The organism is Streptomyces sp. NPDC002851 (assembly GCF_053591935.1).
This window is the reverse complement of record NZ_JBSFUT010000030.1, coordinates 55,388-108,349: the sequence shown is the minus strand read 5'-3', so window position 1 is coordinate 108,349 and position 52,962 is coordinate 55,388. Positions and strand designations below refer to the sequence as shown.

The following is a 52,962-nucleotide window of genomic DNA, read 5'->3' as shown; positions in this document are numbered from 1 at the left end:
ATCGGCCCCATTGGTAGCCCCTCCGGCGTTTGAGGAGCGGGGGTCCGGGGGCGGAGCCCCCGAAGCGCCGCCAGGCTTACGGGAAGGGGTGGGGTGGGGAAGGAACCCCCTCAGCGCGGCCACATAGGCGGCCGGGTACAAAAATGCCCGCCCAGATACGCGTGATCCGGATCGTCGTCCCGCAGCTCCCCATGCTCAGCGATCAGCTTCTCCGCGTACGCCTCGGAGTCGTCCCGCGGCTCGTACCCAAGGCCCCGCGCAGCGGACAGGTCCCACCACAGCCGCGTATTCGCCGACGAGCCGTAGACCACCGTGTGCCCGACCTCCGGCGCCGTCAGCGCGGCGTGGAAGAGCCGCGCACCGTCCGCCGGGCTCAGCCACAGCGACAGCATGCGGACGGAGGTCGGCTCGGGGAAGCAGGAGCCGATCCGCACGGACACGGTCTCCACGCCGAACTTGTCCCAGTAGAACTGCGCGAGGTCCTCGCCGAAGGCCTTGGAGAGCCCGTAGTACGTGTCGGGACGGTGCGGCACATCGACCGGAAGCCGCGGGTCGCCGGACCGGGGCCGCGGGTGGAAGCCCACCGCGTGGTTGGAGGACGCGAACACCATGCGCCGGACGCCCTCCTCGCGGGCCGCCTCGTACAGGTGGTACGTCCCCTCGATATTCGCGCGCAGGATCCTGTCGAAGGAGGCCTCGAGGGAGATGCCCGCCAGGTGCAGGACCGCGTCGACACCGCGTACCGCCTCGTGCACCGCCGCCTTGTCGGCGAGGTCGGCGGTGATGGCGTCCGGGGCGCCCGGGATGCGGCGCACGTCGAAGAGGCGCAGGTGGTAGCCGAAGGCGGGCAGCAGCTCGCGCATCAGGGTGCCGAGTCCGCCGGCGGCGCCGGTGAGCAGGACGGTGCGGGGGGCGGCGACCATGGCGAACTCCTCGACGCTCTTTGGAACTTGATGCACCCTTATTCACAAGCATGGACAAGCTAGGGATCTGTGTGCGAGCCCGTCAAGGGGCTGACAGAGTGGCCGTACCGGTGCTTGACCGTCGAGACGGAGCCACCGTAGCGTGCTCATCGTTCAGAAACATGGACGCTAATCAGAAACGTGCACGGGGGTGCGGGTCGGGCCCGGGTGCACCCGTCCGCCGCTGCCCAGGGAGAGCCCGTGACGCAAGGCCCGCCAGCATCCGCCACCCTTGCCACCCGGCTGAGCGTCCCCAGCGGACCGCTCTTCTTCCCCGTCACCGCCTTCGGACCCGACGGCGCCCTCGACCTCGACGCCTACCGCGCGCACGTCCGCGCGGGCATCGACGCGGGCGGCGCGGCGGTCTTCGCCTGCTGCGGCACGGGGGAGTTCCACGCCCTGACCCCCGAGGAGTTCCGCGACTGCGTCGCCGCCGCGGTCGAGGAGACGGCGGGCCGGGTGCCGGTGGTCGCGGGCGCCGGATACGGCACCGCCCTCGCGGTCCGCTACGCCCGGCTCGCCGAGGAGGCGGGCGCGGACGGGCTGCTCGCCATGCCGCCGTATCTCGTCGTCCCCGGCCAGCAGGGCCTGCTGCGCCACTACACCCAACTCGCCGACGCCACCGGTCTGGACGTCATCGTCTACCAGCGCGACAACGCCGTCCTCACGCCCGAGACCGTGGTACGCCTGGCCGGGCACCCCCGGATCATCGGCCTCAAGGACGGCCTGGGCGACCTGGAGCTGCTGCAACGCACCGTGAGCGCGGTGCGCACCGCACGCCCCGACGACGCCTTCTGCTACTTCAACGGCCTGCCCACCGCCGAACTGACCGCGCTCGCGTACCGCGGCCTCGGCGTGACCCTCTACTCCTCGGCGGTGTTCTGCTTCGCACCCGACCTCGCCCTCGCCTTCCACCGGGCCCTGAACTCCGGCGACGACACGACCGCGAACCGGCTCATCGACGGCTTCTACCGGCCGTTCGTGGAGCTCCGCAACCAGGGCCGCGGCTATGCGGTCTCGCTGGTCAAGGCGGGCGTACGGCTCACCGGGGCGGAGGTCGGCGAGGTGCGGCCCCCGCTGCACGAACCCGAACCCGGGCATGTGCGGGCGTTGGCCGAACTCATTGAGCAGGGGCGGGAGTTGCTCCGCCGAACGCGCGACGATCGCGATGGCGGTAACGGCCGCGATGGCGGTAGCGGCCGTGCTGGCGGTGAGCGCGCATGAGGGCCGGAGCCTTCCTCTACCCCTGGGACGTGCTCGGCGACCCGGACGCGCCCGCCCGCATCGCGGACCTCGGCGTCCACCAGGTGACCCTTGCCTCCGCGTACCACTCCACCCGCGCCCTCACCCCGCGCCACCCACACCACCGCATCGTCACCGCCGAGCACGCCGCCGTGCTCTACCCGCCCGGGGACCGCTGGCACGGCCGTACGCTGCGGCCCTCCCCCGCCGGTGACTGGGCACCCGGTGACGCCTTCGGGGAAGCGGCCGCGCTGCTCGCCGACGCGGGCGTCGAGGTCCACTCCTGGGTGGTCCTGGCCCACAACTCCCGTATGGGCGCCGAACATCCCGACACCTGCGTGGTGAACGCCTACGGCGACCGCTACCCCTGGGCGCCCTGCATCGCACAGCCCGCCGTGCGCGCCTACCTCGTGGACCTGGCGGCGGAGGCGGCCGCACAGCCGGGCGCGCACGGCACCGAGCTGGAGTCCTGCGGCTGGTACGGGCTCGCGCATCTGCACGCCCACGACAAGACGGCGGGCGTCCGTCTCGGCGACGCCGCGCAGTACCTGATGTCCCTGTGCTTCTGCCCGGCCTGCCGGGCGGGGTACGCGGAGCACGGCCGGTACGCCGGTGACGCCGCCGAGCTCGCGGCGGCGGTACGGCGCGGCCTCGAACCGGTGTGGCGGGGCGAGACGGATCCGGACGCCCCGATGGGCGAGCTCCTCGGCGCGGAACCGACCGCCGCCACCCTGGAGTTCCGGCTGCGCACGGCCCGCGCCCTACAGGAGGCGGCGGTCGCGGCGGTACGCGACGCCGCCCCGGAAGGCTTCCGGGTCCTGCTGCACGCGGACCCGGTCCCGTACCACTGCGGCGCGAACGCCGGAGTGGACCCGGAGCACGTCCTGTCGGTGGCGGACGGGGTGGTGGTGCCGTGCACGGGCGGGCCGGACCTCCTGGAGCCCTTCACGCGGGCGCGCGCCAAGACGGGCCCGGACAGCGGCGGCGTGCTCGCGGCGAACCTCACCGTGGTACGCGGGATGGGCGGCCGCCCCTCGGAACTCGGCGCCGATGTGCGGCGGGCGGCGCAGGCCGGGGCGACCGAAGTCCGGCTGTATCACGCGGGGTTGGCCTCGGACACGGATCTGACGGCGGTACGACGGGCGCTGGCGGACTCCCTTCCCCAGGCCGGGGCGTAGCAGGTCGGCGACGGGGCAAGCCGGTGCACTGCGGGACGGAGAGGGTCCGGATGCGTCATGCTGGCAGCGTGGCAGTCACTCCTGGTGTGGCCGCCCGTGGACCCCACCGAGGTGATCAGGCATGCCGAACAAGGGCATTGAGAAGGTCTACGCAGTGGTGTGTGTCGGCGACTTCGGCGCGGCGCTCGACTGGTACGAGAAACTCCTCGGCCGGGGGCCCGACCACGCCCCCATGGACGGGCTCGCCGAGTGGTACTTGGGGCGCGCGGGCGATATCCAGCTGTACGCCGACGGGGAGCGGGCCGGTTCCTCGCTGCTCACGCTCTCGGTGACCGATGTCGACAAGTACGTCGCCGTCGCCCTGAGCAACGGCCTCGACCCGGAGGACATCGACGACGTCGAGGACACCGACGGCGGCTACCGCATCGCCACGCTCCGTGACCCCTCGGGCAACACGGTGACGCTGGCCCAGCCGCTCCGCGCCTGAGCACACCGTGAACAGGCCCTGAGGGGTCAGCCCTTCAGGGCCGCCGCCATCATCGCCTTCGCCACCGGCGCGGCCAGGCCGTTGCCGCTGACCTCGGAGCGGGCCGCGTCCGAGTCCTCGATCAGGACGGCGACCGCGACCTTCTTGCCGCTGCTGTCCTCGGCGTACGAGGTGAACCAGGCGTACGGCGTCTTGGAGTTGTTCTCGCCGTGCTGCGCCGTGCCCGTCTTGCCGCCCACGGTGGTGCCGGAGATCCGCGCGTTACTGCCGGTGCCGTCCTCGACCACCGTCTCCATCGCGGACTGAAGCTGCTCGGCCGTGCCAGAGCCGAGCACCCGCTGCGAACCGGCCGAAGCGTCCAGATCTTCGAGCGTGGAGCCGTCCGCGTCGGTCACCTTGGACACCATGTGCGGATCGGCGAGCGTGCCGCCGTTCGCGATCGCCGCCGACACCATCGCCATCTGGAGGGGCGTCGCCGTCACATCGAACTGGCCGATGCCGCTCAGGGCGGTCTGCGCCTTGTCCATGTCCGAGGGGTAGCGGCTCTCGGTCGCCCGCACCGGGACGTCCTGCTCCGCGTCGTTGAAGCCGAACTTCTCCGCCATCGCCTTGACCTTGTCCTGGCCCAGATCGGCGGCCATCTTGCCGAAGACGTTGTTGCACGAGTACTGGAGCGCGGTGCGGATGGTGGCGTTCTCGCAGGGCGCCGAGGGGTTCTCGTTCTTCAGCGGCGTCGTGGTGCCCGGCAGTGTGTACGGATCGGGGCTGTGGGTCTTCTCGTCCACCGAACCGTAGAGCCCGTCCTCCAGGGCGGCCGCCGCGACCACCAGCTTGAACGTCGAGCCCGGCGGCAGCGGCTGCCGCAGCGCCCGGTTGACCAGCGGCTTGTCCTCGTCCTCGGAGAGCTGCTGCCAGGCGTCGCCGTCCGTCGAACCGCTGATCTTCGAGGGGTCGTACGACGGCGTGGAGACGAGGCCGAGGATCTTGCCGGTGGCCGGGTCGATGGCCACGGCCGCGCCCTTCTTGCCGCCGAGCGCCTGGTACCCGGCCTTCTGCACCGCCGGGTCGATCGAGGTGACCACGTCGCCGGGGTCGGCCCGCTTGCCGGTCACCGTGTCGACGGGGTTCTTGAGGCGGGTGTCGGTGCCGTCGAGAACGTCCTTGTAGATGCCCTCCAGCTGCGTCGCGCCGTACACCTGCGAGCTGTAGCCGGTCACCGCGGAGTACAGCGCGCCGTTCTCGTACACGCGCTTGTACTTGAGGTCGCTGCCCTTGGTCCTCTCCGAGCCGGTGACCGGCTCCCCGGCCACGATGATGTTGCCGAGCGGAGCCCCGTACTGCTCGATGGCGGTCCGCCGGTTGTGCTTGTTGTCCGCGAGCGCCGTGCCGTCGTAGAACTGCACCCAGGTCGCCCGTACCAGGAGGGCGAGCACCATGAGCAGCGTGAAGACGGCGGCGCGCCTGATCGTCTTGTTCATCCCACTGAGGTGACGAACCGGGCGGAGTCCGTCGTTCCGCGCCCGGCGTTTTCTCAGAAAACGTTCATATCGATCAAGCCCGGCCGATCGATCAAACCCGGCCGGGCTTGATCGATCGGCGTCAGTTGTCGACAGTGAGCTCCGTGACCACCGCTCCGTGATCGGAGTAGAACGGTCCGTTCTCGTGCGCGGGCAGCCGCTCGTCCACGACGTACGCGTCCCTGACCCCGATCCGCGGGCCGCGCGCGAAGACGAAGTCGATCCGGTCCTTGGTGATCATGTCGGCGTAGTCGGGGTGCGGGCTCCAGGTGCGGCCCGGGTCCGCGCACACGTCCGGGTGGGCCTCCCGGTAGGTGTCCTTGAACCCGGCGTCGGTCAGGACATCGGTGGCCGCCAGGTCGTAGGAGAGCCCGAAGTGGTGGGCGCACTTCGCCCACCGCTCGGTCCAGTCCCCGGCCGGGACCGTGTTGAGGTCCCCGGCAAGCAGGACGGGGTCCGTGTTCCCGTCGAGCATGTGCGGCAGCTGCTTCCGCACGATGTCCGTGACCTGCGGGATCTGCTTGCCGTTCTCGGCCTTCTGGACCTGCCGCGGGGTGTAGGTGGGGGTGCGGCCCGCCCGTACGTCCTTGGCGTTGGTGTCGATCATGTCGCCGATCCACGGGTCCGTGTACGACGTCCAGGTGTCGAAGAGGTTGAGCCGTTGCCCACCGGGGAGCCGCACCCGGGCCCCGCCGATGTTGAAGTCGGTCACGGTGGCGCCGGTCGGCTTCGCGAAGGTCTTCTCGACGTCGTACCGCGTGAAGATCCACAGGTTGTCGCTGCTGCCATCGGTCACCTGGACCGCGTGGTACTCGCCCTTACCGGCCCGCTCGGTCAGGGCCTCGCGGATCTCCCGCGCGGAGCCGTATGTCTCCACGGCGAAGAACACATCGGGGGCGATCTCGGCCAACTGGTCAAGCAGCAGCGCGAAGTTCTTCTCGCCGCCCAGGCCGTCGTCCTTACCGCCGTGGAAGATGTTCCAGGCCAGGACACGTACCTGGTCGGCGCCCGGCGCGGGCGGAGCGGCCGGTGCGGTGAACGCCAGGGAGGCGAGCGCCGCGACGAGGACGGCGGCACCGCGGCGGAGTCGGCGGATCTTTGAGGTCAGCACGGGGGAGATCTCAGCACGGGGCACGGGGGAAGGGAAGAACGCGGCGTGACGCCTTGGTGAAGGGATGACGGTTCCTGCGGTGCCCCTGCCGTGCTCCGGCCTTCTCCTACCTGCTCCTGACCTTCTCCTACCTGCTCCTGACCTTCTCCTACCCTGCCCTGACGAACCGTGCCTCGTACGCCGCGATCACCGCTTGCGTGCGGTCCCGTGCCCCCGTCTTGGCAAGGACCGACGCGACGTGCGTCTTGACCGTGGCGGGGCCGACGTTGAGTCGGGCCGCGATCTCCGCGTTGGCCAGGCCGTCGGCCATCAGGCGGAGCACCTCCGCCTCGCGCTCCGTGAGCCGCCCCACCCACGCGGGCGGGCGCGGCTGCGGGGCCGACGCGTGGGTGGCGGCGAGTGCGCGTACCGCCGCGGGGAACAGGAGCGAGTCGCTGCGCGCCACCAGGCGTACGGCCTGGACGAGTTCGGCCGGTTCGGCCCGCTTGAGCAGAAAGCCCGCGGCGCCGGCGCGCAGGGCGTCGTACACATACGCGTCGTTCTCGAAGGTGGTGACCACGACCACGCGGGGCGGCTCGGCGAGCGTGCCGAGGATCTGCTCGGTGGCGCGGATGCCGTCGATCTGCGGCATGCGCACGTCCATCAGGACGACGTCGGGCCGCAGTTCGCGCACCACGGACACCGCCTCGGCACCGGTGGCCGCCTCGCCCACCACCTCCAGGTCGGGCTCGGCGTCGAGCAGGACGCGCAGGGCGGTACGCACCATGCGCTCGTCGTCGGCCAGTACGAGGCGTAGGGCGGGGGCATCGGTCACGGTCGTGTCTCCAGGGGAATCCGTACGTACAGGGTCCAGGTCCCGTCCGCCGCGCCCGCCTCGGCGGTGCCGCCCAGGAGCCGGGCGCGCTCGGCGATGCCGGGGAGGCCGCGGCCGCCGCCGGGGCGCGGCCCCGAACCGGCCGCGTCCGGCAGCGGGTTGGCGACGGTGAGGCCGAGGTGCCCGGCGGCCAGGGCGACGCGCACCGTCACGGGGGCGCCGGGGGCGTGCCGCAGGGCGTTGCTCAGGCCCTCCTGCACGATGCGGTAGCCCTCGCGGGAGACAAGGACGGGCAGCCCGGAGAGGTCGCCGTCGACGCTCGCGGCCACGGTCCGCCCCCCGGCGCGGGTGCGAGCGAGCAGCCCGTCGAGGTCGGCGCCGAGCGTGGGCGTGGGACCCGAGGGGATCCCCGCTGTGTCCTCGGTGGCCTCGCCCGCCCGCAACAGGCCAAGGACCGCGTCGAGTTCGCCCACCGTGCGCCGTGTCGTGTCCTCGATGGCGGTCAGCGCCTCCCGTACGAAATCGCGGTCGGTGTCGAGCACCCGGCGCGCCGCGCTCGCCTGCAGTGTGACGGCGCTCAGGGCGTGGCCCACCGAGTCGTGCAGCTCCCTGGCGAGCCGGTTCCGTACCGCGAGGTCGGCGGCGCGGGCCTCGGCCGCCGCGAGCCGGTCCGCGGGCGTCGGCCCGAGCAGCGCCGGGGCGCACCGGGCGAGCAGCGCCGCGGCCCCGGCGGCGCAGGCCGCGAGGGCGATCAGGCAGACGGCCCCGGCGACCGGTGAGAGCACCAACCCCCAGGTGTGGTCGAAGAGTTCGGGGATGCCGAGCCGGGGCGCACGCAGGCCGGGAAAGAACGGCAGCACGATCAGGACCACGGCGAACGGTGGCGTCGCCAGGGTCGCGCCGCTGACCAGGGCGCCCACGCCGAGGTGCAGCGTGAACCAGGCAGAGGTCCGCCCGCGCGCCGTCCACGACCGCGCGGGTCCGTCGGCGAGTTGACCGTCCGGTACCGCGCACAGGGCCCGCGCCGCAAAGGCCGAGAGCGGCCGGGCCGCCGGGAAGAGTGCGCTCAGGGCGACGAGCGGCAGGGCGGCGGCGTACGCGGTGAACAGCGCGCCGAGCGAGGCCGGGAACAGCGCCCGCTCGCCGAACAGCGGCCCGACGAACACCGAGGTCAGCAGGTAGTACGGCATCAACAGGGCGCCGCCGAGCACCAGATGGAGCCAGCGCAGCCAGGCCCGGTGCCCGAACAGCGCGGCCGCGACACGGCGTCCGACGATCATCTGCACAGCGTAGGACCTCACCCGCTCGGGGGAGGTACGTCAGCCCCCGGAGCGATGGCACCGCTCCGGGGATCGAAGACGCTGAGATCCATGTCAGCGATCAACGGGCAACGTCCGGCCACGGCTTCACACGACACCGAGCGTCCCGTTCCCAGGTGGGCGGTCGTGACCGCCCATGCGATCCCGTTCGTCCTGCTACCGCAGTGCCTATGGCGGCTGCCCTTCGCGTTCGACTTCACCATGGGCATGATCGATCCGAACGCGTCACCCATACCGCGGTACTGGGGCATCCCCTATGTCTTCGGACTCAGTGTGCTGTCGGAGGCTTTGGCGCTGCTCTGCTTCGGCTTGGTCCGGGGATGGGGCGAGATCGCACCCGGCTGGCTTCCGGTCATCGGGGGCAAACGCATCCCGCCGCTCGCGGCGATCATCCCGGCCACACTCGGTGGGCTGGCCGCCACGGCCTTGTGGGGAAGCGGGCCGCTCGCGTGGCTCCACGTCCCGGGATTCCATGCTCTGGGGTACTCCAACGGCTGGTGGGAATTGCTGGCGAAGGTGTGCATCGGCCTGGCGACGCTGTGGGGGCCGATGGTGCTGGCACTGACCTACGCCTATTACGTCCGCCGCTGCCGAAGCCGGAGGTCACAGTGACCGTCCCCGTAACGACGCAGAGACGCAAGGACGCACGGTCCCTTGCCCCGGTATCCCGGTGGAGCCGGTGGATTCGGCGGTGGCCGGAGTGGGCGCCGGCTGCCGCCGTGGCCTGGTGCGCGGTGTATGCCGCCGTCCAGGCGGCCCGGGTAGGAAAAGGAACGAGCCTGCCCTTCCCCCTGCCCGCCCCGTACGCAGCCCTCGCCCAGCTGACCCTGGCCACGCTGGCCGTCGTCGCCGCGGCCGCCTGCTTGGTAAGTCGGCGACCGCTCGGCCGGCCCGGCCGCAGGGCAGTGAGCTGCGCGCTCATCCTGACCACCCCGGCCTTCGCCCTGGGGATGACCGTCCTGCCCATCTATGCCGTCCCCCTGGCCTCCGGTTCGGGCCTTGAGAGCGTCACCGGCCTGGCCCATGCGCTGCTGAGCACGGCCCTTACCTGCTGCCTCGTCCTCGTCGGCCTGTCGTACCGCCGACGGCTGGCCGGCGCCTGCCCCCGCTGCGGCCACCGGCACACCGGCGGCCACGACGCCCCGCTCGTCCATCCCGGCGCCTCGACCGCCTCCCGCCGCACCAGGAAACGGGCCTACCTGCTGGTCTGCGGGGTGCTCCCATGGGCCGGCGTCAAAACCGTCTGGACACTGGGCGGTGACGCGCTCGGTATCACGGCCGAGAAGTGGCGGGAGTCGAACTCCGGGGGCTCCGAACTGTCCAAGGCACTCGCCTCAGTGGGCATCGATGTGACCGTGCTGGCCGCCGGGCTCGGAATCTTCCTCCTGGTCGGCCTGCTGCACCCGTGGGGCCAGGTGTTCCCCCGCTGGACCCTGCTCCTCTCCGGCCACCGGGTGCCCCGGCTGCTCCCCCTCATCCCCGCCTGGCTGACCACGGTCGGCCTCTCGGCCTACGGCATCTTCCTGCTGCTCTACGCCCCGCTCGCCGCCCTCGGCGTGGTACCGGCCCCGGAACCCGATCCGGAACTGGGCGGCACTCCCTCCGGCACCCTCTGGCTGGTCGCCTTCGGCGGAATGGCGTTCGGCGGCCTGGGCCTCGCCCTCCTCACCGCAGCGCGCTCCTACTCCGCCCGCACCCGCCCCACCTGCGCCACCGCGACCACCCCGGCTGAATAGAAATCTCAAGCGGGCTGCGGCTGCGGCACGCGGCGCCAGTGCCCAATGGGGATGGGGCACCTCACCCAAGCCGCAGCATCAGCTCCGCGATCTCCGCCCCGCGCGCCGCCGCGAACCCGTGCTCCCGCCCCACCACCACGAACCCGCACTTCTCAAGGACCCGAGCGGAGCCCCCGTTGTCCGCCGCCGCGCGCGCGTACAGCGGGCGCTCCGGGACCTCGGCGAGCAGCGCGCGCAGCGCCGCCGTCGCGATGCCGCGCCCCCACGCGGGCCGGTCGATCCAGTACGTCACCTCGCGTTCGCCCGGCTCGCCGTACACCGCCGCGTGCCCCACCACGTCGCCGTCCGCGAGGACCGTACGGAGCACCACGTCGCCCGAGGTCCGGATACGCGCCCAGTGCGCGTCGAACCGGTCCCGATCGGCCGGATCCTTCGGCGTGAACGCGGCCATGCGCAGCGCCTCGGGGTCGTTCAACTGCCGGAAGAACACCGGGAGATCACTGTCGTGCACGGGACGCAGCGCCACCTGCGGGGCCGTCCCCTCCGTTCCGTACGCCATGGGTCAGAGCCTCCGCGTCGCCAGGGTCAGCCGGTCCCGCGCGTCGAACAGCGCGTCCTTGATCATCTGCTCGTGGGCCGGGGTCAGCCGCGCCACCGGCACCGAGCAGCTGATGGCGTCCCGCGCGGGCGTGCGGTACGGGATCGCGACGCCGAAGCAGCGCAGGCCGAGGGTGTTCTCCTCGCGGTCCACCGCGAAGCCCTGCTCACGCACCTGGCGCAGCTCCTCGATCAGCTGCTCGCGGTCGGTGAGGGTGTGCTCGGTCAGCTGCGGCAGCGTCTCGGGCAGCATCTTGCGCACCTGCTCGTCGCTGTACGTGGCGAGCAGCGCCTTGCCGAGCGAGGTGGAGTGCGCGGGCAGACGGCGGCCGACCCGGGTGAACGGCCGTAGATAGTGCTGGGATTGGCGGGTGGCCAGGTAGACCACGTTCGTGCCGTCCAGGCGGGCCAGGTGGATGGTCTCCGTGGTGTCGTCGGAGAGCCGGTCCAGGGTCGGCCGTGCGGCCGCGACCACCTCGTCCCCGTCGATGTACGACGTACCGACGAGCAGGGCGCGTACGCCGATGCCGTACCGCGTGCCGGTGGCGTCCGTCTCCACCCAGCCGAGCTCCACCAGGGTGCGCAGGAGCATGTAGAGGCTGGACTTGGGGTAGCCGACGGCCTCCTGCACGGCGGCGAGGGAGTGCATACCGGGCCGCCCGGCGAAGAACTCCAGCAATTCCACGGTCCGCACGGCGGACTTGACCTGCGCTCCAGCCCCGGAACCCACCCCGGGCCCCGCCCCGGATCCCGCGCCCGCATCGGCAGCCGACATCGCCCTTGACCCCTTCACTCGCCTGCACATAGCCTCCGACGACACCCTGCTCATTCACCATCGGAGACGCTGTTCACCATATCGAACGGTGGGCGAGAGGGAAGCCCCCGTGGGAAGCCTCGCGGACGGCATCAGAACGGGCACGTGGAAGGAACCGGCCGTGGCAGCAGCACCAGTCTGGAGCGTCGACCCCCGAACCGGGAAGCGCCGGGAACAAGTTGCCGAGGAGGCCACGGCCGCCGAGGTGGACCGGTCGGTACGCGCCGCCCACGCCACCCGCACCGCCCTCGCCGACCGGGCCGCCCGCGCCACCCTGCTGCGCGCCGCCGCCGACCTGCTCGACGAGGCGGCCCCGCACGTCATCGAGGCCGCCGACGCCGAGACCGCCCTCGGGCCCGGGCGGCTCACCGGCGAACTCGCCCGTACGACCTACCAGTTGCGGTCGTTCGCGGACCTCGTGGACGAAGGCGCGTACCTCGACATCGTCATCAACCACGCCGACGACAAGCCCACCCCGCCCTGGCCCGACCTGCGCCGCTACAAGGTGCCGCTCGGCGTCGTCGCCGTCTACTCGGCCTCCAACTTCCCGCTCGCCTTCTCCGTACCCGGCGGCGACACGGCGAGCGCCCTCGCGGCCGGCTGCCCGGTCGTGGTCAAGGCCCACCCCGACCACCCGGCCACCTCCGAGCTGTGCGCCGACGCGCTGCGCCGCGCGGCCGTACGGGCCGGACTGCCCGCGGATGTCGTGCAGTTGGTGCACGGCTTCGACGCGGGCCTCGAACTCGTACGGCACCCGCTGGTCGCCGCGGCCGGGTTCACCGGCTCGGTACGCGGCGGGCGCGCCCTCTTCGACGCGGCGGCCGCCCGCCCGCACCCGATCCCGTTCCACGGCGAACTCGGTTCCCTGAACCCCGTGGTGGTCACGGAGGCCGCGGTGGCCGAACGGGCCGAGGAGCTCGGGGCGGGGCTCGCGGGCTCCATGACGCTGGGCGTCGGCCAGTTCTGCACCAAGCCGGGGCTCGTGCTCGCGCCCGCGGGACCGGCCGGGGACGCCTTCGTGACGGCCCTGACGCATGGCGTGAGCGAGGTCGAGGCCGGTGTGCTCCTCGATCACCGGATGCGGGACGCGTTCGTGGCGGGGGTGCGCGAGCGGGCGGAGCTGGCGGACGTGACCGCGCCGGTGACGCCGGGTGCGGGAGGCGAGCACACGGTCGGCGCCGGGTTCCTCACGGTCCCGGCGGCGCTGCTCGCCGAGGCCGGTGGGCCGCACGATCTGCTCCTCGAGGAGTGCTTCGGGCCGGTGACGGTGGTGGCTCGGTACGCCTCCGCGGCGGAGATCGAGGCGGTGCTCGGGCGGCTGCCCGGGAATCTGACGGCGACGCTGCAGCTCGGCGCGGGTGAGGAGACCGACGGCAGCGCGGCGGCCCTGCTCGACGCGCTGACCGGGCTCGCCGGGCGGGTCCTGGTCGGCGGGTGGCCTACGGGGGTTGCGGTGGCGCCCGCGCAGCACCATGGAGGGCCTTATCCGGCTACGACGTCGACGTCGACCTCCGTGGGCGGGACGGCCGTTGAGCGGTGGCTGCGGCCGGTGTCGTACCAGTCGGTGCCGGATGCGCTGCTGCCCGCGGAGCTGCGGGAGGGGAATCCGCTGGGGCTGCCTCGGCGGGTTGATGGGCGGTGGGAGGGTGCGGCTTCGTAGGGGGTTTTGGTCCCCAGCCCCGCCCCTTCCCGAAACTGGGGGCTTCGCCCCCAGGCCCCCATATCGGCCTGAACGGCCTCGTCCTCAAACGCCGGACGGGCTATTTCGTGAGCCGTACGGTCGCCACCGCCGCCCCTGCAAGCACCCCCGCGCTCACCAGGAGCGCGATGCGCAGCCCCGACGTGAAGTCCCCTGCCAGAGCCGTACCGAAGACCGCCACGCCGAGACCTCCGCCCACCTGACGGGCCGAGTTGAGGACGCCCGAGGCCACTCCGGCCCGCTCTGCCGGTACCGCCTCCAGGACCGCGGCCGTCAGGGGCGGGATCGTCAGGGCGCAGCCGAGGGACATCGGGATCAGGAGCAGCGCGAGCGGTACGGCGGGGGTGGATTCGTTCACCGTCAGGAGGAGTAGTGAGCCGACCGTGGCGAGCAGCAGGCCGGTCAGCATCGGCAGGCGTGGCCCGAAGCGGGAGGTGAGGCGGCCGGAGGCGACGTTGACCGCCGGGATCAGGGCCGTCATCGGCAGGAACATCAGGCCCGCCGCGAGCGCCGAACGCCCCTGCGCCTGCTGGAAGTAGAGGCCGAAGGCGAAGACCAGGCCGTAGAACGCGACGCTGCACGCCGTCCCCGCGGCCACCGAGATCGCCACCGTCCGGTCCCGGAACAGGCCGAGCGGCACCACGGGGTGCGGCGACCGCGCCTCGATCAGCAGGAACGCCGCGCCCGCGGCCACCGCCACCGCCCCGGCCACCAGGCCCGCCGTACCGCCCTCGATCACCGCGAGGGTCAGCGCCGTCAGGGCGAGGACCGCGGTCAGCTGGCCCGGCAGGTCCAGGGGTGCGGGCCGCCGCTCGGCGCGCGGGGCGCGAAGCAGCAGGAGCAGGGCCACGGAGCCCAGCGGCAGGTTGACGAAGAACACGGCGCGCCAGTCCCAGGCCGTGATCAGGGCGCCGCCCGCGATCGGCCCGAGCGCCACGGCCACGGACGCGCCCGCCGCCCACAACGACACCGCGCGCGCCCGTCGTGCCGGGTCCGAGAAGCCCTGCCGTACGAGGGCGAGCGAGGCCGGAAGGACCACGGCCGCCGCGACGCCCTGCACCACCCGGGCACCGATCAGGGTGGCAAGGGACGGGGCGAGACCGCAGGCCACGGAGGCCGCCGTGAACAGCGCGATGCCGAGCGCGAAGGCCCTGCTCGCCCCGGCCCGGTCCGCGAAGGCGCCGGTGGAGAGCATCAGGGCGGCGAGCGCCAGTGTGTACGCGTCCACCACCCACTGCAGTCCGGTCATGCCGCCGCCGAGGCTGCTCCCGATCGCGGGGAGCGCGACATTGACGATGGAGGTGTCCAGGACGATCAGCGCGAAGCCCAGGAGCGCGGCGAGCAGGGTGAGGCCGGGGGAGGGCGGCCTGTCCCTCAACTTTCCGTGCGGCGCGGGCAGTTGAGGTGTCCTGGGGGAGGCGTCGGAGGGATGCGCTGTGGTCATGGGGACAAGCTTGGTGATCTTCCGACGAGTACAGTAGTGGCCTGAATGCCATACATCCGGAGGTTCTGGCCATGCCGTCCGTGCCACACCGGGTCGCCGTCATCGCGCCCGCGCCCGTCTCGATGTTCAACCTCGCCATCCCCGAAGTGCTCTTCGACAAGACCGAGGTGGACGGCGGCCCCGGCTACCAGGTGGTCATCTGCACCGCCGAGCCAGGCCCCGTACCCACCACCGGCGGGCTCGACCTGCACGTGGGCCGCGGCCTCGACGCGGTCGCGGAGGCGGACACCGTGGTCGTAGCCGGTACGGGGCACCGCTACGAGCCGGACCCGCGCACCGTAGCGGCCGTCCGCGAGGCCGCGGCCGAGGGCAAGCGCATCGCCTCCATCTGCAGCGGAGCGTTCGTGCTCGCGGAGGCCGGGCTGCTCGACGGGCGCTCCGCGACCACGTACTGGGGACTCGCCGAAGAGTTGCGCAAGCGCTACCCGTCCGTCGACCTGAAGGGCGACGTGCTGTACGTCCAGGACGGTCAGGTCCTCACCGCCTCCGGCTACGCCTCCGGGATCGACCTGTGCCTGCACATCATCCGCACCGACTACGGCGCGGCCGTCGCCAATACGGTGGCCAGGCTCGCCCTTGTCGCGCCGGTACGGCCGGGCGGGCAGACCCAGTTCACCCAGACCCCACTGCCCCAGGAGCGCGGCACCGAGTGCGCCGACACCCGCGGCTGGGCCATGCGCAACCTCGACAAGCCGCTCACGCTCAACGACCTGGCACGGCACGCGGGCGTCAGCGTCCGCACCCTGACGCGGCGCTTCCACGCCGAGGCCGGAGTCAGTCCTCTGCAATGGCTGCTCCACCAACGCATCGAACGAGCCAAGGAACTCCTGGAAACCACAGACCTCCCCATGGACCAGGTAGCCCAAGCCAGCGGCCTGGGCACAGCGGACTCCCTCCGCAAGCACGTGGTGCGCCGCACGGGCCTGACCCCGAGCGCGTACCGCACGTCGTTCAACCAACGGGTCCCGTCCGGCGTTTGAGGCCCTTCTTTCCCCAGCCCCGCCCCTTCCCGAAAGCCTGACGGCGCTTCGGGGCCCGCGGCGAAGCCGCTGATGGATGCAGCGCCCCCGGACCCCCGCTCCTCAAACGCCGGAGGGGTTACTAATAGCCCGTCCGGCGTTTGAGGACGAGCGCCTTCAGCGCGATACGGGGTCTGGGGCGGAGCCCCAGTTACGGGAAGGGGCGGGGCTGGGGAAAAACTCCACCGGCAGCGCCGCGGGCGACCAGTGGATCAGGCTCGGCTGCATCTCCACCTCAACCCCCGGCGCAAGCCGCAGAGACGGCAACCGCCGACTCAGCAGCTCAAGCGTGACGCGCAGCTCCGAGCGAGCCAGCCCCGCCCCAGGGCACCCATGCACCCCGTGCCCGAACCCAAGATGCCGATTCGACGCCCGCCCCGGATCGAACGTATCCGGGTCCGCGGTCAGCGAAGGATCCCGGTTCGCCGCACCGTACGACACGAACACGTGCGCCCCGGCGGGCAGTTCCGTGCCGCTCAGGCGCACCGGACGTGTCGTGACGCGGCGGAAGCCCTGCACCGGTGAGCCCCACCGCGCCGCCTCCTCGATCACCGCGGGGATCGACGACGGGTGGCGGCACACCTCCTGCCAGCGCGACGGTTCGGCGAGGAGCCGGTGAAGGACCGTGCCGATCAGGGCCGTGGTCGTCAGATGCCCGGCGAGCAGCAGGTTCTGGAGGTTGGACACCAGTTGGCCGAGGCGGTCCCCCTCTGGGCGCGCCCCGTCAGGTACCGCGGCCCGTACCATCTCCACGGCCAGCTCGGCGGCGTCGTCCGGCCGCTCCCACACTCGTATCGCATGCGCCGTGAGCAGCCGGTTCAGGGCCAGTACGTCATGCGCCGCGCGCACCTGCTCGGCCACCGGCAGCGGCCGGAAGAGCAGTTCCTCGGCGCGGCGGCCGCCGTGCAGCGCCACCGGAACGTCCTCGTCGCGCAGGCCGAGCAGGTGGCACACGACCGCGCCGGGCAGCAGCCGGGCGTACTGCGCCATCAGCTCGGCGCGGCCGGATGCCGCGAACCCGTCCACCAGGGCATCCGCCCGCTCCGCCACGAACCCCGCGGCCGCCGCGACCCGCGCCGCGGACAGCCCTCGCACCAGGGGTGCCCGCAGCGCCTGATGCGCGAGGCCGTCCGCCGAAATGACGACCGGGCCGCCCCGGGTGCCCCGCGCCAGGACGGCGAGCGCCTCCGGAGCCGGGGTGACATCGGGGCGCAGCGCGTTGGCCGAGGAGAACTCCTCGGGCCTGCGCAGCACTTCGCGCACGTCCGCGTACCGGCTGACCAGCCAGGCGTCCAGCTCCGGTACGAAGGTGAGGCCCTCGGCGGCGCGGGCACGGGCGTAGCACGGGTACGGGTCGCGTTGCAGGGCGTCCAGGGCGTCCAAGGCGTCCAAGGCGTCCAGGGCATCCGGGTCGTCCTGGGTGTGGGGGGTTGTCATGCGGTCATCGTGCAGCAACCCACCCGGCCCGGGCAGGTCGAGATCCGGCCACCCGGCCCGGCCCCGTAGCGAAGCCGCAGGTCAGCAGCCTCGTATAAGCAACGCTTAGGGACACCCCGCAATGATGCGCAATGGACGGGCAGTTGGTCCAGGCAGCACAGTTGGTGCATGGAGAGACTGGAGAGCCTCAGCGGCGCCGCCTTCGCGCCGCGCACGACCTATCTGAACACCGCAAGCACCGGCCTCCTGCCGGCCGACGGGGTGCGCGCGATGCAGGACGCGGTAGCCGGGGCCGCCGCCGGGCTGCCGATCGACATGTTCGGGGACATGGAGGCGTCCCGCGCCGCCTTCGCGCGGCTCGCCGGGGTGCCGCCCGAGCGGGTGGCGACCGGCAGCTCGGTCGCCCTCTACACGGCCCTGATCGCCGCCGCGCTGCCGGAAGGCGCCGAAGTCCTGGTCGCCGAGGGGGACTTCAGTTCCCTGGTCAACCCGTTCCACGTGCGCGCGGACCGGGGCGAGCTCAAGCTGCGCACGGTGCCGCTGGAGGAGCTGGCCGCCTCGGTGGGCCCCGGCACCGCCCTGGTCGCCTACAGCGCGGTGCAGTCGGCGGACGGCCGGGTCGCCGATGTGGCCGGGATCCGGGCGGCGGCCCGCGCCCACGGCGCCCGTACGCTGGTCGATGCCTCGCAGTCCGCGGGCTGGCTGCCCCTGGACGCGGCGGTCGAGGACTTCACCGTGGCCGTCGCCTTCAAGTGGCTGACCTGCCCGCGCGGCATCGTCTTCTTCGTGGTCCCGGAGGACCTGGGCGATCTGACGCCGCTGTTCGCGGGCTGGGTGGCGGGGGAGAAGCCCTGGGACAGCTGCTACGGGCCGGTCACCGACCTCGCCCGGTCCGCGCGGCGGTACGACGTCAGCCCCAGCCTGTTCTCGTACGCCGGGGCCCGGCCCGCGCTCGAGCTCCTGGGGCGGATCGGCGTCGAGACGGTGCACGCCCACAACGTGGCGCTCGCCGACCGCTACCGCGCGGGCCTGGTCGCGCTCGGCCACGAGCCGGTGCCCGCGCCGGGCTCGGCCATCGTGTCGGTGCCGGAACTCGGGGCGCGGCAAGGGGAGTTGAGCGGAGCGGGGATCGAGGTGTCGGACCGGGCGGGGAATCTGCGGACCGCGTTCCACTTCTACAACTCGGCCGCCGACGTGGACCGGCTGCTCGACGTACTGTCCGCCTGAGCTCCTGAGCTCCTCAGTTCCTGAGAGCGAGCGGAGACAGGCACGCGGCCCGGCGCCCCGCGAGAGGGGCGGCCGGGCCGCATGGGTGAGAGCGATGAACGGGCGTTACCGCACCGGTGTGAAGTCCCGCGCGCCGATGTACGCGGGGCGACGGATCGGAGCCGCGAACGGCTCCACCGCGGTGTTCTCCACGCTGTTGAACACGAAGAAGACATTGCTCCGCGGGAACGGCGTGATGTTGTCACCACTGCCGTGCATGGTGTTGCAGTCGAACAGCACGGCCGAGCCTGCCTTGCCGACCCACTGGGCGATGCCGAACTCGTCGGAGAGCTTGGTCAGCGCCTCGTCGGACGGGATGCCCGCGTCCTGCATCTGCAGCGACCGCTTGTAGTTGTCCTTCGGCGTGGCGCCCGCACAGCCGAGGAACGTCTTGTGCGACCCCGGCATGAGCAGCAGGCTGCCGTTGAACGCGTAGTTCTCGGTGAGCGCGATGGAGACGGAAACGGTCCGCATGTTCGCGAGCCCGTCCTCCGCGTGCCACGTCTCGAAGTCCGAGTGCCAGTAGAAGCCGGATGCGCCGAACCCGGGCTTCACATTGATACGGGACTGATGGATGTAGACGTCGGAACCCAGGATCTGCCGGGCCCGGCCCACGACGCGCGGGTCCGCCGCCAGCTTGGCGAAGACCTCGCTGATCTTGTGCACCTCGAAGATGGAGCGGACCTCCTGGGACTTGGGCTCGACGATGGAGCGCTCGTCCGCGCGCATCGTCGGGTCGTTCACCAGGCGGTCGAGCTCCGCCTGGTAGGTGCCCACCTCGTTCTCGGAGACCAGCTCGTCGACCTGGAAGAAACCGTCCCGGTCGAACGCCGACAGCTCCGCGGCCGCGAACGGCCCCTCCGTACCCGGCTCGGACCACACAACGGGGTCCTTGCGCTCGGTCAGCACCTCGTCGGCGCCTCGGGTCGGGTACAGGTCAGCGGTGCGTTCGGGTGCGGTGGTCATGGTGTTGCCTGCCTCTCCTCTCGTACGGCCCTGTTCGGGATGTACCCGGCCGCCGTGCCCCTGCCCCAGGGGCGGGGGCACGGCGGCCGGGAGTCAAGTGGAGCATCAGCCCCAGGCATTTGGGAGAGGGCGACCCTTAAGGTCACCCTCCCGCGCAGGAATCAGGCCTCGTCCGGCTCCGTGAGGAGCGGGTACACGCCGTTCTCGTCGTGGTCCTCGCGGCCGGTGACCGGCGGGTTGAAGACGCACAGGCAGCGGAAGTCCTCCTTGATCCGCATGGTGTGCTTCTCGTGCCCGTCGAGCAGGTACATCACGCCGGGCGTGATGATGTGCTTCTCGCCGGTCTCGTCGTTGGTGAGCTCCGCCTCGCCCTCGACGCAGACGACGGCCTCGATGTGGTTGGCGTACCACATGGACGTCTCGGTGCCCGCGTACAGCGTGGTCTCGTGCAGCGAGAAGCCGACGCGCTCCTTGGCGAGCACGATCCGCTTGCTCTCCCACGTGCCCGACTTGGACTTGACGTGCCGGTCGGTGCCTTCAATGTCCTTGAACGAACGGACGATCACGGTGAGTTCTTTCCTTCTCTCTTACGTGGACGGGGGCGCGGCTAGGCGTCAGCGCAGGCCGCTCAGGCCGCTCAGGCCGTTTCGCGGACCGCGCGGGCGAGGATGCGCAGGCCCTCGTCGAGCTCGTCCGGCGTGATGGTGAGCGCGGGCAGGAGTTTCACGACCTCGCTCTCCGGGCCGGAGGTCTCGATCAGGAGGCCGAGGTCGAAGGCGCGCCGGGCCACCCGGTTCGCGCGCTCCTTCTCCCGGAACTCCAGACCCCAGACCAGGCCGCGGCCGCGGTACTCCACGGTCTCGTCGGCGTGCTCGGCGCGGATCGCCTTGAGGGCCGCCTCGACCTGCTCGCCGCGGGCGAGGGTCTGCTTCTCCATCTGCCCGTCGGCCCAGTAGGCGTCGAGCGCGGCGGCCGCGGTGACGAAGGCCGGGTTGTTGCCGCGGAAGGTGCCGTTGTGCTCGCCCGGCTCCCACTGGTCGAGCTCCGGCTTGAACAGCGTGAGGGCGAACGGCAGGCCGTAACCGCTGATGGACTTCGAGACGGTGACGATGTCCGGCACGATGCCCGCCTCCTCGAAGGAGAAGAACCCGCCGGTGCGGCCGCAGCCCATCTGGATGTCGTCGACGATGAGCAGCATGTCCCAGCGCTTGCACACGTCGGCGAGCTTGCGCAGCCACTCGGCGCGGGCGACGTTGATGCCGCCCTCGCCCTGCACGGTCTCGACGATCACGGCCGCAGGCTGGTTCAGGCCGGAGCCGGAGTCCTCGAGGAGACGCTCGAACCAGATGAAGTCCGGGGTCTTGCCGTCGAGGTAGTTGTCGAACGGCATCGGCGTGCCGTGCACCAGCGGGATACCGGCGCCGGCCCGCTTGAAGGCGTTGCCGGTCACGGCGAGCGAGCCGAGCGACATGCCGTGGAAGGCGTTCGTGAAGGACACGATGGACTCGCGGCCCTTGACCTTACGGGCCAGCTTCAGCGCGGCCTCGACCGCGTTGGTGCCCGTCGGGCCCGGGAACATGACCTTGTACGGCAGGTCACGCGGCCGCAGGATGATGTTCTGGAAGGACTCGAGGAACGCGCGCTTGGCCGTGGTCGACATGTCCAGGCCGTGCGTGACGCCGTCACGCTCGATGTAGTCGATCAGTGCGCGTTTGAGGACCGGGTTGTTGTGCCCGTAGTTGAGCGACCCGGCACCGGCGAAGAAGTCCAGGTACTCGTGGCCGTCCTCGTCGTACATGCGGCTGCCCTGCGCGCGGTCGAAGACCGTGGGCCAGCCGCGGCAGTAGCTGCGCACCTCCGACTCCAGGGTCTCGAAGACACTCAGGTCCGGCTGGGTGATGGTCACAGCGAATCTCCTCCTGGGAGATGAAAGTCGTGGGGGTCCGATGAACAGGACTGTGGGGCCTTGCGGCCTCGGGGGTACGGCGTGCCTTGTCGCGGGTCAGAACGACAGCGGGCCTATGCGGTAGAGCACCTCGGGGTCGTGGCCCCCGTCGGGGAACTGTCCGGTCTCGAACAGCACGTCGCGTGTGACGGTCGCACCGTGACGCTCGCCGAAGGAGGTGAAGAGGCGCTCGGAAGCGGTGTTGCCCGGAGTGATGGTGGTCTCCAGGGAACGCAGCTCCTGCTGCTCTGCGACTCGGGCGCTCAGACCGTCCAGCATCGCCGCGGCCAGGCCGCGGCCGCGCTGCCCCTCGTCGACGGCCACCTGCCAGATCAGCAGGGTGTGCGGGCGCTCGGGTCTGATGTAGCCGGTGATGAAGCCGACCGCCTCGCCGCGGGCGTCCCGCGCGACCACCGACGTACCGGCGAAGTCGCGGCACCACAGCAGGTAGCTGTACGAGGAGTTGAGGTCGAGGGTCTTCGAGTCGCGAGCGATCCGCCAGAGCGCGGCTCCGTCGTTCACCTCCGGGGTGTCGAGCCGCAAGTCCCCCGGCATTTCACGGCTGGTTTTCCGGGGGGTATCCCCCGGACCCCCAGCGGGTCGGGCACTTGCAAGGTCTGCTTGTGCGGCTGTCATGCCAATTGAATTTACCTACCCAAAATTAAAATTGCATCGCGAGGAGGGGTTACCTGAACGGCGATGTTGTGTTATCGCGCGGGCGTGCGCGCTCGCGTGAGTCCGCGGTAGAATGTGCAGGTCTGTCCGGAATTTTTCGGGCGAAGCGGACGTCTTGTGGCGTCGGTCACAAGGCTGTAACTCCCGCGAGATGTGTCCGAATCACGAGGTTTGGCGCTAGCGAAATCTTTGTGTTTAGCTATGAGGAGAGCGGGCAGAAGAATACGGGAAGCTGCTCTGGTAAACCCAGGAAAAGCAGCTTCCCGTATCTGTGAATTCGGTATACGCCATTAATTTGTGGGCAGGCGAGAACTCCAGGCGGCCGCCACCGCCCGCCGGGCCGCAAGCAGGTCCACCGCGATCCCGGACCCGGCGAGCGCGTCGGCAAGGGCCGCGAGGCTCGCGTGCACCACGCCCCGGGTCGCGTCCGCGCCGTAGTGATTGACCCGGATCATCTCCTTGGCCAGCTCACCGGCGCCCGCCACCAGTGGCAGCTCCGGATCCGCCGCGAGGGCCTTCCGCACGAGCTCGGCCGCGTGCACCCCGGCCGGAGCGCGCAGCGTCGTCGCCACCGGCGCCGCGTCCCGCGCCTCGTACACATACGGCTCCAGGCCACCGCCGAGCGCCTGCGCGCCCGCCCGGGTCGCCGCCGCGGCCGTCGCGTGCCGCGCCATCACCGCGTCCAGGCCCTCCGCCTCGATCCGCTCCACACACGCCTCGAGGGCGAGCATCTCCAGCTGCGCCGGAGCGTGCGGGAGCGCCTTGCGGCCGCCGTCGATCCACCGCTCCTTCCAGTCGAGCAGCGACAGATACGAGCGCCGCGGCGCCCGCTCATTGGCCTGGAACCGCTGCCAGGCGCGCTCGCTCACCGAGGCCGCCGACACCCCGGCCGGGCCGCCCATCGCCTTCTGCCCGCCGATCACGCACAGATCCACGCCCCACGCGTCCACGAGCAGCGGCTCCGCGCCCACCGAGGCGACCGCGTCCAGCATGAACAGGGCGCCGTGCTCCCGGACCACCTCGCCGATCTCCGCGACCGGGTTCGTGTTGCCGGTCGCCGCCTCCGCGTGCACCAGCGAGACGAAGTCGATCTCCGGGTGCTCGGCGAGCGCCTCCCGCACCTGCCGCGCCGTGACCGCCGTGTGGAACGGCACCGCCAGATCGATCACCGTCGCCCCGCAGTCCCGCAGCCAGTTCCCGAAGGTCTGCCCGTACGGACCGGTGATCACGTTCAGCGCCGTCGAACCGGGCCGGGCGCCCGAGCGGATGCACGCCTCCAGCGGAAGCAGCGCCTCGCCCTGCATGATCACGACGTCCTGCTCGGTGCCGAGCAGCCGCGCCACCCTCCGCTCGATCGCGGCGAACCGCGCGGCGCTCAGCGGGGCCAGGTCCAGAAAGGGGTGGGTCACGGCGGTGCTCTCTCTTCGCTCGAGGGGTACGGGCAGGCTCTTCGCTCAAGGGGTACGAGCAGGCTGCCCGTTCGAGCGTACCGAGGGCCCTCCTAAGCTGCTGTCATGGTTTCCGGTAGCGAGAACGCGGTGCTCAGGGTGAAGGGGCGGGTGCTCGTCGGGCCCGAGGACGTACGCGACGAACTGTGGGTCGTCGGCGGCAGGGTGACCTTCACCCCGCCCTCCGGCGCCCGCGACGTCCGTACCGTCGAGGGCTGGGCGCTGCCCGGCCTGGTCGACGCGCACTGCCACGTCGGGCTCGACGCACACGGCGCGGTCCCGGCCGACGTGGCCGAGAAGCAGGCCCTCACCGACCGCGAGATCGGCGCGCTGCTGCTCCGCGACGCGGGCTCGCCCTCCGACACCCGCTGGATCGACGACCGCGACGACCTGCCGAAGATCATCCGCGCGGGTCGGCACATCGCCCGCCCCAAGCGCTACATCCGCAACTACGCGCACGAGATCGAGCCCGAGGAACTCGTCGCGTACGTGGCGCAGGAGGCCCGGCGCGGCGACGGCTGGGTCAAGCTGGTCGGCGACTGGATCGACCGCTCCACCGGCGACCTGGGCGCCCTGTGGCCCCGGGCCGAGGTCGAGGCGGCGATCGCGGAGGCGCACCGGCTCGGCGCCCGCGTCACCGCACACTGCTTCGCCGAGGACTCGCTGCGCGACCTGGTCGAGGCGGGCATCGACTGCATCGAGCACGCCACCGGCCTCACCGAGGACACCATTCCGCTCTTCGCCGAGCGCGGCGTCGCCATCGTGCCGACCCTGGTGAACATCGCGACCTTCCCCCGGCTCGCCGAAGGCGGCGAGAAGAAGTTCCCGATCTGGGCCGACCACATGCGCCGCCTGTACGAGCGCCGGTACGACACCGTCCGCTCCGCCTACGACGCCGGGATCCCGGTCTTCGTCGGCACGGACGCGGGCGGCAGCCTGCCGCACGGCCTGGCCGCCGCGGAGGTCGCCGAGCTCACCACGGCGGGCATCCCGCCGCTCGAGGCGCTCTCCGCCACCACGTGGGGCGCCCGGCAGTGGCTCGGGCGGCCCGGCCTGGAGGAGGGGGCGCCCGCGGACCTCGTGGTGTACGAGTCCGACCCGCGCGCGGACGTGCGGGTGCTCGCCGCGCCGCGGCGCGTGGTGGTCAACGGGCTGGTTGTGAGCTGACGGCGTGCGGGCTCTGTGGGCGGCGTGCAGAGTTTGTGTGGGGCGTGCGAACGCGACTGGGGGCGCACGGAGTTGACGCTGCCGTGACGTGACGGGCCAGTGGCTCGTTATGAGCTGCCGCTCAAGCGGATACGTCAACTCCCGCCCCTGCAGGGCTCGGTGACGTGGGTGACTTGAGGGAACGCTGGGGAACGCCTGTGCCGAGAGAGCCGAACACGTGGCCGGAAACCACACGTTGGAGTGAAGTACCCCCAGGTGGATAGTGGTTCACCCATAGTGCGCAAGGATGCGAGGGCCGAGGTCGTCGGTGCCGCTGCGTGTCCCCGTGCGCGACACGGACGTCCTCTGCTGTCCCGAACCCTCTTCCCGTGGGAGTCCCACCACTGTGAACAGCAACCCCTTCCGTATGCCCATGCGGCGCCCGGCCGCCGTCGCGGCCGCGGCCGTCCTCGCCGGGGCCGGGGCGGCCGTGCCCGCCCACGCCACCGATGACGCTCCCGGCCAGGACGGCCGGGCGAGCGCGGCCGTGCTCCGCGCCGACCTGGACGTCTCCCTGCTCGACAAGACCGTCGACGTGCCCCTCACGACCACCCTGAACGAGGTGCACGCCCCGGAGATGCACACCCAGGACGACAAGGGCGACGGCAGCACCAAGGAGAAGACCGCGCTCACCGTCGACGTCGACGGGGTCGACCAGGGCCGCCCGTTCAGCATGCTGCACGCCGAGGTCGCCACCGCGAAGGCCACCGCCGACCAGCACAAGGGCGAGGGCTACACCAACCTCGCCAACGCCAAGGTGCACCTGCCGGGCCTGCCCGCCGTGCCGCTCGTCGAGCTCCAGAAGGTCACGTCCAAGGCGGTGTGCGCGGCGGGGGAGCGGCCCGTGGCGGAGTCCAATGTGCTCGGCGACGTGAGCGTCCTCGGCAAGAAGACCTCGCTCTCCGCGCGCGGCACGACCAAGGTCGAGGTCCCCGACGTCGGTACGGTCACGCTCGCGCTCTCCAAGACGCACCGGACCTCGCGCACGGCGGCCGCGTCCGCGCTCGAACTCAAGGTCGCGGTCGACCCGTTGAAGCTGAACGTCGCCGAGGTCAAGGGCACCGTCACACTCGCGAACGCGACCTGCGAGGCCCCGACGGCGGCGAAGGAGCCCGCGCCCGACCCCTCGGAGCCTGGCGACAAGCCCGAGGCGCCCGGGGACGGCGATGACTCCGCGGGCGGCGAGAAGCCCCAGGGTGGCGGCGACGACCTCGCCGAGACCGGCGGCAGCTCCGCGACGCCGTACCTGGCGGGCGGCGCCGTGGCCCTGGTCGCCCTCGGCGGCGGCGCGCTGTACCTCGCTCGGCGCCGCAGCGCCTCCTGACGGCCGGGCACGTGGGCGTCACCCGGCGAGGGGCCCCGCCAGGTCGTTCCTGTGAGGCTTTCGGACAGATGTTCTGAACACGTGTTCTGAATGGAGCCTTCCGGAATTACCGTCGGCTGTCATGGACCAGTCGACGCAGACGCTCTACGAGCGCATCGGCGGGGCGGCCACCGTGGCCCGGGTCGCGGACGAGTTCTCCGAACGCGTCCGGTCCGACGACGCGTTGACCGACCTGGCGGCCCACTTCGCGGCCGCCGACCCCGCTGCCGACCCGCTGGTGCTCCTGGAGCACCAGCGGGCCTTCGTCGCCCGGGCCGTCGGCGCCCCCGCCCCGTACCCCGGGCACACCCTGCACCCGGCCCACCAGCTGCTCGGCGTCCCGGCGTACGCCTTCGACCTCCTCGTCGGCCACCTGGTGGCGGCCCTTCTCGCCTGCGGCGTGGACCGGTACTGCGTGACGGCGATCGGTGCGGCGGTGGGGGCGCTACGGGCCGAGGCGCTCGCGGGCGCGGTCGACTACGGGGCGGAGCGGGAGGCCCGGTCAGCGTAGGCGGACGAGCCGTCCACCGCCCCCGCCAGGCCCAACGCCCGCCGCAGCGCCCCCAGGAACCGCCCCGTGGTCCCCCGGCCCCGTACCGCGAGCCGCAGCCACTGCGGGCCGAGCCCCGGGAACGTATCGCCGCGCCGGGCCGCGAAGCCGAGCGACCGCAGCCGCTCCCGCACCTCGTCCGCACCGTCGAGACGGATCAGGACGAACGGGCCCTGTGCCCCCGGCACCGCCCGCACCCCCTCGAACTCCGCGAGGCCCGCGAGCAGATGCTCCCGGTCCGCCGCGATCCGCACCGCCGCCGCCTCCGCCTCCGCGAGTGCGTCCGGCGTCATGCACGCCTCCGCCGCGCACAGCGCGGGCGTCGAGACCGGCCACAGCGGCTGTGCGCGCTCCAAGGCCGCGATCGTCTCCGGTGCGGCGAGTACGTAGCCGATACGGAGCCCCGCGAGGCCCCACGTCTTGGTGAGGCTGCGAAGCACCACCAGGCCGGGCAGGTCCGTGCGGCCCGCGAGGGCCTCGCGCTCGCCGGGCACCGCGTCCATGAAGGCCTCGTCGACGACCAACGTGCGCCCGGGGCGGGCCAGTTGAGCGATGAGTGCCGCGGGGTGCAGGACCGAGGTGGGGTTGGTCGGGTTGCCGAGCACCACCAGGTCCGCGTCCTCGGGCACCGCCGCCGGATCGAGCCGGAAGCCGTCCGCCGCGCGAAGGAGCACCCGCTCCACGGTGTGCCCCGCGTCCCGCAGCGCCGCCTCCGGCTCCGTGAACTGCGGGTGCACCACCACCGCACGGCGTACCGGCAGCGCACGCGCGAGCAGCACGAACGCCTCCGCCGCCCCGGCCGTGAGCAGCACCCGCTCCGGCGCGACGCCGTGCCGCCGGGCCACCGCCTCCCGCGCCGCCGTCCCGTCGGGGTACGCGGCGAGGGAGGTGAGCGATCCGGCGATGCGCTCCCGCAGCCAGGCGGGCGGCGTATCGGCCCGCACATTGACCGCGAGATCGATCAGGCCCGCGCCAAAGGCCCCCCGCACCTCCGCGTCACCGTGATGACGCAGGTCGTGCGCGGCTCCCGTCTCGGCTTCCGTCTCAGCGGGCGTGGGCATGGTCGCCGTGGTGGTGGCCGTGACTGTGGCCATGTCCGTGGCCGTGGTGGTGGCCGTCGTCGTCCGGGTGGAAGTGCGGCTGCTGCGGCAGGCCCACCTTGTCCTCGAAGCCGGGCAGCGCGATCCGGTACACGCACGAGTCGCAGTTCATCCGCAGATCGCCCTTGACGGCCTCGCGGTAGCGCTCCATCACCAGGTCGAGCAACTCCGGCTCCGGGCCGATGACCTCGGCCGAGCGCACCTCGATGTCCGGGTGCGCGGCCGCCCAGCCCGCGGTCTGCTGCTTCACCCGGTCCGGCAGGATGCCGGTGAACAGGAAGTACGGCAGGACCACGATCCGCTTCGCGCCGAGCTTCGCGCACCGGTCGAGCCCGCTCGGCACATCCGGCGCGGCGAGCGACACGAACGCCGTCTCCACGCCCGCGTACCCGCGGCCCTCCCACAGCAGCCGGGCCGCCTTGTGGACCTCGGCGTTCGCGTCCGGATCCGTCGAGCCCCGGCCCACGAGCAGCACGGTCACATCGGCACGGTCCTCGGGGGAGCGGTTCGGTCCGTCGACGGCGCTGAGCGCGTCGTCGAGCCGCCGCTCAAGGACCTTCAGGAGCTCCGGGTGCGGGCCGAGCGGACGGCCGTAGGTGTACGAAACACCGGGGTGCCGCTCCTTCTCGCGCGCGAGGGCCGCCGGAATGTCGCCCTTGGCGTGCCCGGCGGAGACCAGCATCAGCGGCACGGCCGCGAACCGGGTCACGCCCCGCTCCACGAGCTCCGTGACCGCCTCGCCGAGCGGTGGCGGCGACAGCTCGATGAAGCCGCCGGCGACGGGCAGTTCGGGGTGGCGCCGGCCCAGCTCGCGCACGAAGTCGCGGAAGGCCTCGGCGCCTGCGTCGTCCCGGGTGCCATGGCCCGCGATCAGCAGGGCCGGAGGGGTGGTCACAGTTTCTCCTCGGAAGTCGGGTGGCCGGGGTGGCCGGGGTGTCCGGCGTGGTCGGGGTAGTACAAGGGGTCGGAAGTGTCGTGGTACAGAAGGGCGTTGAGGGCCGCGGCCGCGACCGCGCTGCCGCCCTTCTCGGACACATTGCTGACGGCGGGAAGCCCGCTCTCGCGCAACGCCGCCTTGCTCTCGGCGGCGCCGACGAAGCCCACCGGCAGGCCGATCACCAGCGCGGGCGCGGCGTCCAGCGTGAGCAGCTCCTCCAGGGCGGTCGGCGCGCAGCCGATCACCCACAGCGCGCCGGGCCCGACCTGCTCGTACGCGAGCCGCATCGCGTGCGCCGAACGCGTCAGATCCGGACCCGACCTGGCGTCGGCCAGGCGGCACACGGTCTCGCGCCGGGTGATGCCCGCGGCCACCATCTCGACGTCCACGACGACCGGCGCGCCCGCGTGCAGCGCCTTGTGCGCCCGTACGAGCGCGTCCTCGTCGGTCACGAGGTCGGTGGCGTACTCCAGGTCGGCCGCCGAGTGGATGACCCGCTCGACCACCGCCCGGGTCAGCGGCGGGAAGTGCGCGGTGTCGAGCCGGGCCCGAAGGCGCCGGAACGACTCCTGCTCTATGGGATGGACGATCCGCGTCGTCACTGATCGGCTCCTCTCGTCCCGTTCGTCCCGTTCGTGCCGTCCTGCCAGCGGTAGCCGCGCGGCGTGACCATACGGCCCGCGATCTCGCGGGTCGCGGTGTTGCCGACGGTGACGACGGTCATCATGTCGACGGTCGCCGGGTCGAGCGTGCCGAGGGTCGTCAGGCGCGCACTCTCGTCCACGCGCGAGGCGTTGCGCACCACACCGACCGGGGTGTGCGGCGTCCGGTGCTCGGCGAGGATGCCGAGCGCCTTGGGCAGCTGCCAGTCCCGGCCGCGCGAACGCGGATTGTAGAACGTGACCACGAGGTCCGATGCGGCGGCCGCCCGGACCCGGCGCTCGATCACCTCCCACGGCGTGTGCAGGTCGGAGAGGCTGATCGACACGTGGTCGTGACCGAGTGGCGCCCCGAGGATCGCCCCGGCCGCGAGCGCGGCGGTCACGCCCGGCACCCCGACCACGTCGATGTCGTCGCTCGCCTCGGCGAGCGCGGGCGAAGCCATGGCGTAAACACCCGCGTCACCGCTCCCGATGAGGGCGACGGCCTGCCCCTTCCGGGCCTCCTCGACGGCGGTACGAGCCCGCTCCTCCTCGGCCCCGAGCCCCGACTCCAGGACCTTGGTGCCGGGCCGCAGCAGATCCCGGATCTGGTCCACGTACTGATCGAGCCCGACGAGTACGGAGGCCCGCCGCAGCTCTTCCTTCGCCCGCGGCGTCACCAGATCCCGCGCACCGGGTCCAAGGCCCACCACGGCAAGCCGCCCCCGCGGCCCCCGCCGCACCACGGCACAGGTCGCCATCGCGGCGCGCCCCTCCGGCGCCGACTTCCGCTTGGGTACGACCAGTTCCCCGCCCCGTACGAGCGCGGCGGCCTCGGCCACGGAGGGCGTACCGACGGCCTCGCGCGGCGCTTCCGACGGATTCGGCACGTCGACGCCCGCCAACTCCTCGGCGCCATAGGTCACGAGCGGCACCCCGAGCGCCTCGGCGGCCCCGACGATCCCGGCCTCGTCGGCCTTGGCGTCGACGGTGGCGAGCTCGCAGATGGAGGCGGGGGAGAGCCCGGCGTCGGCGAGCGCGTCGCGTACGAGCCCGAGCACCTCGTCCACGGGGGCGCCCTTGCTGGCGCCTACGCCGATGACGAGGGACGGGGGGCGGAGGACGACTTCGCTGTTGCCGGGGGAGAGCGCCAAGTCGCTGACCCGGATCACCGGCTGTCCCTGCTGCTCCGGCTCCTCCGCGTGCGGTCGCTGTGCTGCTGACTGTTGTGGGCAGTCGTGCCGCAGGGCGGCACGGGTGGGCACAACCCCCGGCTCAGGGCACCGAACGTTCGACGGCAAGGCGGGCAACGGATACGGCACGTCCATGTGCAGAGCCACCTCGACGCCGTCGAGCAGGGCCCGGGAAACCCCGGCAACATCCCCCTCCACGGGCAGGCCCAGGGTGTCCAACCCCGGAACCCCGACGGAGTCGGTCGCGGTCGTGACCACCGCCTGCCCGCCGAGCACCTCGGCAACCTCGACGGCCAGCGCGTTCGCGCCACCTTCGTGCCCGCCGAGCAGCGCCACCGCGAACCGCGAAGCCTCGTCGACGCAGACCACCCCGGGGTCGGACGCCTTGTCCCCGAGCAGCGGCGCGACGAGCCGTACGACGGCACCCGTCGCGAGGAAGCACACCACCTGCTCGCACTCCCCGAAGGCCCGCCGCACGGCGTCGCCCACCGGGCCGTCGTACACCCGGACCCGAGAGGGCCACGCCTCCTCGAGCCGGGCACGCGCACGCGCCCCCGCCGCCGTGGCGGAAATCAGGCCGATCACTGAACTGCTCCTTCATTCGGGGAAGTTGGGGTAGTGGACGAGGGGGCCACGGGGGACCGGTCCCCCCACAGCAGAAACACGGGATTCGTCGCGGCGAGCCGCGTCACGTCCCCCGGCAGCGGCGCGAGCCGCGAGGACTGGAGCAGGACGCCGTCGCAGTCGTAACCGGACTCCGCGAGCGCCGCCCGCACCTGCGGCACCCGGTCGAGCGCGGCCAGGGCGACGACCACCGTGCGCCGGGTCCGCCGTGCGCAGGCCTTCACGATGTCGGGCAGCTCGCGCCCCCCACCGCCGATGAACACCGCGTCCGGGTCCGCGAGATGGGACAGGACCGTCGGCGCGGCCCCGTGCACGGGCCGTACGTCGACCCCGTGGGCCATCGCGTTCGCCCGGATCCGTTCGATCCCGTCGGCGGTCTTCTCCACGGCGACCGCGGCCGCGCCGAACCGGGCGCACTCCACCGCGACCGAGCCGCACCCGGCGCCCACGTCCCAGATCAGGTCACCGAGGCGCGGCCCCATCTTCGCGAGCGCGAGCGCCCGTACCTCGAACTTGGTGATCATGGAGTCGCGGTGGGCGAACTCGCCCTCGTCCAGGGCCCATTCCGCCGGACCGGTCCCCGGACCGGCGATCGTGCGCACCGGCGAGAGCGCCCGGGACTCGTCCAGGCAGAGCACCACACTCACGGCGCTGCCCCAGTCGCGGTGCGCGGCCTCGGCGGCGCCGACCCGCTCGATCCGCTCCGCCTCCGGGTCGCCGAGCGCGGTGGCGACGACGAGGGTGCGGTGCGCGGCCCGGTGCACCAGTTCGGCGCCGAGCTCGGCGGGGCCCGCGCCGGGGCCGGTGAGCACGGCCACCTTGGGGTGGGCGCGGCACACGTTGACGGCGGTCCGCAGATCCCGGCCGTGGGCGCTGACCACGGCCGCGTCGTCCCACGGAAGCCCGGCCCGCGCGAACGCCGTCGCCACCGACGACACCCCCGGCCGTACCTCCAGAGCTTCCGCTCCGAAACGCTCCGCGAGCACCCGTACGATCCCGAAGAACCCGGGGTCACCGGAGGCGAGCACGACCACATGCGGAAAGTCGCCTGCCCGGCCGTCCTCGGCCAGATGCTTCTCGATCGTGTCGAGGGCGGGTGCGAGCGGCCCGAGGATCACCTGCTCGACCTGCCGCACCCGCGTGGACAGTTCGGCCGCGGCGTCCAGATGCCGCCGCCCGCCCACCACCAGCGTGGCCGCGTCCAGCTTCCGCAGCGAGGCCGCGTCGGGCGGCGCGCCCGTCCCCGTACCGATGACGCTGATCACGCCGTGCCACCTCGGGAGCGTTCCGCGCGCAGTTCGCGCCGGGCCTGAGGATCGGCCTTGCGGTACCCGTGGAAGTGCCCCGGGTGGTACAGGTGCGAGCGGGTGCCGGAGGCCGACAGGGCCGGGCCGACCAGGAACAGGGTGTGCTTCCAGAGCTTGTGTTCCTTGACGGTCTCCTCAAGCGTCCCGACCGTGCAGTGCACAAGGAGCTCCTCCGGCCAGGTCGCCTGGTACGCGATCACGACCGGCGTCGACGTCGGATAGCCGCCCTCGAGAAGCTCACGGACCAGCTGCCCGGACCGGGCCGCGGACAGGAACAGCGCCATCGTGGTGCCGTGCTTGGCGAACTCGCGCACCTCCTCGCCCGGCGGCATCGGTGTCTTGCCGCCACCGAGCCGGGTCAGGATCACGGACTGCGCGACCTCCGGGATCGTCAACTCCCGCTGCGCGAGCGCCGCGACCGCCGAGAACGCGGACACGCCCGGCACGATCTCCACCTCGACCCCGAGCGCGTGGCACCGGTCGACCTGCTCCTGGGTGCCGCCCCACAGCGCCGGGTCGCCGGAGTGGATCCGGGCCACGCGCAGGCCGTCCCGGTGCGCGCGCTCGTACACGGCGACGACGTCTTCCAGGGACATGGTCGCCGAGTCGAGGATCTCGGCGCCGTCGCGCGCGTGCTCAAGGACCTCGGCCTGCACCAGGCTGGCGGCCCAGATGACGACATCGGCCTCGGCGATGGCGCGGGCGGCACGGAAGGTCAGCAGATCGGCGGCGCCGGGCCCGGCGCCGACGAAGGTCACCTTGCCGGTCACGTCGCCGTTCTCGCTGCCTTGCGTGGCGTCGGCAGGGGCATCGGCCATGGGTCGGGGTCCTCTCGGGTCGTACAACAACACTTCGGTGGGGGCTTACGGCAACGGGGGCAACGGCGGCGACGCGCAAGTGCATCGCCCCGAGCCATGGGCTAGCAAGAGCGCATGGCGGTTTTCGTCGCGCTCGGCGCGTTCCTGATGACGCTCACCGGCGGCTGGGCGGCGCGACGCGTCACCGACCGCCGCCACCTCGTACTCGGCTTCGCGGGCGGCCTGATGCTCGGCGTCGTCGGCCTCGACCTGCTGCCCGAGGCGATCGAGGCGGCGGCCGGTCACGACGTGTACGGGGTGCCGCGGGCACTGCTCCTGTTCGTCGCCGGCTTCCTCGCGGCGCACATCGTGGCGCGGCTCCTCGCGGTACGGCGGGCCCGCCAGGCCGGGCCCGGCACCGACGAGAGAGTGCCGGAGGTGGGGCTGACGGTGGCCGCGGCGATGATCGTGCACAGCCTGATGGACGGCCTCGCGATCGGCGCGGCCTTCCAGGCGGGCGGCGCGATGGGCCTGACGGTCGCCCTCGCGGTCATCGCGCACGACTTCGCCGACGGCTTCAACACGTACACGATCACCAGCCTGTACGGGAACGGCCGCGGCAAAGCGCTCACCATGCTGTTCGCCACCGCGGCCGCCCCGGTCGCCGGGGCCGCCGCCACCCTCCTGGTCACCCTGCCCGAGGGCCTTCTCGGCGGCTATCTCGGCCTTTTCGGCGGCGTACTGCTCTACCTCGCGGCCGCGGAGATCCTGCCGGAGGCACACCACGGCCACCCGGCGTGCTCCACGCTGCTGTGCACGACGGCCGGGGTGGCCTTCATCTGGCTGGTGGTGGGCGAGGCGCACTGAAGGCGCCGGGGGCGGCGCGGTCACAACTTGCCCCCGCGGCCGCCGTCCCGCCGCGCGGGTGCGATCAGCGTCGACAGATACGGCAGTGGACCCTGCTCCAACTCGTCCGCGGGACGGATCGACTCCTCGGGAAGCCCGAGCGCCGAGCCCCACACCGCGCCCTCGGTGCGCCCCGACTCCCGCAGTGCGATGGCCACTTCGTGCGCGAGCCGCCCGAACTTGTACGCCACGACCGTGCCGGGCCCGTCGAGCGCCTCCTTGAGCACGGCCGCGCCCGCCGTCACCGGGACGAGCGTCAGCGGCTCGGTGCCCTCGGTGAGCACGGCACCGCTGCGTGCGGCGAGATCCTGCATGGCGGTGATCCCGGGCACCGTCTCGACGACCGTGCCGGGCACCAACTCCGCGATGGTCTGCGCGAGATACGTGAACGTCGAGTACACATTGGGGTCGCCGATGGTCGCGAACGCGACGGCACGGTGGCCGCGAAGGAGCTCGGCGACGCGCTCCCCGGCCGCGTCCCAGGCGGCCTCGCGCCGCTCCCGGTCGGTCCGCTCGTTGAGCGCGAAGACGACCCGTACGACCTTGTCCTCAGGCACGTAGTGCAGCACGGTCGCCTCGGCGCGGCCGGGCTCGCCCACATCTGTTCCATCAGACGCAGCCATGACCGGTACGACGACGAGGTCGGCCGCGCGCAGGGCGTTGACCCCCTTCACGGTCACCAACTCGGGGTCGCCGGGCCCCACGCCGACCCCGATCAGCCTGCTGTCGCTCCTGCTGTCGCTCATCGCGCGCACCTTTCAACGAACCGTCGGGCCATGCCGGGCGTCGCCGCCCAGTGCGTGTGCAGATAGCTCGCGTGCACGCCCTGCTGGACAAAACCTTCTGTTCGCCTGTGCGGCTGGTGCAGCCCCCAGGCGGGTTCCGGGCCCGCAGCCGGTTCGAGCACGGTGCGGTGGAACTCGTGCCCTCGTGTCCGGGTGCCTGCCTGAGCGAGCACACTGTCGGAGACGGCGACGGCTTCCCGGTACCCGAGAGTCAGCCGCTCGTCCATGCGGGCCTCGGCGTCGAGCACGCCGCACATGGGCTGTCCGTCCAGGGAACGGGCGAGGTAGAGCAGCCCGGCACACTCGGCGGCCACGGGCGCGCCGGACCGGGCGAGCTCGGCGACGGCCTTACGCAGCGGCTCGTTGGCGGACAGCTCCGGCGCGTAGACCTCGGGGAACCCGCCGCCGATCACGATCCCGGCGGTGCCGTCCGGCAGTTCCTCGTCCCGCAACGGGTCGAACCGTACGACGTCCGCGCCTGCGGCGGTGAGCAGCTCCTCGTGCTCGGCGTAGGAGAAGGTGAACGCGGGGCCGGAGGCGAGGGCGACGACGGGCTGAGAGTCCAACCCCGAGCCCCGAATATCCAGCCCCTCCGGCGTTTGAGGAGCGGGGTCCGGGGGCGGAGCCCCCCACGCGGCGTTAGCCGCATATCGAAACTGTCGGGAAGGGGCGGGGCTGGGGAAAGGAACCCCCGCAGGGTCCCAAGCCGCACCCGAAAGCTCCGGCGCACTCCGCGCCAGCGCGAGCAGAGCCTCAAGGTCGCACCCCGAGCGCACCTGCGCAGCCAACGCCCGCACCGAGGCCACCGCCTCCGCCCGCCGCTCCGCCACCGGCACCAGCCCCAAGTGCCGCGACGGCGCCCGCACTTGACGCTCGCGCCGCAACGCACCGAGCACCGGCACCCCGGACCCGTCGAGCGCCTCCCGCAACAGCTCCTCGTGCCGCTCGGAGCCCACCTTGTTCAGGATCACGCCCGCGATCCGTACCTCCGGATCCCAGGACGCGAAGCCGTGCACCAGGGCCGCCACCGACCGCGACTGCGACGACGCGTCGACCACGAGCACCACCGGCGCCCGCAGCAGCTTCGCCACCTGCGCCGTGGAGGCCAACTCCCCCTGCCCCGAGGCCCCGTCGTACAACCCCATGACGCCCTCGACCACGGCGAGGTCACACCCCGCCGCCCCGTGCGCGAACAGCGGCGCGATCAGCTCCGTACCGCACAGATACGCGTCGAGGTTCCGCCCCGGCCGCCCGCACGCCAGCGCGTGGTAGCCGGGGTCGATGTAGTCGGGGCCCACCTTGTGCGGGGACACGGCGAGCCCGGCCTCGGCGAAGGCCGCCATGAGGCCGGTCGCGACGGTCGTCTTGCCGCTGTCGGACGACGGCGCGGCCACGACGAGACGAGGGACTGAGGGCACGGTCGTCACCACTCGATGCCCCGTTGCCCCTTCTGCCCCGCGTCCATGGGGTGCTTGACCTTCGACATGTCGGTGACGAGGTCGGCGAAGTCGACCAGACCCGCGGGCGCGTTCCGCCCGGTGATCACCACATGCTGCTGCCCGGGCCGGTCGCGGAGCACCGACACGACCTCGTCGGTGTCCACCCAGCCCCAGTGCATCGGGTACGCGAACTCATCCAGGACGTACAGGCGGTACGTCTCCGCGGCCAGGTCCCGCTTGACCTGCTCCCAGCCCTCCCGGGCCTTCGCCTCGTTGGTCGCGTTGTCATCCTGTCCGTCCCGCTGAATCCAGGACCACCCCTCGCCCATCTTGTGCCAGGCCACCGAGCCGCCCTCGCCCGAGTCGCCGAGCACGCGCAGCGCACGCTCCTCGCCGACCTTCCACTTCGCGGACTTGACGAACTGGAACACCCCGATCGGCCACCCCTGGTTCCAGGCGCGCAGCGCGAGCCCGAACGCGGCCGTCGACTTGCCCTTGCCGACGCCGGTGTGCACGACGACGAGCGGCCGGTTGCGTCGCTGCCGGGTGGTGAGGCCGTCGTCCGGGACGACGGCGGGCTGTCCCTGGGGCATCAGGCGATCCTCCTGTTGTGGTGGCTGCTGTACCGGCCTTCGCGTGCGCTTTCTCGTACGCCTTCTCGCACGTCCTTCACGAGCCCGGCGATCGCGTCGGCGCGCAGCTCGTCGAGCGTGACGGCGGTGGCACCGAGGTCGGCGGCCAACTGTCCGGCGAGACCGAGGCGTACGGCCCCCGACTCGCAGTCGACGACGACGGCCGCGGTGCCCTCGGCGGCGTGCAGCCGCGCGGCCCGCGAGGCGAGCGCCACCGCCCCGCCCGTCTCCCACCCCCGCCCTTCTGCGGAAGCGCTTCGCGCCCCTTCTTTCTGGCCGCCGGTGGCGCGCCCGTCCGTGACGACGACGAGCAGCGCGCGCCGCGACGGGTCGCGCAGGCGCTCGACCCGCAGCACCTCGTGCGCCTTGAGCAGCCCGGCCGCCAGCGGCGTACGCCCACCCGTCGGCAGCCGCTCAAGGCGGGCCGCGGCCGTGTCCACCGACGACGTCGGCGGAAGCGCCACCTCGGCGGCCTTGCCGCGGAACGTCACGAGCCCCACCTTGTCGCGCCGCTGATAGGCGTCGAGCAGCAGGGACAGGACCGCGCCCTTCACGGCACTCATCCGCTGCCGTGCGGCCATCGACCCGGAGGCGTCCACGACGAACAGGACGAGGTTGCCCTCGCGGCCCTCCCGGTTGGCCTGCCGCAGGTCGTCGCGGCGCACGACGAGCCCGGGCCCGCTGCGGCCGCGCGCGTGCTGGTGCGGGGCGGCGGCCTGCACGGTGGCGGCCAGGTGCAGCTTCGTCAGGGCCCCTCGGGGTCGCACGGCACCGGTGGTCCGCCCGTGCTCGGTGCGCGCCCGCGACCGCCGCCCGGCGGCACCGGTACCCGTGCCGGGCACGCTCAACAGCTTCGTGCGGAACGGCTCGGTGGCCCCGACGGGCGCCTGCTCGCCACCACCGGCCGGTGTCTGCGAGGCCCCGTCGGCCGAGTCATCCTCGGCGCGTTCGGCGGCACCGCCCTGCGACGGAACGTCCGGACCACCACCGTCGTTGCCGTCACCGTCCTGCGGCGGCTGCCCGCCCCCACCGGGCCCGTCCGGATCGGGCTCGGGGTCGTCGTCCCCGCCCTGGTCGCTCTGGTCACCCTGGTCGCTCTGGCTGTCGGACCCGCCGAACTCCTCCAGGGTCTCGTCGAGTTTGTCCTCGTCGAGCCCGGGCGCGTCGAAGGGGTTGCGCCGCCTGCGGTGCGGAAGCGCGAGCAGCGCGGCCTGCCGTACGTCCTCGGCGAGTACGTCCTCGCGCCCCGCCCACGCGGCGAGGGCGGTCGCGGTACGGGCCATCACGAGGTCGGCACGCATCCCGTCGACCTCGAACGCGGCGCACGTCGCGGCGATCTGCCGCAGCGCACCGTCCCCGAGCCGCACCTTCGGCAGCAGTGCGCGGGCGGCCACGATCCGCTGCCGCAGCGCGGCCTCGTCCTCGGCCCAGCGCCCCGCGAACTCCTCGGGCGCGTCGTCGTACGCGAGCCGCCGCCGTACCACCTCGACGCGCTGATCCGGCTCCCGCGAGGCCGCGACCTCGACGGTGAGCCCGAACCGGTCGAGCAACTGCGGCCGCAGTTCACCCTCTTCGGGGTTCATGGTCCCGACGAGCAGAAAACGCGCGGCATGCCGCACGGACACACCCTCGCGCTCCACGTACGAGGCACCCATGGCGGCCGCGTCGAGCAGCAGGTCGACCAAGTGGTCATGGAGCAGATTGACCTCGTCGACGTACAGAATCCCGCGATGCGCCTCGGCGAGCAGCCCTGGCTCGAACGCCTTCACACCCTCGGAGAGCGCCCGCTCGATGTCGAGCGCCCCCACAAGCCGGTCCTCGGACGCCCCGACGGGCAACTCGACCATGCGGGAAGGCCGTTGCCCGCGCCCGGCGTCGTCGTGCGGCCCGTCCGGGCACGCCGGATCGGGCGCCGCCGGGTCACACGAGAACCGGCACCCGGCAACGACATCAACCGCAGGCAACAGCGCCGAAAGCGCCCGCACGGCAGTGGACTTCGCGGTCCCTTTCTCACCGCGTACGAGGACACCGCCGACGGCGGGCGACACGGCATTCAATGCGAGCGCGAGCCGAAGGTCGTCCTGCCCGACGATCGCGGTGAAGGGGTAGGGGGCGGCACTCACAGGATGACCTCCGTTGTCAGCCCCTCCGGCGTTTGAGGAGCGGGGGTCCGGGGGCGGAGCCCCCAGTTACGGGAAGGGGCGGGACCGGGGAAGAAAAAGCGCCTCACTCGCCATCCCCCTCCAACTCCCCTTCCAGCTCCAGATACTGAGCCCGAAGCCGCTCCAGCGTCTCCGCATCCGGCTCCGCCCAAAGCCCCCGATCCGCAGCCTCGAGCAGCCGCTCGGTAATCCCCCGAAGAGCCCACGGGTTGGACTTCTTCATGAACTCCCGGTTCTCCGGCGAGAACACGTACTCGGCGCTGAGCTTCTCGTACATCCAGTCGTCGACCACGCCCGCCGTGGCGTCGTACCCGAACAGATAGTCCACGGTCGCGGCCATCTCGAACGCGCCCTTGTAGCCATGCCGCCGCATCGCGCTCATCCACCGCGGATTGACCACCCGGGCCCGGAAAACGCGGTGCGTCTCCTCGCCGAGCGTCCGCGTCTTGACCTGCTCCGGTGAGGCGGAGTCACCGACGTACGCCTCGGGGGACGCCCCGGTCAGATGCCGCACCATGGCGACCATGCCACCGTGGTACTGGAAGTAGTCGTCGGCGTCCACCAGGTCGTGTTCCCGCGTATCGACGTTCTTCGCCGCGACCGCGATCCGCCGGAACGCCGTCTCCATGTCCCCGCGCGCGGCCCGCCCGTCGAGCCCACGCCCGTACGCGTAGCCGCCCCACACCGCGTACACCTCGGCGAGATCAGCGTCGGAACGCCAGTTGCGGGCGTCGATCAAGGGCAGCAGACCAGCGCCATAAGCCCCCGGCTTGGATCCGAAGATCCGTGCCGTGGCGCGCCGCCGGTCCCCGTGCTGGGCTGCGTCCTCGTCCACATGCGCCCGTACGTAGTTGGACTCACCCGGCTCGTCGAGCTCGGCCACCGCCCGTACCGCGTCGTCGATGAGCCCCACCACATGCGGGAACGCGTCCCGGAAGAACCCGGAGATGCGCACCGTCACATCGATCCGGGGCCGCCCCAGTTCCTCCAGCGGCACGATCTCGAACCCGGTGACGCGCCGCGAGGCGTCGTCCCACACCGGGCGGCAGCCGAGCAGCGCCAGGATCTCCGCGATGTCGTCGCCCTGGGTGCGCATGGCGGAGGTGCCCCACACGGTCAGGCCGACCGACTTCGGATACTCCCCGGTGTCCGCCAGATACCGCGCCACGAGCGAGTCCGCGAGCGCCTGCCCGACCTCCCAGCTCAGCCGCGAGGGAATGGCCTTGGGGTCGACGGAATAGAAGTTCCGCCCGGTCGGCAGGACATTCACCAGGCCGCGCGTGGGGGAGCCCGACGGGCCCGCCGGAACATAGCCGCCGTCCAGGGCGCGCAGAATGTGCCCGATCTCGTCCGTCGTACGGGCGAGCCGCGGCACGACCTCCTCGCACGCGAAGCCCAACACGGCCACGGCGGGCGGAAGTTCGACGCCCACCACGTCCCGTACCAGCGGACGCACCGCCGCCAGCTCCCAGCCGCGCTCCTCCATGCCCTCCGCGAGCCTCCGGCACAGCTGCTCCAGGAGGTCGATCGCATCGGACCCGGTCCGGGACGGCCCCTCGACCAGGTCGGTCAGCTCGACCGGCACCTTCACGGCCGTACCCGGCTCGGCGAGCAGTTCCTTCTCGTCGAGCCCGAAGTGTTCGGCGAGCGCGGCCCGTAGGCCCGGCAGCGCGTGCGCGGCGCCGCCCCACACCTGCGAGGCGCGCAGCACGGCCAGCACCAGGTTCACGCGTGGCTCGCCCACCGGGCCGCCGCCGAGAATGTGCAGCCCGTCGCGGATCTGCACGTCCTTGATCTCGCACAGGTAGCCGTCGATGTGCATCACGAACTCGTCGAACTCCTCGTCGTCCGGCTGCTCGTCGACGTGCAGGTCATGGTGGAGCTCGGCGGCCTTGACGAGGGTCCAGATCTGGGCGCGCACGGCCGGAGCCTTGGCCGGGTCCAGGTCGGAGACGAGGGCGTACTCGTCGAGGAGCTGCTCCAGCTTCGCCAGGTCGCCGTACGTGTCCGCGCGGGCCATCGGCGGCACCAGGTGGTCCACGACGGTGGCGTGCCCGCGCCGCTTGGCCTGCGTGCCCTCGCCCGGGTCGTTGACGATGAAGGGGTAGATCAGCGGCAGATCGCCCAGGACCGCGTCCGGGGCACAGCTGCCGCTCAGCCCAAGTCCCTTGCCGGGCAGCCACTCCATCGTGCCGTGCTTGCCCATGTGCACGACGGCGTCCGCACCGAAAGTGTTCTCCAGCCACCGGTACGCCGCCATGTAGTGGTGAGAAGGCGGCATGTCCGGGTCGTGGTAGATCGCGATCGGGTTCTCGCCGAAGCCGCGCGGCGGCTGGATCATCACGACGACATTCCCGAACTGCAGCGAGGCGAGCACGATGTCCTCGCCATCGACGTACAGCGAACCCGGCGGCTCGCCCCACGCCTCGGTCATCGCGTCCCGCAGCTCCGGGTCGAGCTTCTCGAACCAGGCCCGGTAGTCCGCGAGCGGCACCCGCGCGGGCGCGGCCGCCAACTGCTCCTCGGTCAGCCACTCCACGTCGTGGCCCCCGGCCTCGATCAGCCGGTGGATCAGCTCGTCGCCGCCCGCCGGGTAGCCGTTGACGCCGTACCCGGCCTCGCGCAGCGCGTCGAGCACCCGTACCGCCGAGGCGGGGGTGTCGAGCCCGACCGCATTGCCGACCCGCGAGTGCTTCGTCGGGTACGCGGTGAACACGATCCCGAGCCGCTTCTCGGCGTTGGGCTTGTGCCGCAGGCGGGCGTGCCGCACGGCGATTCCGGCGACCCGCGACGCCCGCTCCGGATCGGCCTTGTAGACGGGTACGTCGTCGGGGCCCTGCTCCTTGAAGGAGAACGGCACCGTGATGAGACGCCCGTCGAACTCGGGGATCGCGACCTGCATCGCCGCGTCCATGGGGGTCAGGGCGGCGTCCGACTCCTCCCAGGCCCCGCGCGACGAGGTGAGGCAGAGCCCCTGCAGGACCGGGATGTTCAGCTCGGCGAGCGCGCCGACGTCCCATGCCTCCTCGTCCCCTCCGGCGCTGGCGTCGGAGGCGTGCGCGCCCCCGGCCGCGAGCACGGTGGCGACGAGCGCGTCCGCCCGCCCGATCAGCTCGTACAGCGCGGGGTCCGCGCCGCGCAGCGAACCGCAGTACACGGGAAGGGCGTTGGCGCCGTGCGCCTCGATCGCGTCGCAGAGCGTGTCGACGAAGGCGGTGTTCCCGGACAGCTCGTGCGCCCGGTAGAACAGCACGCCCACGGTCGGCCGGCCCTCGACCACCGGCCGCTCGCCGTGCACGCCGTACCCGGGCATCTGCTGCGGCTCGGCGAAGCCGCGCCCGGTGAGCAGCACCGTGTCGGAGAGGAACGCCTCCAGCTCGGCGAGGTTTCCGGGCCCGCCCTCGACGAGATAGCGCAGTGCTTCGGCGACGACCCCGGCGGGCACGGACGACTCGGCCATCAACTCCGCGTCGGGCACGGCCTCGCCGCCGAGCAGCACGGTCGGGACGCCGGACGCCTTGAGTGCGGCGAGCCCGTCCTCCCAGGCGCGCTTGCCGCCGAGGAGCCGGACCACGGCCAGGTCGGCGCCGTCGATGAGCCCGGGCAGCTCCTCGGTGACGTCGACCCGGGTCGGGTTGCCGATCCGGTAGGGCGCGCCGGACGCCCGCGCCGCGAGCAGATCCGTGTCGGCGGTGGACAGAAGCAGAACGGTCATCAGGGTGCCCCCGGAGCAATGAACGGGAGACCGGACGGAGCCCCGGTCTCGATGAGGCGCAACAGTGCGTCGGTGTCCGCGTGTTCTTCGATCAGATCGCCGAGCCGGTCGAGCTGCTCCTCGCGCAGCGCGCCGAACGACGTGTCGGGAGCGGGCACGAACCGCCGTCCCGCGGCCCGTGCCACCTCCCGCAGAAACGCCCGCCGGAAGCCATCGGACTCCAGCGAGCCGTGCCAGTGGGTGCCCCAGGTCTGGCCGACCCGGCAGCCCTCGAGGCGGTGTCCTTCGTCATCGGAGATGAACGTCTCGCCGCCGGTGACGTGGGCGACGCCGTGGTGGATCTCGTATCCCTCGACGTTCTCGCCCAGGGCCTGCCCGGTGGGCCGGGCGAGTGTTTTCTCGGCCGCGAACCGTACGCGCACGGGCAGCAGTCCGAGCGCGTCCACGGCCCCGGCGCGGGACTCGACCTCGTCCTCGATGTGCTCCCCGAGCACCTGGAACCCGCCGCAGATCCCGAGCACCGGCCGCCCCTCGGCGGCGCGCCGGGCCAGGGCGTCGGCGAGGCCGCGCTCGCGCAGCCACGCAAGTGCCTTGACGGTGCCGCGCGTTCCGGGCACCACCACGAGGTCGGCGTCGACGAGCTCCTCGGCCCGGTCGACGAACCGCACGACCACGCCCGGCTCGGCGGCAAGCGCGTCCACATCGGTGAAGTTGGACATGAGGGGCACGGCGCACACGGCCACGCGCAGCACGTCCTCGCCGACCGGCGGCGCGACGACGGACTCCCGCACGGCCCCGCGCAGGGACACGTGCAGCCCGTCCTCCTCGTCGATACCGAGCCCGTGCGCGTACGGCAGGACACCGTACGTCCGCCGCCCGGTGATCCGCTCCAGCATGTCGAGCCCGGGTTCGAGCAGGGACACATCGCCGCGGAACTTGTTGACGAGATACCCGGCGACGAGCGACTGGTCCTCGCGGGAGAGCAGCGCGGTGGTCCCGAAGAAGGAAGCGAAGACCCCACCGCGATCGATGTCGCCGACGACAAGGACGGGGAACCCGGAGGCCCGGGCGATCCCCATGTTCACGATGTCGGTACGCCGCAGATTGATCTCGGCCGGGCTCCCGGCCCCTTCACAAATCACCGCGTCATACGTGCCCCGAAGCTCGTCAAGACACTCCACCACGGTCCCGAGCAACGCCTCTTGGCGTCCGCCGTGGTAGCCGCGCGCACTCATCTCGCCCACGGGCCTGCCCATGAGCACGACCTGACTGCTGCGGTCGCTCCCGGGCTTGAGCAGTACGGGGTTCATCAGCGCGGTCGGCTCGACCCCGGCGGCCTGCGCCTGCATGGCCTGGGCCCGCCCGATCTCGGCACCTTCCCGGGTCACGAACGAATTCAGCGACATGTTCTGCGCCTTGAACGGCGCGACGGCCACGCCCTTGCGCGCCAGCCACCGACAGATCCCGGCGGTGACGACACTCTTCCCGGCATCGGAGGTCGTCCCGGCAATCAGCAGTCCACCACTCATGGGGTACGCCTCCGTTGTGACCGCTCTGACCGTTGTGGGCATACGTTCCGCAGGGCGAGTGGGGTCTCCCCTGCTCGAACGGAGTTGAGAGCTTGGGGAAGGGTGGGCACAACCCCCGGCTCAGGGCACCGTCTCGTCGACGCCCACCCCGACCGCGCGAGTACGGACACGCCCAGGGCAAGCCAACTGACCCGCCGCGAAAGCCGAACGGCACGTTCCACATCGGCCACTTCGACCTCCCGCCCGGCGGAGCCGTTCAGCACCGGCCGATGCTCCACCCGCCCCCCGTACGACAGCGTCCCCCCGAGCCGTACGCCCAACGCCCCGGCAAACGCCGCCTCGACGGGCCCGGCGTTGGGGCTGGGATGCCGCCCCGCATCCCGACGCCACGCGCGCAGCGCGCCGCGCGGGGAACCCCCGGCAACCGCCGCAAGCACAGCCGTGAGCCGCGCCCCCGGCCACCCCGCAACGTCGTCGAGCCGAGCCGAGGCCCACCCGAACCGCCGGTACCGAACCGACTTGTGCCCCACCATCGCGTCCAACGTGTTCACCGCCCGGAAGGCGACCAGCCCGGGCATACCCCCAACGGCGCCCCACACCAACGCCCCCACAACCGCATCGGACGTGTTCTCGGCGACGGACTCGACGACGGCCCGGGCGATCCCGTCCGCGTCGAGGGCCTGCGGGTCACGGCCGCACAAGTGGGGCAACCGCGCGCGGGCCCCCGCCAGATCCCCGGCGTCGAGCGCGGCACCGATGGCCCGCGCCTCGCGTCCGAGCGAAGTCCCGCCGACCACGGCCCAGGTCGCGGCGGCCGTCAGCGTGACGGAGGCGGCGGGGGAGCGGCGTACGAGAGAAGAGGCGAGCGCGGCGGCCCCGGCGGCGCCGCCCACGCACACGGCGGTGTGCAGGGCACCGGCACCCCGGTGGTCACGCCGGAGCACACGCTCGACGGCGCCCGCGGCACGGCCGAACGCGGCGACCGGGTGCCCGCGGCGGGGATCGCCGAAGAGCAGGTCGCCGAGGAGGCCGGCGGCGGCGCCGTACGCGAAGACGCGATCGGCACGCACGAGTTCAGTCCGTGCTGGAGGTACTGGACGTACTGGGGGTACTGGCCGTACGGGAGGTACCGGAGACAGCTGAGCGGCAGCCGCGCATGACGATGTGTGTCCTCACTCAGGGTCCGCGCCCTGGTTCGACGTGAACGGCGTTGGGAGTTCCTGGCTCCCCGGGCTCGGGCTGTGCGTTGTGCGTGCTACCGAACCCCGGTGACAGTGGCGGGACCGCGCCGGATTCGCACCGGCTTCCTCTCCATCACGCCGTATTGGCTCCGGAAGTCCACCACGCCCGCGAACGCCCGTCAACTCGTCGTTGACCTGCGACGGAGGAGTGTGCCGAGCCCCACAGCGAACCGCCCCGCGGAGGGCCGGTGAAGGCCCGCCCACGGGGCGGAAGGTGACGCTGTGACAGCTGGATCGTCAGACGACGATGAGGTAAATGCCGTACGCCACCGCGGCGGTGCACAGCGCGAAGCAGAGGTACGCACCCGTGCGCGCGAGCGGCGCGGAGCCGCCCTCGGAGGCGGCCGCCTCCTGCTTGGAGAGCCCGGCGATGCCCAGGGTGAACAGGCCCACCAGGGCCACGGTCGCCACCAGGCTGACACCGAAGACGGAGCCGAGCGCACCCCACTCGATGCTGATCATTTTCTACGTCCTTAGCCTTCAGTGTTCTTCGGTCTCGGAGATCTCAGGTCTCAGGTCTCAGACGGCCGCGGTCGCGCCCGCGGTCCGCGTGGACTCGGAGGCGGGGGGCTCGGCGGGAGCCGGGATGCTGGCGGCGGTCTCGTCGGCGGAGTCCGTGGCCGTCGCCGCACCGGCCGGGGCCGGCGGGGCGACCGCGGCGATGGCCGTGGTCACGACGCCCGCGGGCTCGTCGTCCGCGGCGGGTGCCGCGGTGTCGTTGACGTCGTCCGCGACGACGTTGGTGTGGTTGACGACCTGACGCCGGGAGACGAACCAGATCACGGTGCAGGAGGCGACGAGCAGGATCGCGACGGCCGCGATGCCCCAGTCACCCTGCCGGGCCACGAACTCGGCGAGCGCGGCGACCAGACCGGCGGCCGGGAGCGTCAGGCCCCAGGCGACGAACATCCGCGTCGCGGTCGACCAGCGGACCACGCCGCCCTTGCGGCCGAGGCCCGCGCCCATCACGGCGCCGGAGCAGGAGTGCGTGGTGGAGAGCGAGAAGCCCAGGTTCGAGGAGGCCAGGATGACCGTGGCGGCCGAGGTCTGGGCGGCGAAGCCCTGCTGCGGCTCCAGGTCGGTGAGGCCCTTGCCCATGGTGCGGATGATCCGCCAGCCGCCCAGGTAGGTACCGAGCGCGATGGCCAGACCGGCCGAAACGATGACCCACACCGGCGGGTTGGAACCGGGCGCGAGGGCGCCGCCCGCGACGAGCGCCAGCGTGATGATGCCCATGGTCTTCTGCGCGTCGTTGGTGCCGTGCGCGAGCGAGACGAGACCGGCGGAGGCGATCTGTCCGGCGCGGTAGCCCTTCGCGGAGGACTTCTCACCGACGTTCTTGCCTGCCTTGTACGTGACCCGTGTGGCCAGCATCGCGGCGAGACCCGCAACCAGCGGGGCGGCGATCGCGGGGATGAGCACCTTGGTCACGACGACGCCGCCGTTGACGCCGCTGAGTCCGATGGAGGCGATGGTGGCGCCGATCAGACCGCCCATGAGGGCGTGCGAGGAGCTGGACGGCAGGCCGACCAGCCAGGTCAGCAGGTTCCAGAGGATGGCACCGACCAGGGCCGCGAAGATCACTTCGGGCTGGATGCCGTCTTCTCTGACCAGTCCACTGGAGATCGTCTTGGCGACCTCGACGGAGAGGAACGCTCCGACCAGGTTCAGTACGGCGGACATGGCCACCGCCACCTTGGGCTTGAGCGCCCCGGTCGAGATGGTCGTGGCCATCGCGTTGGCGGTGTCGTGGAAACCGTTCGTGAAATCGAACACGAGCGCTGTCACGATCACAATCGCGAGCAGCAGTGTGATGTGTTCCATTTACCCAGGCAATCTCTGGACGTCAGTGGCTGTTGGAACGTAGGCAACCTGAGTGAACGGAAAGTGAACTGCGGCGAGATGGGGGGTGTCCTACGCGGAGGGGTCCCGGGGCAGCATCCGGAGGGCCCGCGTCCGCAGGCCCGGCCCTGGCAGGATCGCGCCATGAATGACAGGGAAGTCAGTGGAACGGCCGCGCCGCGGAATCTGGACGCGGCCTGGGCGGAACTCGTCGCCACCGCCCGCCGGACGGCCTCGGAAGGCCTGGTCGTCGGCACCTCGGGCAATGTCTCGGTACGGGTCGGTGAACTGATCCTGATCACCCCGAGCGGCGTCCCGTACGACCGGCTCGGCCCCGACGACACGGTCGCCGTCGACCTGGACGGCCACCAGGTCCTCGGCACCCTGAAGCCGACCAGCGAACTGCCCCTGCACCTGGCCGTCTACCGGAACACGGACGCGGGCGCAGGGGACACGGCCGCCGTGGTCCATACCCACGCCGTGCACGCGACGGCCGTCTCGACCCTGGTGGAGGAGCTGCCCTCGATCCACTACATGACGGCGGCTCTCGGCGGCCCGGTACGCGTCGCCCCGTACGCCCTGTACGGAACGGACGAACTGGCCGACAACATGCTCCGCGCCCTGGACGGCCGCACCGGCTGCCTGCTCCAGAACCACGGCACCGTCACGTACGGCAGCACCCTCGACCAGGCCTACGACCGCACCGCCCAACTGGAGTGGATGTGCCACCTCTGGCTCACCGCGGCGTCTCTCCCGGGCCGCACCCCGAGCCTGCTGTCCCTGGATCAGCTGGCGGAAGTGGCGGAGCAATTGAAGGGGTACGGGCAGCGATAACGGTCCGTCCGGCGCTTGGGAAGGGGCGAGCATGAGGAAGAAACCGGCACGCACGCCTATATCGCCTATCGCCTAACCCATCGCCCTGCACCTATCGCCCATAGCCCTACATCAACGGTGTGAGGAACCTCCGCAGCGTCTCCTCGTACGTCACCGGGTCCGCGTTCCACATGGCGGCGTGCGGCGCCCCGGGCACCGTGTGCAGCGTGACCAGGCGCGGATGGCGCGAGGCGAGGCGCCGGGACGGGGTCCAGGGGGCGAGGGTGTCGTCCGGGCCGTGGAACAGCAGCGTCGGGATCGTGCGGGCCGCCGTCTCGGCCGCCTCGGCGAGCCGGTCGCCGCGCAGCCCGGCCCGCCCCTGGGCCGCGCGCACCGTGAGCGGCAGCAGCGCCGTGGGCGTGCGCCGGGCCTTGGCGAGCGCCCGCAGCGTCGCCTCCCAGTCGAGCACCGGGGAGTCGAGCACGAGCCCCGCGATCCGCTCCCGCACCGCCGAGTGCGCGGCGGCGTGCAGCGCCATGGCGCCGCCGGTCGACCAGCCGTAGAGGACGACCTGTTCGGCGCCGTACCGCAAGGCGTACCGGATGGCCGCGTCCAGGTCACGCCACTCGCTGTCGCCCAGGTGCCCGAGCCCGTCGGGGGAGGGCGGAGCGCCCAGGTCGCCCCGGTAGGCCAGGGAGAGCACCGGAACGCGCTGCCGGTGCAGAAAGTCCATGACGACCATGGGGTGCTCGCGGGTGGTGCCGAGCCCGTGCACCGCGATCACCCAGGTGCCCCGCCCGGCCGGCACGAACCAGCCCGGAAGCCCGCCGAGCTCCCCCGGAATGTCCACGTCCGCATGGTCGAGGCCGAGCGCGTCCCGCGGATTGCCGACGTACACCTGGGGCGTCAGCCACACCCGCGCCCCGGCGGCGAGCGCACCATGGGTGACCCGCTCCAGACGGCGCACCACGGTGTCGGGCGTGGGCGGCGGTCCCTCCAGAACCGGCCCGACGACGGCGTGGCAGCCGTCGCCGCTCAGGCCGTACATGCCGGGGCGCAGCGTGGCGAGCGCACGCGTCAGGGTGACCTGCCCCGCGGCGGTGCCGTGCACGGTGAGCCTCGGATCCGAGGGCAGCGGCCGCCCCGGGGCAACCTTCAGAGCGGCGGCACTGGCGTACCGGCCGGCCGCGACAGCGGCGGCCCCGGTGCCCAGCGCGGCCGTAACGGCGGCGACGGTCACGTTCACGGGTCGCATTGCTTCAGTGTCAACGCCCCACGCCGCACCGGCCAGTCACACCGGCCCGACTTGCGCGGGGCCTTGCTTGGATGTACGCGTCGCCTGGATGTACGCGTCGGCAAACGTCGGACGTGCCGTGCTCGCCGGCGTGCGCCGCCCTCCGCTCGGTAGGGGCAGAGCGGTCCCGGCGGTCGAATACGGACGAACGGCGTTGCCTGTCGTGTGCTGCCCGTCCGGCAGCTCGTCCGGTACGGGGCTGCGGTGCGACTTGTCCGGTACGGGGCTGTGGCGCGACGGGGACGCCGCCGGTGGCCTCAACAGGGCGCGGTGTTTGCTACCGCGTACCGTCGGCACGCCGTGTGCCCACAACCCCCGACGACCCACGTTCCACCCCCGCACCCGCACCCGCACCCTGAGCCCCCTTCGGCCTGCCCCTGATCTCTCCCACCCCTGTCCGCGCCGCTTTCCTCTTCCTTCACCGCCTTCCCCTTCCCCTACCGCCTCCCCTTCCCCTACCGCCTTCCTCCCGCCGTCTTCCTTCCACCACCTTCCGTTTCCACCCCCGACAACTCGCCTCCCCCTCCGGGCACCGGGCCGCCGTCCCCCGCGAATCCGCCCTCGCTCTCTTCCGTTTGGGCTTTCGAGCGCCCAACGTGGAGACTGCCCCCGTGACGTCCCGTACCCCGCGCGACTCCAGACTGCGACTTGTCCGCCCCCGCACGCTCGCCACCGCTCCCCGCGCGGCGACCGAGCGGCGCAGCAGGCGCCCCGCGCCGCGCCCACCAGAGGGCACGCCCGCGCCCGCCGTCCTGGCCCGGATGGCCCGCGAGGGCCTGGCCGACGCGGCCCGTATCGCCCGCTGGGCCGAAACGGTCTGCGCGCAGCCGACCGGGCCCAAGGGGGCCGCCGCGCCTGGGAGGTACAAGTCGACCGGCGCCGGGGGCGCGCGCGGAGGCGGCTCCGAAGCCACGCCCGGCACCGCCCTGCGCCCCGGCCCAGGCGGAATGCTCTCCGCCGAGGCTGCCGAACAGGCTGCCGCCGACCTGGGGTTGACCCCAGGTCAGGTGCGGGCGGACTGGGACACCGCACGCCTCGCCGGGCTCGTCGAGGTGCACGGTGGCACCGCACGGCCCGGATGGCGGCTGCGTGCGTGGGACCGGGACGACTCGGCCGTGTTGCGGGGCTGGGTCGCCCTGTTCGATGCCTGGTCGTTGGTGCACCCCGCCCCGGCCGCGCTCGCCCCCGCCGCGGTGGCCGAAGTCGTCGAGGCCGTACCGCAGTTGTTGTCGCTGCTCCAGCTCTCCGCGGGGCCGGTCCCGGTGTCGCAGCTGCTCGACCTCCTGGAGCAGCGGGTCACCGAGCTCCGCGACGAGCGCTGTGAGATCCCCTTCGGCCCGCAGCCCGAGCCCGTAGGCGAGGCGGACCACACCGCCACCCCCCTGACCCCGCTGCTCGACTGGGCGCTCGAGGCGCTCGCCGCGGTCGGCGCGCTGACCCTGGACGCGCGGCAGGCGACGCTCACCCCGCTGGGCAGCTGGGCGGTCTGGGTCAAGCTGGAGCAGATCATCGTCGCCGCCCAGAGCCCCGCCGGGCACATCGAGCACTCCGCCGAGGAGATGCTCCGCGGCTGCGCCCGACTGCGCCCGAACGCCGCCCGCGCCGAGTACCGCGCCTGGCTGGCCGCCCGCCCCGTCGGCAGCGCCGTCACCGAACTCCTCGACACCGCCCGCGGCGACGACGCCCTGCTGCGCGGCCTGGCCTTCGAGGCGCTGCGCGTGGTCGGCGCCCCGGCCGAGCCCGACGTGCGGGCCGCCGCCGACGAGACCGTGCTGCGCCCGTACGCCCTGATGTGGCTGGCCGAGCAGGAGGGCACCGACCCGGAGGACGTGCACACGGCGCTCTCCCGCGAGGAGTCCACCTGGCTCTGGATCGACACGGCCGCGGCCGTCGCGGACCACGGCGAGTCCGATCTGCTCGTCCGCCACCTCGACTCGGCGGTGCAGGGCACGGTGCCCGCGCTGCTCCAGGAGGTACGCGCGGTCGGCCACCCCCGCACCGTGCAGGTCCTGGTCGCCCTGGCCGCGGCCCACCCGGACCCGGCCCTGGCCAAGGCGGTCCGCCGGGCGGCCTTCCAGGTCCACACGGGCGGCGCCTGACCGACGTCCCGCCGACGGGACCCGGCGGCTACGAGCTCGCGCCGCCCGGTGCGTACGTCCCGAAGCCCCAGACGTTCCCCTCCAGGTCCCGGGCTATGTAGTCCCGGGAGCCGTAGTCCTGGTCGGTGGGCGGCATGAGGACCTCGATGCCGTGCTCCATCGTGTGCTTGTGGTGCGCGTCCACGTCCGGCACCTGGACGTAGATCCCCACCGGCCCCGAGTCGCGGAGGGCACTCTCGAACACGCCCCCTTGGCCCCGGGAGCCGAGCATCACCACGCCGTTCCCGAAGCCGAGTTCGGCGTGGACGATCTTGCCGTCCTCGCTCTCGTACACCGCGTTCTCGGTGAAGCCGAAGCCCTCGGTGAGCTGGCGGATGGCCGCCTTGGCGTCCGTGTAGCTCAGCGTCGGGCAGATGGTCGGTGCGTCAGTCATGTCACTCCCTCATTCTTCTGCGCGTCGTTCCCGAGCCCGTACTTGAAGTCTGACAGCGCCCACTGACAATCACCCGACGTGCCGGACGCACGGATCCGCCAGGAGCCCCTGGAACCGCTCCTGGGGCACGAGGCCGAACGAGGGACCCGCGTACCCGGGCCCGCCGTGTCGCGGTGACGCCCCGAAACCGCCCCGCGCCCCCTCGCTACGCTCTGCGCCTGATCCATGGGCAACTCCGGTCAGAACGGGACAAGTGCCGGGCAGTACCAAAGGGGGCAGTGTGACCGCCGTGTCGACCGCGACGGCCGAGTCGACCAAGGGGACCCCGGAACCGCCGCCACCCACGCACATCACGAGGACGGCCCCCGCGCCCGCCACCACGGCCCCCACCCGTCAGCGCTCCCGGACTCCACGGCACGCCACCCAACTCGTCCTGCCGTTCCTCCTCGCGCTGCTCGCCCTGCCCCTGGTGACCGCCGCCCACCACGCCTGGCCCGCGCCCTATGGGGACCGGCTCACCGTCCACGCGCGCGTGGGCCACGACGCGCCCTCCGCCGAGCCCCGGCTGCGTACAAAAGGACGGACCGTCGAGGCGTACGACCCGATCACCGGCCGCAC

General features: G+C 72.4%; 46 protein-coding genes and 1 riboswitch (1 of these 47 running past the window's edge). Of the genes, 15 read left to right on the top strand and 31 right to left on the bottom strand.

Features of this window, described 5'->3' with window-relative positions:
- Window positions 1-110: 110 nt before the first annotated feature.
- Window positions 111-923: an NAD-dependent epimerase/dehydratase family protein gene (locus ACWD10_RS27555; protein WP_451095601.1), complete on the bottom strand. Its 813-nt coding sequence runs from the start codon at window positions 921-923 to the stop codon at window positions 111-113.
- Window positions 924-1,163: 240 nt separating this feature from the next.
- Here ACWD10_RS27555 and ACWD10_RS27550 point away from each other — a divergent pair, with 240 nt between their 5' ends.
- From ACWD10_RS27550 to ACWD10_RS27540, 3 genes are all read left to right on the top strand, one after another.
- Entirely contained in the window at window positions 1,164-2,186 is a 1,023-nt protein-coding gene (locus ACWD10_RS27550; protein ID WP_451095599.1) for a 5-dehydro-4-deoxyglucarate dehydratase, read from the top strand.
- Window positions 2,183-3,382, top strand: a complete 1,200-nt coding sequence (locus tag ACWD10_RS27545) for a hypothetical protein (RefSeq protein WP_451095597.1) — start codon at window positions 2,183-2,185, stop codon at window positions 3,380-3,382. The genes ACWD10_RS27550 and ACWD10_RS27545 overlap by 4 nt, the downstream gene beginning before the upstream one ends.
- A gap of 121 nt (window positions 3,383-3,503) precedes the next feature.
- Window positions 3,504-3,869, top strand: a complete 366-nt coding sequence (locus tag ACWD10_RS27540; protein ID WP_451095595.1) for a VOC family protein — start codon at window positions 3,504-3,506, stop codon at window positions 3,867-3,869.
- A gap of 26 nt (window positions 3,870-3,895) precedes the next feature.
- Here ACWD10_RS27540 and ACWD10_RS27535 read toward each other — a convergent pair whose 3' ends face one another.
- From ACWD10_RS27535 to ACWD10_RS27520, 4 genes are all read right to left on the bottom strand, one after another.
- Complete coding sequence (locus ACWD10_RS27535; RefSeq protein ID WP_451095593.1) at window positions 3,896-5,347, bottom strand: penicillin-binding transpeptidase domain-containing protein; 1,452 nt, start codon at window positions 5,345-5,347, stop codon at window positions 3,896-3,898.
- A 121-nt stretch (window positions 5,348-5,468) separates the two neighbouring features.
- Window positions 5,469-6,521: an endonuclease/exonuclease/phosphatase family protein gene (locus ACWD10_RS27530; RefSeq protein ID WP_451095591.1), complete on the bottom strand. Its 1,053-nt coding sequence runs from the start codon at window positions 6,519-6,521 to the stop codon at window positions 5,469-5,471.
- A 124-nt stretch (window positions 6,522-6,645) separates the two neighbouring features.
- Window positions 6,646-7,311: a response regulator transcription factor gene (locus ACWD10_RS27525; RefSeq protein ID WP_451095589.1), complete on the bottom strand. Its 666-nt coding sequence runs from the start codon at window positions 7,309-7,311 to the stop codon at window positions 6,646-6,648.
- On the bottom strand, window positions 7,308-8,591 hold the full coding sequence (locus tag ACWD10_RS27520) for a sensor histidine kinase (RefSeq protein ID WP_451095587.1): 1,284 nt from the start codon (window positions 8,589-8,591) through the stop codon (window positions 7,308-7,310). The genes ACWD10_RS27525 and ACWD10_RS27520 overlap by 4 nt, the downstream gene beginning before the upstream one ends.
- A 90-nt stretch (window positions 8,592-8,681) precedes the next feature.
- On the opposite strand from ACWD10_RS27520, the gene ACWD10_RS27515 reads away from it, so the two are divergent.
- Together ACWD10_RS27515 and ACWD10_RS27510 are read left to right on the top strand one after the other, a co-directional pair.
- On the top strand, window positions 8,682-9,242 hold the full coding sequence (locus tag ACWD10_RS27515) for a hypothetical protein (RefSeq protein ID WP_451095585.1): 561 nt from the start codon (window positions 8,682-8,684) through the stop codon (window positions 9,240-9,242).
- Window positions 9,243-9,349: 107 nt separating this feature from the next.
- Complete coding sequence (locus tag ACWD10_RS27510) at window positions 9,350-10,366, top strand: hypothetical protein (protein WP_451095583.1); 1,017 nt, start codon at window positions 9,350-9,352, stop codon at window positions 10,364-10,366.
- Window positions 10,367-10,427: 61 nt separating this feature from the next.
- Here the strand turns inward: ACWD10_RS27510 and ACWD10_RS27505 are convergent, their stop codons facing one another.
- Both ACWD10_RS27505 and ACWD10_RS27500 read right to left on the bottom strand, forming a co-directional pair.
- Window positions 10,428-10,925 carry a GNAT family N-acetyltransferase gene (locus ACWD10_RS27505; protein WP_451095581.1) on the bottom strand — a complete coding sequence of 166 codons (498 nt, stop codon included), beginning with the start codon at window positions 10,923-10,925 and terminating at the stop codon, window positions 10,428-10,430.
- A gap of 3 nt (window positions 10,926-10,928) precedes the next feature.
- Window positions 10,929-11,738 (bottom strand): IclR family transcriptional regulator, encoded by an 810-nt coding sequence (locus ACWD10_RS27500; protein ID WP_451095579.1) that lies wholly within the window; start codon window positions 11,736-11,738, stop codon window positions 10,929-10,931.
- Between the two features lie 160 nt (window positions 11,739-11,898).
- Here ACWD10_RS27500 and ACWD10_RS27495 point away from each other — a divergent pair, with 160 nt between their 5' ends.
- Complete coding sequence (locus tag ACWD10_RS27495) at window positions 11,899-13,437, top strand: aldehyde dehydrogenase (NADP(+)) (protein WP_451095577.1); 1,539 nt, start codon at window positions 11,899-11,901, stop codon at window positions 13,435-13,437.
- A 100-nt stretch (window positions 13,438-13,537) separates the two neighbouring features.
- On the opposite strand, the gene ACWD10_RS27490 is transcribed toward ACWD10_RS27495, so the two are convergent.
- Window positions 13,538-14,920, bottom strand: coding sequence for an MFS transporter (locus tag ACWD10_RS27490; RefSeq protein ID WP_451095575.1), 1,383 nt, complete (start codon window positions 14,918-14,920; stop codon window positions 13,538-13,540).
- A 71-nt stretch (window positions 14,921-14,991) separates the two neighbouring features.
- Between ACWD10_RS27490 and ACWD10_RS27485 the strand changes: the two genes are divergently transcribed.
- Window positions 14,992-15,960: a GlxA family transcriptional regulator gene (locus ACWD10_RS27485; protein WP_451095573.1), complete on the top strand. Its 969-nt coding sequence runs from the start codon at window positions 14,992-14,994 to the stop codon at window positions 15,958-15,960.
- Window positions 15,961-16,116: 156 nt separating this feature from the next.
- On the opposite strand, the gene ACWD10_RS27480 is transcribed toward ACWD10_RS27485, so the two are convergent.
- The gene (locus ACWD10_RS27480) at window positions 16,117-17,436 is read right to left on the bottom strand and encodes a cytochrome P450 (protein ID WP_451095571.1); all 1,320 of its coding nucleotides are present in this window, start codon (window positions 17,434-17,436) and stop codon (window positions 16,117-16,119) included.
- 168 nt (window positions 17,437-17,604) lie between these two features.
- On the opposite strand from ACWD10_RS27480, the gene ACWD10_RS27475 reads away from it, so the two are divergent.
- The gene (locus ACWD10_RS27475) at window positions 17,605-18,663 is read left to right on the top strand and encodes an aminotransferase class V-fold PLP-dependent enzyme (RefSeq protein WP_451095569.1); all 1,059 of its coding nucleotides are present in this window, start codon (window positions 17,605-17,607) and stop codon (window positions 18,661-18,663) included.
- 105 nt (window positions 18,664-18,768) lie between these two features.
- On the opposite strand, the gene thpD is transcribed toward ACWD10_RS27475, so the two are convergent.
- The 5 genes from thpD to ACWD10_RS27450 form a co-directional block, all read right to left on the bottom strand.
- Window positions 18,769-19,668 (bottom strand): ectoine hydroxylase, encoded by a 900-nt coding sequence (gene thpD / locus ACWD10_RS27470; RefSeq protein ID WP_451095567.1) that lies wholly within the window; start codon window positions 19,666-19,668, stop codon window positions 18,769-18,771.
- 161 nt (window positions 19,669-19,829) lie between these two features.
- Window positions 19,830-20,234, bottom strand: a complete 405-nt coding sequence (locus tag ACWD10_RS27465) for an ectoine synthase (RefSeq protein WP_451095565.1) — start codon at window positions 20,232-20,234, stop codon at window positions 19,830-19,832.
- Between the two features lie 71 nt (window positions 20,235-20,305).
- Window positions 20,306-21,574 (bottom strand): diaminobutyrate--2-oxoglutarate transaminase, encoded by a 1,269-nt coding sequence (gene ectB / locus ACWD10_RS27460; RefSeq protein WP_451095563.1) that lies wholly within the window; start codon window positions 21,572-21,574, stop codon window positions 20,306-20,308.
- 96 nt (window positions 21,575-21,670) lie between these two features.
- Window positions 21,671-22,249, bottom strand: a complete 579-nt coding sequence (gene ectA / locus ACWD10_RS27455; protein WP_451095561.1) for a diaminobutyrate acetyltransferase — start codon at window positions 22,247-22,249, stop codon at window positions 21,671-21,673.
- Between the two features lie 329 nt (window positions 22,250-22,578).
- Window positions 22,579-23,697, bottom strand: a complete 1,119-nt coding sequence (locus tag ACWD10_RS27450; RefSeq protein WP_451095559.1) for a pyridoxal-phosphate-dependent aminotransferase family protein — start codon at window positions 23,695-23,697, stop codon at window positions 22,579-22,581.
- Between the two features lie 105 nt (window positions 23,698-23,802).
- On the opposite strand from ACWD10_RS27450, the gene ACWD10_RS27445 reads away from it, so the two are divergent.
- The 3 genes from ACWD10_RS27445 to ACWD10_RS27435 all read left to right on the top strand — a co-directional run bounded on the left by ACWD10_RS27445 (window position 23,803) and on the right by ACWD10_RS27435 (window position 26,816).
- Complete coding sequence (locus ACWD10_RS27445) at window positions 23,803-24,903, top strand: amidohydrolase family protein (protein ID WP_451095557.1); 1,101 nt, start codon at window positions 23,803-23,805, stop codon at window positions 24,901-24,903.
- Window positions 24,904-25,288: 385 nt separating this feature from the next.
- Window positions 25,289-26,266 (top strand): SCO1860 family LAETG-anchored protein, encoded by a 978-nt coding sequence (locus ACWD10_RS27440; RefSeq protein ID WP_451095555.1) that lies wholly within the window; start codon window positions 25,289-25,291, stop codon window positions 26,264-26,266.
- A gap of 121 nt (window positions 26,267-26,387) precedes the next feature.
- Window positions 26,388-26,816, top strand: coding sequence for a globin domain-containing protein (locus ACWD10_RS27435; protein WP_451095553.1), 429 nt, complete (start codon window positions 26,388-26,390; stop codon window positions 26,814-26,816).
- Here ACWD10_RS27435 and cobC read toward each other — a convergent pair.
- From cobC to cobM, 6 genes are read right to left on the bottom strand one after another with little or no spacing between them, the layout of a single operon-like run.
- Window positions 26,783-27,916: an Rv2231c family pyridoxal phosphate-dependent protein CobC gene (gene cobC, locus ACWD10_RS27430; protein ID WP_451095611.1), complete on the bottom strand. Its 1,134-nt coding sequence runs from the start codon at window positions 27,914-27,916 to the stop codon at window positions 26,783-26,785. The two genes, ACWD10_RS27435 and cobC, sit on opposite strands and share 34 nt — an antisense overlap.
- A complete protein-coding gene (locus ACWD10_RS27425; RefSeq protein ID WP_451095551.1) occupies window positions 27,900-28,850 on the bottom strand; it encodes a sirohydrochlorin chelatase in 951 nt (316 codons plus the stop codon). Before ACWD10_RS27425 ends, cobC begins: the two co-directional genes overlap by 17 nt.
- Window positions 28,847-29,494 carry a precorrin-8X methylmutase gene (locus ACWD10_RS27420; protein ID WP_451095549.1) on the bottom strand — a complete coding sequence of 216 codons (648 nt, stop codon included), beginning with the start codon at window positions 29,492-29,494 and terminating at the stop codon, window positions 28,847-28,849. Before ACWD10_RS27420 ends, ACWD10_RS27425 begins: the two co-directional genes overlap by 4 nt.
- Window positions 29,491-31,311 carry a precorrin-3B C(17)-methyltransferase gene (cobJ, locus tag ACWD10_RS27415; RefSeq protein WP_451095547.1) on the bottom strand — a complete coding sequence of 607 codons (1,821 nt, stop codon included), beginning with the start codon at window positions 31,309-31,311 and terminating at the stop codon, window positions 29,491-29,493. Before cobJ ends, ACWD10_RS27420 begins: the two co-directional genes overlap by 4 nt.
- Window positions 31,308-32,615, bottom strand: coding sequence for a precorrin-6y C5,15-methyltransferase (decarboxylating) subunit CbiE (gene cbiE / locus ACWD10_RS27410; RefSeq protein ID WP_451095545.1), 1,308 nt, complete (start codon window positions 32,613-32,615; stop codon window positions 31,308-31,310). The genes cobJ and cbiE overlap by 4 nt, the downstream gene beginning before the upstream one ends.
- Complete coding sequence (cobM, locus tag ACWD10_RS27405) at window positions 32,612-33,475, bottom strand: precorrin-4 C(11)-methyltransferase (RefSeq protein WP_451095543.1); 864 nt, start codon at window positions 33,473-33,475, stop codon at window positions 32,612-32,614. The genes cbiE and cobM overlap by 4 nt, the downstream gene beginning before the upstream one ends.
- A gap of 114 nt (window positions 33,476-33,589) precedes the next feature.
- Here cobM and ACWD10_RS27400 point away from each other — a divergent pair, with 114 nt between their 5' ends.
- The gene (locus ACWD10_RS27400) at window positions 33,590-34,321 is read left to right on the top strand and encodes a ZIP family metal transporter (protein ID WP_451095541.1); all 732 of its coding nucleotides are present in this window, start codon (window positions 33,590-33,592) and stop codon (window positions 34,319-34,321) included.
- 20 nt (window positions 34,322-34,341) lie between these two features.
- Here ACWD10_RS27400 and cobI read toward each other — a convergent pair whose 3' ends face one another.
- The 9 genes from cobI to ACWD10_RS27355 all read right to left on the bottom strand — a co-directional run bounded on the left by cobI (window position 34,342) and on the right by ACWD10_RS27355 (window position 47,687).
- The gene (gene cobI / locus ACWD10_RS27395; RefSeq protein ID WP_451095539.1) at window positions 34,342-35,106 is read right to left on the bottom strand and encodes a precorrin-2 C(20)-methyltransferase; all 765 of its coding nucleotides are present in this window, start codon (window positions 35,104-35,106) and stop codon (window positions 34,342-34,344) included.
- Window positions 35,103-36,563: a cobyrinate a,c-diamide synthase gene (locus ACWD10_RS27390; protein WP_451095537.1), complete on the bottom strand. Its 1,461-nt coding sequence runs from the start codon at window positions 36,561-36,563 to the stop codon at window positions 35,103-35,105. Before ACWD10_RS27390 ends, cobI begins: the two co-directional genes overlap by 4 nt.
- Window positions 36,564-36,568: 5 nt before the next feature.
- The gene (gene cobO, locus ACWD10_RS27385) at window positions 36,569-37,177 is read right to left on the bottom strand and encodes a cob(I)yrinic acid a,c-diamide adenosyltransferase (RefSeq protein ID WP_451095535.1); all 609 of its coding nucleotides are present in this window, start codon (window positions 37,175-37,177) and stop codon (window positions 36,569-36,571) included.
- On the bottom strand, window positions 37,177-39,339 hold the full coding sequence (locus ACWD10_RS27380) for a putative cobaltochelatase (RefSeq protein ID WP_451095533.1): 2,163 nt from the start codon (window positions 39,337-39,339) through the stop codon (window positions 37,177-37,179). The genes cobO and ACWD10_RS27380 overlap by 1 nt, the downstream gene beginning before the upstream one ends.
- A gap of 103 nt (window positions 39,340-39,442) precedes the next feature.
- Window positions 39,443-43,093 (bottom strand): cobaltochelatase subunit CobN, encoded by a 3,651-nt coding sequence (gene cobN / locus ACWD10_RS27375; RefSeq protein ID WP_451095531.1) that lies wholly within the window; start codon window positions 43,091-43,093, stop codon window positions 39,443-39,445.
- Entirely contained in the window at window positions 43,093-44,622 is a 1,530-nt protein-coding gene (locus ACWD10_RS27370) for a cobyric acid synthase (RefSeq protein ID WP_451095529.1), read from the bottom strand. Before ACWD10_RS27370 ends, cobN begins: the two co-directional genes overlap by 1 nt.
- Window positions 44,619-45,692, bottom strand: coding sequence for a cobalamin biosynthesis protein (locus ACWD10_RS27365; protein WP_451095527.1), 1,074 nt, complete (start codon window positions 45,690-45,692; stop codon window positions 44,619-44,621). Before ACWD10_RS27365 ends, ACWD10_RS27370 begins: the two co-directional genes overlap by 4 nt.
- 144 nt (window positions 45,693-45,836) lie before the next feature.
- Window positions 45,837-45,932, bottom strand: a riboswitch (cobalamin riboswitch).
- Window positions 45,933-46,100: 168 nt separating this feature from the next.
- Window positions 46,101-46,322 (bottom strand): hypothetical protein, encoded by a 222-nt coding sequence (locus tag ACWD10_RS27360; protein WP_451095609.1) that lies wholly within the window; start codon window positions 46,320-46,322, stop codon window positions 46,101-46,103.
- A 60-nt stretch (window positions 46,323-46,382) separates the two neighbouring features.
- A complete protein-coding gene (locus ACWD10_RS27355) occupies window positions 46,383-47,687 on the bottom strand; it encodes an anion permease (protein ID WP_451095525.1) in 1,305 nt (434 codons plus the stop codon).
- A 162-nt stretch (window positions 47,688-47,849) separates the two neighbouring features.
- On the opposite strand from ACWD10_RS27355, the gene ACWD10_RS27350 reads away from it, so the two are divergent.
- Window positions 47,850-48,539 (top strand): class II aldolase/adducin family protein, encoded by a 690-nt coding sequence (locus ACWD10_RS27350; RefSeq protein WP_451095523.1) that lies wholly within the window; start codon window positions 47,850-47,852, stop codon window positions 48,537-48,539.
- A gap of 106 nt (window positions 48,540-48,645) precedes the next feature.
- On the opposite strand, the gene ACWD10_RS27345 is transcribed toward ACWD10_RS27350, so the two are convergent.
- The gene (locus ACWD10_RS27345) at window positions 48,646-49,773 is read right to left on the bottom strand and encodes an alpha/beta hydrolase (protein WP_451095521.1); all 1,128 of its coding nucleotides are present in this window, start codon (window positions 49,771-49,773) and stop codon (window positions 48,646-48,648) included.
- A gap of 650 nt (window positions 49,774-50,423) precedes the next feature.
- Between ACWD10_RS27345 and ACWD10_RS27340 the strand changes: the two genes are divergently transcribed.
- Complete coding sequence (locus ACWD10_RS27340) at window positions 50,424-51,911, top strand: hypothetical protein (RefSeq protein WP_451095519.1); 1,488 nt, start codon at window positions 50,424-50,426, stop codon at window positions 51,909-51,911.
- Window positions 51,912-51,939: 28 nt separating this feature from the next.
- On the opposite strand, the gene ACWD10_RS27335 is transcribed toward ACWD10_RS27340, so the two are convergent.
- Window positions 51,940-52,344 (bottom strand): VOC family protein, encoded by a 405-nt coding sequence (locus tag ACWD10_RS27335; RefSeq protein WP_451095517.1) that lies wholly within the window; start codon window positions 52,342-52,344, stop codon window positions 51,940-51,942.
- 280 nt (window positions 52,345-52,624) lie between these two features.
- Here ACWD10_RS27335 and ACWD10_RS27330 point away from each other — a divergent pair, with 280 nt between their 5' ends.
- On the top strand, window positions 52,625-52,962 hold the 5' portion of the coding sequence (locus ACWD10_RS27330) for a hypothetical protein (protein ID WP_451095515.1). 532 nt of this gene lie beyond the right edge of the window; only the first 338 of its 870 coding nucleotides appear in the window; it begins with the start codon at window positions 52,625-52,627; its stop codon lies beyond the right edge, outside the window.

Bases quoted from the DNA above. Each gene is read 5' to 3' on its own strand.
- ACWD10_RS27505 (WP_451095581.1), bottom strand. From the start codon at position 10,925: ATGGCGTACGGAACGGAGGGGACGGCCCCGCAGGTGGCGCTGCGTCCC.
- ACWD10_RS27335 (WP_451095517.1), bottom strand. From the start codon at position 52,344: ATGACTGACGCACCGACCATCTGCCCGACGCTGAGCTACACGGACGCC.
- ACWD10_RS27355 (WP_451095525.1), bottom strand. From the start codon at position 47,687: ATGGAACACATCACACTGCTGCTCGCGATTGTGATCGTGACAGCGCTC.
- ACWD10_RS27520 (WP_451095587.1), bottom strand. From the start codon at position 8,591: ATGATCGTCGGACGCCGTGTCGCGGCCGCGCTGTTCGGGCACCGGGCC.
- cobC (WP_451095611.1), bottom strand. From the start codon at position 27,916: ATGCCCACGCCCGCTGAGACGGAAGCCGAGACGGGAGCCGCGCACGAC.
- ACWD10_RS27535 (WP_451095593.1), bottom strand. From the start codon at position 5,347: ATGAACAAGACGATCAGGCGCGCCGCCGTCTTCACGCTGCTCATGGTG.
- ACWD10_RS27490 (WP_451095575.1), bottom strand. From the start codon at position 14,920: ATGACCACAGCGCATCCCTCCGACGCCTCCCCCAGGACACCTCAACTG.
- ectA (WP_451095561.1), bottom strand. From the start codon at position 22,249: ATGACAGCCGCACAAGCAGACCTTGCAAGTGCCCGACCCGCTGGGGGT.
- ACWD10_RS27370 (WP_451095529.1), bottom strand. From the start codon at position 44,622: ATGAGTGGTGGACTGCTGATTGCCGGGACGACCTCCGATGCCGGGAAG.
- ACWD10_RS27445 (WP_451095557.1), top strand. From the start codon at position 23,803: ATGGTTTCCGGTAGCGAGAACGCGGTGCTCAGGGTGAAGGGGCGGGTG.
- ACWD10_RS27515 (WP_451095585.1), top strand. From the start codon at position 8,682: ATGTCAGCGATCAACGGGCAACGTCCGGCCACGGCTTCACACGACACC.
- ACWD10_RS27435 (WP_451095553.1), top strand. From the start codon at position 26,388: ATGGACCAGTCGACGCAGACGCTCTACGAGCGCATCGGCGGGGCGGCC.
- cobN (WP_451095531.1), bottom strand. From the start codon at position 43,093: ATGACCGTTCTGCTTCTGTCCACCGCCGACACGGATCTGCTCGCGGCG.
- ACWD10_RS27400 (WP_451095541.1), top strand. From the start codon at position 33,590: ATGGCGGTTTTCGTCGCGCTCGGCGCGTTCCTGATGACGCTCACCGGC.
- ACWD10_RS27485 (WP_451095573.1), top strand. From the start codon at position 14,992: ATGCCGTCCGTGCCACACCGGGTCGCCGTCATCGCGCCCGCGCCCGTC.
- ACWD10_RS27480 (WP_451095571.1), bottom strand. From the start codon at position 17,436: ATGACAACCCCCCACACCCAGGACGACCCGGATGCCCTGGACGCCTTG.
- ACWD10_RS27555 (WP_451095601.1), bottom strand. From the start codon at position 923: ATGGTCGCCGCCCCCCGCACCGTCCTGCTCACCGGCGCCGCCGGCGGA.
- ACWD10_RS27500 (WP_451095579.1), bottom strand. From the start codon at position 11,738: ATGTCGGCTGCCGATGCGGGCGCGGGATCCGGGGCGGGGCCCGGGGTG.
- ACWD10_RS27475 (WP_451095569.1), top strand. From the start codon at position 17,605: ATGGAGAGACTGGAGAGCCTCAGCGGCGCCGCCTTCGCGCCGCGCACG.
- cobM (WP_451095543.1), bottom strand. From the start codon at position 33,475: ATGGCCGATGCCCCTGCCGACGCCACGCAAGGCAGCGAGAACGGCGAC.
- cobI (WP_451095539.1), bottom strand. From the start codon at position 35,106: ATGAGCGACAGCAGGAGCGACAGCAGGCTGATCGGGGTCGGCGTGGGG.
- thpD (WP_451095567.1), bottom strand. From the start codon at position 19,668: ATGACCACCGCACCCGAACGCACCGCTGACCTGTACCCGACCCGAGGC.
- ACWD10_RS27350 (WP_451095523.1), top strand. From the start codon at position 47,850: ATGAATGACAGGGAAGTCAGTGGAACGGCCGCGCCGCGGAATCTGGAC.
- ACWD10_RS27345 (WP_451095521.1), bottom strand. From the start codon at position 49,773: ATGCGACCCGTGAACGTGACCGTCGCCGCCGTTACGGCCGCGCTGGGC.
- cobO (WP_451095535.1), bottom strand. From the start codon at position 37,177: ATGCCCCAGGGACAGCCCGCCGTCGTCCCGGACGACGGCCTCACCACC.
- ACWD10_RS27540 (WP_451095595.1), top strand. From the start codon at position 3,504: ATGCCGAACAAGGGCATTGAGAAGGTCTACGCAGTGGTGTGTGTCGGC.
- ACWD10_RS27545 (WP_451095597.1), top strand. From the start codon at position 2,183: ATGAGGGCCGGAGCCTTCCTCTACCCCTGGGACGTGCTCGGCGACCCG.